Origin of the sequence: Paenibacillus sp. LPE1-1-1.1, assembly GCF_040676435.1 — a bacterium.
Classification (GTDB): domain Bacteria; phylum Bacillota; class Bacilli; order Paenibacillales; family Paenibacillaceae; genus Pristimantibacillus.
In genome coordinates, this window is the sequence record NZ_JBEGHY010000001.1 from 805,473 (window position 1) to 863,143 (window position 57,671).

A 57,671-nucleotide genomic window follows, 5' to 3' on the forward strand; every position below is an offset into this window, starting at 1 on the left:
TCTTCTCGACAGCTTCTCTTGAATTCTCCGATAGGCATCCGATAAGGTTACGCCCGTTTCCGAAGCGTTAAATGTGCTCCTTACATTGCCGCTCATATTTCCAGCTGCTCCAAATGTTGCCGGTACTCCGATTTGAAGCGATAAACGAATCTTGTTGCCGTCAATTTTATCTACTCCCATCGCGGTAACGACAGCAATGTCATTCACTTCCACCCGATTCCAGCAGCCTGTGAGACATAGAATGACGATTAGCGACAATAAAACGTTTTTTAGCGAGCTCACTGGGCACAGCCTCCCCTATCCTGACCTCTATTTTTTTCGCTTTTGAGGCTGCGGCCGCAGCCATCTCCCCATTCGGAGCGGATTTTTTTTCCCGGTGTCGCTTGGCCGTTTCTTCATGGCCCACCATGGTACGCGCACAAATACATCCTTGAGATCACTGAAATTGAAAGGAGCAAGAGGAGACAAATAAGGGACGCCAAAGGACTGGAGCCGGACGAGATGGCTTAGTATCAGAAAAACACCGAGCAATATGCCGTACATCCCAAGGAATGCAGCAAGAAACATCATCGGAAAACGAAGTAAACGGATCGCGCCTGTCAGACTGTAGCTAGGGAACATAAAGGATGCAATCCCGGTAATCGATACCACGATAACCAACGGAGCACCGACGATTCCTGCCTGTACGGCCGCTTGTCCGATAACCAACGCACCGACAATGCTGATCGTTCCGCCGATCGCGCGCGGCAATCTCAGTCCGGCTTCCCTTAGAGCTTCGAATGATATTTCCATCAATAGAGCCGCAATAAATACGGGAAAAGGTACGGACTCCCTGGCAGATGCTACACTGAACAACAAGTTTGTCGGCAGCAGCTCCTGATGGAACGAAGTCACCGCTACATAAATGGATGGGAACAACAGAGCAACGAATATAAAAAAATAACGTAAGCAGCGAATCGTCGAAGCCAATATGAAATGCTCATAATAATCTTCGGTCGAGTTCATAAGCTGAAAAAAGGTGATTGGCACGATCAGGGCAAACGGGGTATTATCGACCATAATGCCGATTCTGCCTTCCAGTATATTTCCGACCAGCCGGTCAGGCCGCTCCGTCTGCAGAACCTGAGGAAAAACAGAGTAGGGATTATCCTCGATTAATTCGATAATATAACCGCTGTCCTCAATGGCATCGATAGATATTTGATCCAATCTGCTCCGGACTTCCTTGAGTATGGAGTGATCTGCAATACCTTCCAGGTAGGTGATTATTATTTCGGTTTGCGAGAGCTCGCCGAGTTTTATGCTTTCCATTTTTAATTGCGCTGTTTTTAAGCGTCTTCGAACCAAGCTCACATTTGTGCGAATATCCTCCGTAAATCCTTCCCGCGGACCATAGATGACTACTTCGGTTGTCGGCTCTTCGACCGATCTTTTTTCCCATGATTTTTCGCTTATGAGCAGCGCTTGCGCTACCCCATCGACGAGCAAGGCCGTTCCGCCGCTTAACACATGGTCCATGATTTCCTGCAGCGATTCTCCGCTAGCAACTGACGCGGATAAAATCTTTTTCTCGATATCCTGAAGAACGATGGGGCTTTGCAAAGTAATATCGTTGCTGCTAACCAATGGAGTTAATATATTCATATCTATGCGATCCAGATTGATAAGACCGTCAAGATAAAAAACGACGGCTTTATGGGTATCGTATATTTCAAATTCCCGATAAGAGAAGTCTACGGACCGGTCAAATTTATCCTTTACCATCTGAAAATCCTCTTGAAGAACGCCAGTAAGGAAATCCCAATCCTCATTCGTTTTTTTCATTAAGAAAACCGCCTCCGCAAAAAAAACTAGGTTTGAAATTTTTTACGCACAAAAGCGATGCTCAGCAGTAAAGAAGGGATTACGATTTGTAACGGAACATGTAAATAGGGATCTATAAATGTTCTCCCTATTTCCAAGAATTTAACGAAATCCGGTGCATGGAATACCGATAAAGGGGCAATGATTACACCGAGAATAAGCAGTATGGATTTGTTGCTTTTTAGTTTAAATAATTGACCTATGGCAATGGATGCGCCTAATGTCCAAGCGCCAACCTTAAAAAAAACGCCTGCAACCATCATCAATATAATGAGGGAATCAAAACGCTCCAGAAAGTCTGCGATCGATACCATACGTGCAGCGGAAAGCAGCGGGAAATACTCCTGCTCGAAAATATTGGGGCCTAATACCGAAATCATAATGATGCAATTAATAGACAGCAATAGCCCTCCGAGAAGAATCACGGCCATCCCTACTTTTTTGGCATTTTCTTTTTTTTTTAATAAGGGGAAGAACATCGTAATTAATACGGTTTCGCCAAACGGAAAAGCTAAAATAGAAGGGCTGGGATAAGGAAATACCTCCTTTAAAACCGGATATATCCCTTCACCAAGAACAGGGGTAAGCCGCTTCAGGTCGAATTGATCCAGGCTGATCGCCATTAAAACCCACATCGCAACCAACACTAGGATGTAAACCGGAAACACCATTTCGCCCATCCGTCCAAACACGTCGGTCCCCCCGCTTAAGCTGTAGATCATCAGAACCATAAAACTCCCCACTACGATAATTAACGGCGTTTCCGTCAGAATCGTAGATGCGATAAGTTCGCCGAAATCCCTGCAAGCCGTACTGGCAAGATAGGTAAAATACAAGATATAAATAAGCATAATGGGATAGGAAAGAAACCTGCCAATGATTTTGGGCAGCATCTGTATTAAGGAATCATCCGGATAATACGCAGACAATTTTACATAAATCCCCATTAAGAACAGGCCGCAAAACATCGCAGTCAAAATAGCCAGCCATGCGTCCTGTTTAGCCCCTGCTCCTATCGCAAAAATGATGGTGTTTCCGATTTCGAATCCAATCATGATATAAAAGAGTTGAAGTCCGCTTAATTTTTTTAGATCCATGGTTTCCCGCCTCAGCTAACCAAATCTAGATATCCATGCCAAATTCTACATAACCATTTCTATATTTTCCCGTAAGCCATAAAGTTATGCGCAGCATAATGTATGGGGAAGTCCTATGAAAAACTATAAATCTATCGAAAAACAAAAAAAGAACTGCGGGCATTTTTGCCTGCAGTTCTTTAGCCGTCAAACGATATGATCACTCGTAAATGATTAAGATTGTCTCGAACGTTCCAAAGCCGCCAAGCCGAGTGCGAGTGAACCGCTTAAGCCTGCATTGTCCCCGAGACCGGGAGCGACGATGTAATTGTCCATTCCAGCCTGAAGCGGAGCCGCATTCAAATATCCGTTCAAATTTTTACCGACCTCAGCTCGTATCATCGGAAGCAGATGCTTCTGCTGCATCACGCCTCCGCCCATAATGACCATTTTCGGCGAAAGCATGAGGATAGCCGATGTTACGGCTTGACCGAGATAATATGCCTCCATCGCCCATGCCGGGTGATCCGCCCCTAACTCGCTGCCTTTTACGCCCCATCGCTTTTCGATTGCCGGGCCAGCCGCAAGTCCTTCCAAACAATCCCCATGATAGGGACAATGGCCTGAAAAACGGTCATCCGGGTGGCGTCTCGGCAAAATATGCCCGCCTTCCGGATGCACGAGGCCGTGCACGAGCCTGCCCTCCGAATAAACGCCTAATCCGATTCCCGTTCCGATCGTGAAATAAACGCAGCTGTCGAGTCCCTTGGCAGCCCCCCACGCCGCTTCGCCGTAGGCAGCGGCATTCACATCCGTGTCCCAGCCGAACGGCACGCGATACTCCCGCTTCAGCGTTTCAAGAAACGGAAAGCCCGACCAGCCCGGCTTTGGCGTAGTCGTCACGCTGCCATACGTTTCGCTGAGCAGATCGATGTCAATCGGCCCGAACGTACCGATGCCGATCGCCTCAACCTTTTTGTCTTTGAAATATTCGATAACCTGCTCCATCACCCGCTCTGGATGCTCGGTAGGAAAGCTGATCCGTTCCTCGATTGCCCCGCTTTCGCTGCCAATTCCGCATACAAACTTTGTTCCCCCTGCTTCGATTGCTCCAATACGCATTCTCTCGGTCTCCTCTGCCTGTTCTTCGCTTAAATGGCTGCCCTGAAAAAGGGCAGCCAAAAACAAAGCTTTTATGTTATGAGTAAATGGATTTCATCTTCCAAACGCTTAACGATTTAATCTTCCGTTGACCGTCGCCCATAAGCTTCAGGCCAAGCGCATCCTCGAGGGTCGGATAAACCCTTGTCGTTAAGCTTTTTAGACCATTCGCGTAGACCTCGACCATCGAACGGTCCAAATAAATATGCAGCCGCAAAGCCTCGCCCGAAAGCTCCAGCTTGCCCGACTGTACGCCCTTCGTTCTCTCTTCCCGGGACAGCGTGGTCTTCGAGCGGTCTACGCCGAGCTCATCCTTGCTCCGGTCGTAGTAAATGAGAGTCTCTTCCTCCCCCAATGGGGATTGCCTTACCCATAGACCTAAGCGTTCCGCCGCCTCGTCTGCGCCAAATGCGATACGGATGTCGAGCATATCGCCTTGTACTTGCTCCAGCAGTTGGTTTGCCTCAGCCAGCGTCGTTTCCGAAATCTCGCAAAGCTGCTCCCCGCGCAGCGTTTCGAGCTCTGCAATCGGCTCGATGCCGAGCCGCCCGTCCGACCGCAAGAAGATATGAAGCGGCAGTCCGGCATTATGCGCCCAGCCGGAATCGTAATCAAGCTGCGGCGTCCTCTCGCCCTGCGCAATCGTAAAAATAATATTGCGTCCCGTTCTCGGGTCCACCATTCCGCTTGGACCGGTAAAATGAAAATCGCCAACGTCAATCAGCTGCGGCTCATCATGATCGGGAACAAATCGCACTTTTTTCCGGTCAAATGAGCCAATCCAGTAGAATACTTCGACGTCAGCGCCCGGGCCGAGCGGGCTGATAAGCAGAACATGCTTTTCGCTCCCCGAGGCATCCTTCCCGAGCGGAAGCAGTACCGGCAGCTCCCACATATTGCCGAGTTCAGGGTACTTCTCGGGGTCACTGACATAAAACGGGCCATGATAAGTCCAATCGATCATATTGTCCGAGGTATACGCAAGTGCCGTGCCTCCCTGGCCGTCCGTGCCCGAGCCGATAAGCAAATACCATAACCCGCCTTCCTTCCAAACAAACGGATCCCGGAAGTCGCCGAACATGCCCTGCCCTTTCTCTTGTACGATCAACGGCTTAGGATGCTTCTCCCAGCTGACCAAATCGCTATCGCCGTCCTGGAGAAACCGGCTGCGGGCGAGTCCCACCCTTTGGTTTGGTGATGCGCTGTCATCGCCTGCCGTAAAGAACAAAGCAGGGATGCCGTTCTCATCATAAGCCGCGCTGCCGGACCATACGCCGTCAGGATCGACGACCCCTTTCTCCGGGGCAAGCGCGATCGGCAGGTCGCGCCAGTGAACCATGTCGTCACTTACCCAATGGCCCCAATGTATCTGTGCCCAATAGGGTCCCTGAGGATTATGCTGATAGAACAAATGATATTTTCCGTTAAAATAAATTGGCGCATGCGGCTCATTCATCCAATGAACCGGCGGGCTCGCGTGATACTGCGGCCGGTGCCTGTCTTTGAGGAGCGGCGTTCGGTCGAGCCGAATGTCTGCCTCTGGAATTAAAGGCGCGCTTCCGCCATAAGGGGTCAATGCCTCTTTGTAAGCCGCCGCAATCTGTACGACGCTCAAAGCCCGGGAGTAAATCCGCACATCGTCCATAAGACCATCGAACATGTTGTGTCGGAATGCCTCAGCGAGAACCGTCGCCTGATTGTTTTTTCCAATCAACAAATCCTCGGTGCTCGAATCCATTGCCCTGGCCGCAGGCGTCGCTTGTTCGGCAACCTGTTCTCCGTTTAAATAAAGCCTCATGACGCCTTCGCTGTGGCTGAACGTTGCGGCAACATGTGACCAAGCCTGCTTCAAGAGTGGCCGGTGATGGCACCAGAGCTCATGCCAGCTTCCTCCGATGCCGATCTGGAGCGACCATGAGCCATGTCTATACATGCCTAAGATATAGCCTTCCGCCGCTTCGCGATCATGCTGATTGACGATAGCGGAGAGGCGTTTTTCCACTCCCCATTCATAAGAACGCGGAGCGACCCACGCCGATACGGTAAACGCGTCGCTCAGCTTAGGAGCCATTTCCGCGGGACGGGTAATCCACGTCGAATACCCGTCAAACAGCAGAGCGCCGCCGCAAACGCCGGGACGCCACTGCGGGTCTGCTGCTTCCGTAAATCTTGGCTGAAGCAGCGCGTAAGATACCTCATCCGTTTGCCCGCTCGCCAGGTCTGCCGCAAAGGCGCCGTTCTTCTCATCCAGCGGCCAATGGGCTTCAAGACCCGTCGATTGTTCCTGCTTATCCTCATTCATGAACATCCGTCCTCCCGATTAGCCTGGACTTATTGGCCAACAGCCTCAGTCGCTTTTGATACGTAAATCGATTTAAGCGGATGAATCCGCAGCGAACGAAGATTTACCGTTCCGCCCTTTGCAAATACTTCCATTCCATGACTGCCCTCAAGCGGGAACAGCTGATCCGTTATGACAAGTCCTCCCTCATCCGCAAACACCTCTACGGAAGAGCGGTCTACCCAAAGCTGGAGCTTAATGACGCCGTCCTCTGCCCTAAGCGAGGCCTCATGCCTGCAGCCGAAATCAGAATGAAAATCTATGATACCTGAGTTCGAACGGTCTATGAACAGCTTACCGCCAGCAACCTCGTAACCGACTACTGTCTCGTGTTTCTCGCCGGCATGTATTTTAAACCCGAATTCTTCCGCCGTATCCAGCTCGAATTCCGCTTCCAATTCGTATAGTCCATCCGTCAAGCCGCTGAGCAAGCTGTTTCCCGGCTCGACCAGCTCATCGTTCCATTCCCGGGTGCCGAGTCTAAGCTGCTCAAGTTCGGCAGCGGCTGTCTGGACGAGGCGTACGCCCTCTGCGTCCTGTCTCAGCGATAGGATACGCGGAAGCGTCATTGCGCCGCGCCAATCATCCGTCGGAATTAAATTAGCATATTTCCAATTGTTCATCCAGCCGATAAACATCCGTTTCGACTCTAGGTCAGGGGCATCCGACCAGGTCACGCCCGCGTAATTATCGCGTCCATGGTCAAGCCAGAGGACGCTTTCCGCCGGATTGTCGTTCTTGAACGAAACACCGTCAAACTCGCCGATAAAATATTGCGTTCGTGAGCCTTCCGGGCACTTCTCCGAATCTCCGATGCTTACGATCATTACCCATTTTTTGGCATCATCTCCGTCTTTCACCGGCAGAGCAAATAAATCCGGACATTCCCATACGCCTTCATGCGAACCATCCTGCGCCCCAAATTCGCTTGCGAACGTCCAGTCCTTTAAGTCAGGCGAGTGGTAAAGGAACAGCCGGTCTCCGGCGGCAAGCACCATAATCCAGCGATTCGTTTCTTCATGCCAGAACACCTTAGGATCTCGGAAATCCGCGCAGCGCTCATCGATGAGTACCGGGTTCCCCTCATAAGGTATCCAAGTTCGCCCATTATCCTTGCTGAAAGCGAGGCTTTGCCGCTGCTTGGACAGATCCGAATCCGGAATCATCTCCGTTTGCGTATATATAGCAACGAGTCCTGCTTTCCCGTCGAAAAAGCCGCTCGTATCGTTCCAATCGACAATCGCGCTACCCGAGAAGACGGTCCCGTTATGATCCGGATATAACGCAATCGGATGATGCTCCCAGTGAACCAGATCTTTGCTGACCGCATGGCCCCAATGCATCGGACCCCATATCGTGCTCTCCGGATGATGCTGGTAAAACAAATGGTATTCCCCTTCGTAATAAACCATCCCGTTCGGATCGTTCAGCCAGTTGGCTGCGGGTGTAAAATGAAACTGCGGACGCAGTGGATTGTCGTAATTAGTCTTCATATGATTCTATTTCCTCCTATCGGCATATAAGCGGATGCAGGCCGCAGCGGCATACGCCCCGGCCTGCTTATCCTCTATTTTTATTTTTTAACTTCTTCGTTGTAACGGTCAAGAGCGGTTTGGTAGAGCTCCATCAGCTTGCTTAGTCCCATATCCTCGGCTGTTTTCACATAGCTGTCCCATGCTTTGTCACTCATGCCGTCAACGATAAATTTAGCGCGCTGCGTATTTACGAATTTAATCAGCTCAGGCTCGATTTGATTGATGGTATCCAGCTCTTCCGGCAGGAAGAAAATCGTCGGATAGTTTTCTTTCTCCATGAATGGCTCGTAGTATTGCTCCAAATCCTTCTTCCGCTGCTGCGCGCGCGGCTCCATATCGACAATGGTTTTGAAATGCTCGCTGGTAATGACGCCTGCGCCGTTTGGCGCAACCTTCTGGCGGAATTCGCCCATGGATACGCCATCTTCAAGCGGCAGGTTCACAAGCTTTCCGTTTGCATCCTTCTCATAAATAACGCCGATCGGGCCCCAGTGGATTTGTGCTGCCATGTAAGGCTCATATTGCTGGTCGATCCAACGCATAGTCACTTCCGGGTTCTCGTTATCCTTCGTAATGACAAAGGCGTTTCTGCCCGGTCCTCCGCCATTGCCTCTGCCAATCGTCTTTTTGCCGGTTGGACCGGTAAGCGGCGGCACAAGAGCGTAGTTTGCGGCCTGAGCCGTACCTACAACCTCCTCGACTTCCCACCATACGTAGGAGCCGAGCGTAGGCTCAGGCGTCTTGCCTTTGGCCAAATATTGCGGCGCATCCTGCGTAAAGGATTCCGGATCGATCAGCCCTTGCTTATACCATTTTTCGTTAAAATATTTCAATGCTTCTTTGTATTCCGGCTGCGTAGCCGTAAACATCACTTTTCCGTCGCGTACGATGCGGTGTTCAAGATTGTCCGGCAGGCCAAAAGCTCCGAATAAGCCCGCTATGTCCATACACCACTGCATATGCATGAAGCTGAGCGGTATTTCATCGGCTTTGCCGTTGCCGTTCGGGTCTTGCGTCTTGAACGCGACCAGCGCTTCCGTATATTCGTCAAGCGTTTCCGGGAATTTCAAACCCAGCTTGTCGAGCCACTGCTTGTTGATGACGTGGAAAAACGGGTTTGTGCCCAGCTCGTTTTCTTCCCATGTCGGAAGTCCGTAAATATGTCCGTTCGGAGCCGTGATTGCAGCCTTGATATCGGGTCTTTCCTCAAGCAGCTTCTTCAGATTCGGAGCGTATTGCTCAATCAGATCTTCCAAAGGAATAATCGTTCCGTCCTCGCTGTACGTAATCAGTTCAAAATCGGAAAATTGCGAAGCATAAAACGCATCCGGCAGATCCCCGCTCGCAAGCAGCAGGTTTTTCTTCTCCACGTAATCCGTGTCAGGAATGTTATTCCATTCGATATGCACGTTCGTGTCGGTTTCCAGACGCTTGAAAATTTCCATTTCGTTGTATTCCGGCGCAAGCGCCGCTTTCGGTGAAACGAGCTGCAATGTAATTTTGTCTTTGACGATAGGCAAGCCTTCCTTATTAAAACTTGCCTCCTCGCTGCCAGTATTGCCTGTATTGCCAGTATTTCCTTTGTTTGTTTCCTTGTTCCCTTCGTTGCCGGAGCATGCGGAAAGCATCATGGCAGCTGTCAAAAGCAAGCTGACTGCAACAGACCCTGTCTTTTTCATTTTTAGTGATCCTCCCTTAGTGGTTATATCTATTTATTTATCATCAACCGAGTCCGATCCGCGGAACGGAACACGGAGATAATCAAGCGGATAACGGCTGCGCCGTTCTTAGCCCTTGATCGAGCCGATCATAACCCCTTTGACGAAATAACGCTGTAAGAATGGATACAAGACAAGTAAAGGCAAACTTGCAATAATAATGACGCCGTATTTAATAAGCTCTGTTACCCTAAGCTTCGCGGCATAAGACTCCACGTCGATCATCATGTTGGAATTGACCTGGTTCTGGACAAGAATGTTCCTTAGCACGAGCTGCAGCGGGAATTTCGATTCCTCGTTCAAGTAGATCATGGCATCGAAAAAACCGTTCCAGAATCCGACCACATGGTAAAGCACCATAACCGCGATTATCGGTTTAGACAGCGGAAGAACCATACCGAGAAAAAACTTGGTGTTCGAGCAGCCGTCGATAAAAGCGGCCTCTCGCATTTCGTCGGGAATCGTGCTCTGGAAAAAAGTCCGCACGATGATGATGTTAAATACACCCGCAGCGCCTGGCACGACGAGCGCCCAGATCGTATTGATCATGTTTAAATCCTTAATGAGCAGGTAAGTCGGGATAAGACCGCCGCCGAAAAACATCGTGAACATAAAGAACCACATAATCGGGCCCCGTCCGATCAGATCCTTCCTGGCTAACGGATACGCAGCCATCAGGGTAATGCTCACGCTGATGGCAGTTCCAACCACCGCATATAACAGCGAATTTCCATATCCGATCCAAATCGTCGAATCCGCGAAAATGCGTTCATAACCGTCCAGCGTCAGCCCTTTCGGAAACAGCCATATTTCCCCCGAATAGATCAGGTTGGGATCGCTGAACGAGGCAATGAATACAAAATAAAGCGGATACAAAATAAGCAGCATGCAGATGGTCAGAAGCGAATAATTGATGATGTCAAAAACGACATCGCCTTTCGTTTTGCGTTTAAGCAGCGTGTTCATGGCTTTCTCCTCCTTACCACAAGCTTGTTTCCGTCAGCTTTTTGGCTAACCGGTTTACCGTTACTAGAAGCACTACGTTTATGATGGCGTTGAACAATCCAATCGCGGCCGAGAAGCTGTACTGCGCCTTCTGAATACCGAGCTCGTAAACATAGGTCGGGATAATATTAGAGGCTGCGTAATTCAAATCCGTTTGCATCAGATAGGCTTTCTCGAAGCCTACGCTCATCACATTTCCGAGCGCCAGCACCATCAGAATGATAATCGTAGGCAAAATGCCCGGAATATCCACATGCCTGACCCTTTTCCATTTGCTAGCGCCGTCCATGACGGCCGCTTCGTGCAGCTCGGGATTAACGCCGGCCAAGGCAGCCAGATAAATAATGGTCGCAAAACCCGTTTCCTGCCAAATGCCGGAGAGCACATACAATGGCCGGAACCAACCTTCGCTTGCCAAGAACAGAATCGGCTCGCCGCCAAAAAACGTAATGACATGGTTAACGATTCCGCTGTTCGGCGATAGAAACACGCCCAGCATCCCGACTAGCACGACCGTTGAAATAAAATGCGGCGCGTAGATTACCGTTTGGACGAATTTTTTGTACCGCTTTGCCATCATCTGATTAAGCATCAGAGCGACGATAATCGGAATCGGGAAACCGAATAGCAACGAATACAAGCTGAGCAAAATCGTATTCTCCATAATCGGCCAAAAATTATAGGCTTCAAAAAAGCGGATAAAATGTTCAAAACCGACCCATTCGCTGCCCCATATTCCTTTGCTCGCCCGAAAATCCTTAAAAGCGATCTGCACGCCGTACATCGGGAAATACTTAAAGATCAGATAGATTAGCACCGCCGGGAGCAAAAACAGGTATAGCTCGTAATTCTGTTTGATTTTCACCCAAGTCCGATTGCCCTGTGCTGTTTTCGTACTCCCCTTTTCTTGTTGAAGAACCTCCGGCTTTGCCGTCATCATTTTCCATTCCACCTTCCACTCTTGCGCAATCGTTTACGTAACCCCCATACAAGTCCCCTTAATTTGACTTTTACTTCTGTTTTTCGAAATGATTATCACAGAAAAACGTTTACGTAATCGTTTGTCTTGATTATAAGCGCTTTCATTCACAGTCGTCAAGACTATTTTTTCACGGGTTTCCCGCGCCGTTTTTCGTTCTTATTTCGAGAATAGAAATCCGGTTTCGGCGGCTGGCGGAGACCGAACTTGCGTCATTGCATTCGCCATCTGTCAAGATGCAAATCGCGCGGGTGTAACCATCGCCGGACATCAGCCAGCCGAGCAGCTTAAGCGCGTGTTCAAGCGCCATAGGACCCGAGTCAGCGAGCGTGAGAGGCAGCGCATGCGAAAGCTTGAGCTTGCTTCTCATTTTGGCACACGCGCTTACTAGGGAATCTGCTTCCGTATTCCGGCAGTATAGGAGCACATCCAAGCCAGAGAGCCAATGGCTGTTTGCTTCCAAGCAGGCTGTAATTTCATCCTCTAACGGCTCTCGGCCCCAAGTGATGGCCATATCCGAATAAAGGGTCGTAATCTCTAATTCCGTATTCATCGATACGAACACCTCCGTTCTTGCGCAGTTACTCGTATTTGTGCAGCGAACAGCCGTAATACCCTCCGAATCCAACGGTGATGGCCAAATAAATATCGCCCTTGCGCAGCTTTCTTCTTCGAACCGCCTCCGTCACATTAAGCAAAATATCCGTATTATGCAAATGACCCGCATTTCCAAGCGTATCCGCATAAAATAGCTGGATCGGAAAGCCCAAAACCTTTGCAAGGATACGCCAGGTTCCGAGCCCCAGATTCGTGCAAAAAACAAGGCTAAGCTCGTTAACGCCTACCCCTGCTTCACGCATAACTTGATTCACGACTTGACGGACCGACAAATAAAACGTGGAAAAATACATTTTAATCTGCTCGGGGGAGCCATCGTAGGCAATGCCGTCCGCTTTCAGCCCCGATGCCAGTACTTGCTGCCCTTCGGAGGCAGGCTTCCGGTATAACGCGGCACTCGACGCATCACCAAACAACATAAAGGTATCACTGCGTTCGCGTGCGTTCCTCGCTTTATCTGCCGTAACGAACAATATCGCTTCGTCATCCCGGGCCGTACCCGCGAAAAAGGCTTTCGCCAAATGAAGCGATAAATGAAATGAAGCGCAGCCGTATTCCTCCATTTGTAGGACCGGCGGCGCATCTGGCCCGAATTCCTGCAGAAGCCCGCTAAACAGTTCCTGCGCTTTTATGCCGGAATTCGTAACGCAGAAGAATAGTATTGCCGCTACCCGCGTACCTTCCTGTCTGGCACGGATCAGAAGCGGCGCGCAAACGCTATTGATCATCTGCTCCAAGCTGTACGTCTGCTCCATCGGCAGCTGCTCGAAGCCATTTTCTCTGCATTCATCAGCGTTTAGAAGCATGGCGATACCTTTCCCGTTTAGCTCTTGAATGATCTCTTCAACCCGGATACGGGAATCCGGGATGTAGACGCTGCAGTCCGCAATGGTGAAAATGGGAGCCTTCATCTCTTCACGCCTTTTTTTTCATATGCAAAATCTTATATTTTCTTTTGCCTGCGCGCATATCGTCATACAGGGAGGTTCCGGGTACGCCCATGGTTCCCCATATGGCATCATCCTTTGCGATCGCTCCGTCAAGCGCGGCTATCCGGTTTCCCCTGGCCAAGTCGCTTGCCAGCAAAGCTTGCTCCGAAATATCGCGCGAGCGAACCGTTTCAAAACCGAGCGCTTCCAAATACCGCTCTCCCTCTTCAAATTTCCGCGCATCCAAATCATCGGCATAAACAAACATTCCTCCCGGTTTTAGGATGCGGAACGCCTCGTCATAAAACAGCCGGATTCGCGGGTAAAGATCCGAGGCTTCTATGTTTAGCACAATATCGAAGCATTCATCCGCGACGGGCAGCTCTTCCGCATCCCCAATGCAGAAATAAGCGTACTCATAGCGGTTGCTTGCATGGCAGAAGGCGATATTCGCCTCGGTCAGATCGATACCCGCCACACTGCGGGGCTGATAGCTTTTGCAAAGCGCCCGAACGTTGCCGCCGCGGCCGCAAGCGATTTCAAGGACATCGCTGCCCTGCACCTTCACCCCGTCCATTATTTCCCGAAGCAGCCGCAGCGATTGCTCGTTTACGCCTTTGGCGGAACATCCGTCCTCAGCTGCCTCCGCATATCCCCAGTTCATAAACGAAGAAAACCTGGAGACGCCGTTCTCCTCTAGTGCCCGGTTAAACGACGTGAACATTTCCTTCACGGCTTCCTTCTGCTCCCAGTACTCATCCGATTCCTTGCCTGCTTCGTTTGGAAGCAAACAAGGAATGCCGCCTTCGGTTAACCGGTAGCCTTGCATGCATGCCTCGCAAAACAAGGATAACTCTCTTTTTTCAAGCGTCTGCTTGCACCGGGGGCACGCCCACCCGCTGTCAACCGGGTGTATCAATTTACTCATCAAGGACCGCTCCCTTTTTTAACGGCAGCCTATCTGCGCTGCAGCGAATTTCTTTGACCAAATGCATGATTTTGAACAATCGCCTGCCTGCCTTCATATCCTCATGCTTCTGCGTTCCTGGCGCCTCCAGCCACTCCATCGTCCCGTCATCGCTTTCGAACGAGCCTCCGAGCGCTTGGATCCGGTTGCCAAGTGACGCTTCGCCAGACTGCAGGACGTTTGCGGTAATATCGCGGTTTATGGTCATTCGGAAACCCAGCCTATTCCAGGTCTCCTCATAACGCGGCACATCGGCGGCATTCATGATATCGGCATAGATGAACGTTCCTCCCGGCTTCAATATCCGGTATGTCTCCTCGAAGAAACGATCGATATGCGGATAAAGATGGGAGGATTCCACGTTCAGCACGAAGTCGCAGCATTCTGACTGAATCGGCAGCCGTTCTGCATCCCCTACGCAATAATAGGCCTGCTCATAACGGCTGTTTCCTTGGCAGAAAACAATATTGGACGGCGTAAGATCGATGCCGACAGCGCTGCCCGCGCCGTAGCTTTTGCACAGCTCGTTAATATTGCCTCCCCTGCCGCAGCCGATTTCTGCGATATCCTTACCCGCAACATCCACTCCATCGATAATTTCATGCAGCAAACGGATAAAGCTTCCGTTTACGCTTTGGAACCCCGGCTGCTCCTCGTCCAGAGAAACATAACCCCAGTTGATAAACGTTGAAAAACGGGATAGACCCTTTTCCTCCAGAGAGCGGTTAATCGAGTCAAATACCTCACGCACAGCTTCCTTATGCGCTGCTTCTTGCGCCTCGTCCTCTGCCAGCATAATCGCGATTCCTTCTTCCTGCTTATAACGGAAGTCGCATGGCTTGCAGACTAGATCGCTGCCCTCCGCGCACAGCGACTGCTTGCATATGACGCATCCAAGCCTAATTCCCGTTAACGGCCACGACGTTATCAAAAGATCAGCTCCCTTCTGTTTTAGCCGCTTGCGCTGCTGTAATTTTTAATCGCTTTATTCCAAACAAGACGAACCGCAGCCAGCAGCAGTATGGGAGCAGCCGCTCCCCAAAGCATTAGCCCTTTATCCAATTGTCCCATCACAGTCATCGGAGCAAAATTCGTAATGACGAGAAAGGGAAGAACATAAACGCCAATCCGCTGGATCAGACGGGAATAAATCGGCATCGGCATATTGTTCGCATCCCAAATCGCATAAAAAATGCCGGCCAGCCCTCCCGTATTGACAAACCAAAAGGACAGCAGCGCCGGTATAATCATCAAGCCGTACGTAATCATCAGCGCCGCTGCGAGATACAAAGCAAATACGCATAGATTGTAAAATGTTACGGGTATGCCGAGCGCGCTCCAGCCGATGGAAACCATCGTAATGCCGGCAGCGAGATTCGGAATCGGCATTCCCAGATCGATATAGCGGAGGGAAACCATAAATTGCAGGGAAATCGGCTTGACCAGCAGCAGATCAAGCTCCCCCGTCCTCACATAGTCGGGTATGCGGACAAAATTCGTAAAGAACAGCCCTGCATACAGACCCGTCATGATCGTATAAGTGCCAACGAACATCAAAATACCGTCAGGCGTGATATCGCCGATGTGCAGGTCCGTCTTATAGACGACGATAACGTACAAGAGTTTAGAGAACAGATAGGCGATTTCTACCGCAATGCCAAGCACGAAGTTCGTTCGGTATTCCATTTGTGCAATGAAGCAATTTTTAATAAAACGCAAATAAATGATGAAATAGCTTTTGAGCGTGCTAAGCCATGCCTTCAACGTTTAGCCTCCCAAGCCAAGATACTTTTTCAAACCGATTCGCCAGACCGCCTTCGACACAATCAGCATCATGAGAATCCAGAAGCCCTGCATCAGCAATCCGTTCATGATTTCATGAAGCGCCAGCTTGCCATTGATGACATTTGCCGGAAAATAGATCGTGTACTTGAATGGTAAATAGCTCAGTATCGCATTCATCGTAGTGCCAAACACCTCGATTGGAAATACGCCGCCGCTCAGAATAATGACAAACAAACCCGTCATTTCAAAAAAATAAGAAATTTCGGAAAGCCAGAAGGCAATAGCGGCGATCGTATACGAGATAAGGAAACCGAGAATGAGAGACAAGCCTATAGCCGCTACAAAGCAAATCAAGTTCGCAAGCGGAATCCGAACGTCATACAAGCCGGTAAAATACAGCAGCACCATAAACAAAATAACGAGCATCGTGCCTAGGAAAAACATCTTTTGCCCAAGCATGGAAAACAGTTTAAGTCCAAAATAGTTGGCCGGTTGCACCAGATGTTTGTTCAGCGCGCCGTCCTTAATATCGGATGCGATCACATGATCCATATTCGTCGATACGATTTTGGTCACGATGGCCGCCACGATCGTATACAAAATCATTTCCCCGTAGGTGTAGCCAAAAAACTCCCCCGTCTCCGATTGCCCATAGACTGCTGTCCAAATATAGTATTGGATCAGAATGGGAAAAAAGGCGCTGACTAAGGTTAAGGCAAAATCAAGCCGGTATTCCAGCGATGCTTGCACGCCCAGCTTGAACACGCGCGTATACTTCAAATAAGTGCTCATTCGGACAGCTTCCTGTCATAGAGCGATACAATCACTTCTTCGATCGGCCGTTCTTCGATGGTAATGTCCTCCACGGGCAAAATCGTGAGAAGCTCTTTAGAGACAGGGTTAATCTTTTCCTTGGCAATTTCGAGCGTGGCCTGATAACCGTCCGTTTGCCGGACTTCGCCGAATGGTTCGAGTCTCTCCGGTTCAACGAAGGAATGGAATTTCAGCTTTACGATCTTGGTACCGTCCGCTGCGTCCTGCACCTGCTTCAAATTGCCGTCGAAAGCAAGCCTGCCGTCGTTGATGATGATCGTTCTTTTGCATAAATCCTCGATGTCCTTCATATAGTGGCTCGTCAAAATAATCGTTGTTTGGTGATGCTCATTGTAATACGCAAGAAACTCCCTTACCCGCTTCTGCGTCACGACATCGAGCCCGATCGTAGGCTCGTCAAGGAAAAGGAGCTCCGGCTTGTGGATAAGCGCCGCGATCAGTTCCATCTTCATCCTCTCGCCGAGCGACAGCCGTCTGACCTGCACATTTAGCACATGTTTCACGTCAAGCAGCTCGACCAGCTCGTCAAGCGTACGCCGGTAGGCCTGCTCCTCCACCTGATAAATATAACGGTTCAGCAGAATCGATTCGGCGGCTGGCAGATCGGCCCAAAGCTGGCTTTTCTGACCCATGACGATGGCAAAGCGTTTTTTAAAGTCTTTTTTTCTCTCGTAGGGCTTGTAGCCAAGTACGGAAAGGCTGCCGCCCGTTGGATGCAAAATGCCGGAGAGCATCTTTAGCGTCGTCGTTTTTCCCGCCCCGTTCGGCCCGAGAAAAGCCACGATCTCCCCCTTGGCGATAGAGAAGGAGATGTCTTTCACCGCGTGCTTTGTCAGAGATTTGCGATAAAAGAGGTTTTTGAGGGAGTGCATGACCCCAACCTCTTTCGTGTAGTAAGTAAAGCTTTTTGCTAATTGCTCGACCTTGATTGCTTCCAAAATTCCATCTCCCCTAATCCTCAGCAGTTAGAATTACCGGCCGTAATGATACAGCAGCCCGCAGCGCGAACAGACCGGCAATAAACCGCAGGATAACAGCTCTCTGTGCTTGCCGTAGTTTTCCCCGTGCCAGATCTCCTTCACAGGCGCTTCGGTGATGTTCCCTACTGCGAGCTCCGGAAAGAACTTGCATGGCGTGACATTTCCGCTCGGCAGCACGTCCATCCTCGTGGATATGGCCAGGCATTCCTTCTTCTTCATGCCCGTCCTCTGGATGCCCCGCACAAAATCACTGATTTCATCCTGCTCGAGGGCAGGCATAAACCGGATTCGGCTGCTCCAGGTATGCTCCGAAATGCGCCGTACCTCGTCCTTCAGCGACTCGATGTTCTCCGGCGAAATATGATAGGTGAAGGAGTGCCAGCTGCAGTGCTGCGGCTCGACCGGCTGAAGCCAGCTGAACTCCCTCACGTATAATTCATCCATATCTGCCGCAGATTCGGGGGAGATGTACCACGGATAAACAAAGTAGACCGAATCGACCCCCATCTCCTCGAAATGCTTCATAAAGGAGAACAGCTTCGGAATCATTGCATCGTTCATGGTCAGGCTAACGGACACTTTCCCCTTAAAAATGCCTTGTTTCTGCAGCTCCAGCAGCCTCTCGACCGCTTGAACAACCTTTCTATAGGTACCTTTGCCCCTGATCGCATCGTTTTCCTCTTCAAAGCCCTCCAGGCTGACAAGGACAACGAGGCCTTCTCCGATCTTAAGCAGCGAATCAAGCTGTTGCTCGAGCAAAATAGCGTTCGTACATATCGTAACCGTCCGCTGGTCCTTCTCCAGCAGCTCCGCAAGCTCCGGAAATTTGCTGTAATATAGCGGCTCTCCGCCCCATAAGTAAAGCTTGGACTTTTTCTCCCGGGTATACTCGAGCAGTTTTTCGATGAGCGGGATATCAATCTCTTTCTTTTGGTCTTCCTTAGCCATCGCCCAGTGAAAACCGTCCTCGTTCCATTCGTAGCAATGCTTGCAGCGCAGGTTACAGCCGTTGTTCAGCTTTATTCCGATATCCTCGGGAATCTCCATCGCATAGCGGCTGTTGCCTTCCCGCAGACGGCTGGCACGGGACATGTTCATAATCGTTCGTTTCAAATCATTAAAAACCCGCTCATCAAATGTTTTGGTCGTTTTGGGCTGCATCGTATTCCCCTCCATAATCGATCAATTGGTTTCTTGCCCGCATAAGGTTCTCATGCAAACGAACGAGCGTATCCATCGCATAATGTTCCGCTTTCCAGTCCTCGTACCTTATCCCAAAGCCCTGCTTTATCCAGTAGCTTGCGTTGCTCGCCTCATGCCTCGCAAACGGCTCCAAAAAGACGAAGGGCGTCGCGGCAGCCATGGATTCCATCAAGGAATAGCCTCCCGGCTTGCTTATGATCGCGGCAGAACGTCGAATCACGTCAAACAGCGGCGGATAATGCTCGTGATTGACGTATTGCGGCGCTTTCCCTGTCTCAATCCTCGCAAGCGGCGGAAATTGCATGCGGCCTAATTCATCCATGACCCACGGGCTCCATGCGGGATCGTTTCGGTAATATTGAATTAGCTCATGGGGCTTCATGTCTTCGTCGTAATACGCAAGGACATTCAGCCGTTTGCCCGCCTGCAGCAGCTCCTGCGCGGCCGACTGGTAAGTGCCGATTCCCCAACCGCCCCCATGTACGATATAGCGCTCCTCCCGTTGATGGAGCGCCGCGGGCGTGTCGTCCGTCATCGCGATCCTTTTTGTCATGGGCTCGTCTTCCCGGCCGTAAAACCAAGTGTGCTTGAAAGATTCATCCCATTCCCGGTATACCGAATAAGAAGGCGTCTCGGCAGCATCCAAGTGCAGAAATTCAATGTGGAGCCGCAGCTCTTTCGACCTGCGCCGATACAGCTCGATGACCGGCAGCCAAAAACCGGTCGCCGCGATGAAATGGGTTCTCCCCTCTTGTTTCCATTTCGAGAGCAGCAAATCAATTTTCACGGAATCGAGACAATCGGAAATATCACGGGCTAACTCCGCTCCTTTTCTGGCTACGGCAAAGCTGTCATGGAAAGCTTTTTTGTAAGCAGGCACTTTCTGTTTTATCCGGTCCAGATACAGATCCTCCAGCACGTTGACCTCGGAGGGAATGCCTCTGCAGGACAACTGGCGGCTCAGCTGCATGACCGGCACATAAACGCCAAGCGAGTTGCCAGACCCGAGAAGGGTAACCGTCCGATAAGCTAAATTAGCTATGCCATTTCCCCCCTCTCCTCTCGAAAATGAGCCTCAAACGATCCAAATACCGTTCTCTCTCCATGTCGTCATCGGAAACGATACTCATATAAAGCCTGCCTTTGTAATAGCCTCCGCTCTCCGGCGCTGCTTCGTCATCCAGCGTTGGCGCATTAGCGAGCAAGGCGGCCGAAGACAACGGCACAATTCCGTTGCCCTTCTGATTCGGATATAAAATGTCCTGCCGCTTCAGCTCGTTCAGCCATCCTTCGTAATCAACCCGCTCGCGAAAGCCTATCGAACGGAAGGTTAACAAGCCTTTTTTTCCATTTCTGCCGAGCACTTGGTCCAAATGGTGATTAATAAAACCCATCGACTGCCTTGCATTAATTTCGACGATCGGCACCAGCGTCCCGTCCCGCAATGTCATGGAATCGATGCATACCGGCCCGAAGTAACCGTCTCGGTACAGACTCCACGCCGCCTGTTCCATAATATCGAAATACCCGTTCTTCTCCAGCGTATTCTGCTCTTCTTTCTCCATTGATACAGAGCCTAAATAAGCAAACTGCCTATTCAATATTTTCTGCAGACTGACAAGCCGGAAGGCGCCGCCCTGCATGATTTCGAACTGGCAGGAGAAATCACTCTCCACCTCCAGGTAAGGCTCAAGGACAAATGCGGCGCTGCGGCCATTCTCTTCCTGCTTGCGGATGTAGGCAGCCGTTCGATCCAAGGCCGTCTTCGATTGAATCAGCATATTGCCTTTTCCGGAAACGCCATAAGGATCCTTAATAAGCGTTGGTCCATGCGTTTCTAGCAGCTCCAGCCCAAAAACCGACAGCTCTTCGGCTGAATAAACAGGCTTACCCCGGGTCTCGCCAAGCAGCTTCTCCGATAATTGCGTTGAATAGATTTTTGAATTGACGCTTTTCACTGCCTCTAAAGAAGGCAGCTCGGTCTTAAATCCGTATTGGGCTGCAGCCGCATGGGTATAAGGCACGATCGAGAATGGCGACAAATACCGGTAAGCCGAATAGTTCTCATCCCGAGCTTCGCTGCCCGCCAGCGTTTTAAAAAGATTCGGTTCGGCATTCTTCCCATTTAAGTTGAAATGCGTGAAAGAGAAGCCGATTTTGCTTAAATAAGTTTTGTGGGACTCTTCCATGGCAAATCGGGTCAATAGTGCATCTCCGCTGCCGCATAACGGAAACAAGAGCTCATCCATCGCGAGGACGATTCGCTCGCTTTCCCTATCCCGAAGGGCGGGCAAACGCGCCAAAGACTCGTCTCTCCAATACGATTCCGCGTCGAAGGTACCGGCAACCAACCTGTTAGCCAACCTTTTTCTCCATGCCCTGCAGGAAAGACATAAAGCTATCAATGGAAAGTAGGCAGCTGTAATCCAAATCCTCGTATACGATTTCAACGTTAAACCGGTCCTCGACCTCGAGAATGAAATTGATCATCTGCAGGGAATCCAGCCCGACCTCATTAATCAAATCGCTGGCGGGAGTAAGCGTGCTGCCCAGCGTATTATCCTCTTTAATTCTTACAATAATTTCTTTAATATCATTGAACATATGCACAAATCCTTTCTAATTATAATTAAATTCACATATAAAGTTATTTTAGTATATAATTAGCATTAAAAAATTAAAGGAGTACTCTTATGAACAAACATTTTTTATTTATTTCTGCACATTTAGATGATGCTGTGATTTCCTGCGGCGACTATATCCATGAGCTTATTCAAAATCATAACCTTGTTACTATTGCGACTGTTTTCACGGGAATGGGTACGGAATTATCGATGCTGGCCAGAATCCTGCACAAAAAATTCGGACTCGGAACGGAAACGATGGATATTCGTAAGCAGGAGGATATTCATGCTGCGGAAGCACTTGGCGCCAGCGTCCTTCATCTTGGCGTTCTGGAATGCATTTATCGGAAAAAGCAAGACGGCAGCCCGATTTACGGTAAGCTGCAGGATCTCTTCGAGACAGACTGGAGGAATGAAGCCGAGGTGATGGAAGAGATTGTAACTGTATTTTTAAAGCAGATTCAAATCGATAACTATGACGGCGTATATGTGCCGCTTGGAATCGGCAGGCATGTTGACCACTGCCTGGTACGGGCGTCCGCCGAGCAATTTCGGCTTAGGACTGCCGATAGCTCACAAATACCTTTCTTTTACTACGAAGATCTGCCTTATCTGTCCTTTCACAAGGACTTGAGCTGGGAAAGCGAACTTGCCGAAGGGCTGTATGCCAAATGGATAACACTGCGGCGCTGCAATCTAAAAGCCAAAATATACGCCGTTACGAAGTACCGCTCCCAATTGCGCCTGCTTTGGCGGTCGAAATACCGCATGCTCAAACAAATGGCAGGACACGCAAACGCTGCGTATGCGGATCATAAGGCTGCACGGTCTAAAAGCAGGGACTACCGGTTCAAGGTGTATGCCGCTAATGCTAAAGATTCCGTTCCTCTGGGCGAGGACTTGACGTAAGAGGCGCGAATGCTGCCTTTTCAATCGTTTCGGCCAGCGTAGCCACTGTTAATCCGTTTTGGTCGATGTGGCCCAGAAGCTCATCCGGCAAGGAAATGTCATAATGCGTCTCTAGCTGTACGATAAATTCAACGATCTGAACCGATTCCAGCATTAGCCACACTTCGCGCAGTGGTGTATCGGCATGGATTTCAGCTGATTCCGGCAACCCTTTCGCCTTTTGCCCGATCAACTCGATAATTTCCTTCATGATGGTTAGCTTACTCATGCTTCACTCTCCTTCTATTCATCCGTTCGTGAACTAGCGTAACACCAGCTTAGATAATAAGATTTCAATTATCTCTGTTTCATTCTTTATAATTTTTCTTACATTCGTAATCATTTTGTCGATAATTGACGAATCATTCGTTAACGTATATTTGATCAACAGGTTTCTGCAAAGCAGCGCATCATTTTCTACATCCCGATAGCGCTCATACAAGCCTGTTCCGCTCTCCAAATAGCCGTTCCGCTCCAAAAATAATAGTCGGCGCAGCATGAGCGCCTTATGATCGCAGATCACATGGAACGGCCTGTAATCTGCCTCCATCTCCTTGCGATTGATTTTGACTAAATCCTCGATCAGCTTGTCATATACCTCTAGTCCAAAAACGCAGGGCCGGGTACGGTAAGTCATTTCCCGCATCTTCTCAAAGCTGTTTGTCCCCGACAAAAAGCCCTCCAGCTGTTCAATCACATTCGCTAACCGAAATTCATAGCCTAGCGAGTCATTATAGCTAATTAAAGACAAGCCGCCCTTTCCGAGATACAGCCAATCATCTCCGCCTTGTATGGCATGGTATGCCTTCTCCATCTGTGCGAAAGCAACCTCCGCGAACGAATATTTGCCCGTGAACGTAAAATCGGCGACATGAAACACCTGGCGCTCCAGGTCATAGCCGTAGATGAACAAGTCATGAGGCAAACGGTCATGCCCCTGCAAAAAATAAGCCTGATCGAATACGCCGTAAATATAGTTGTTCATATTAATGCTGTCTATGAAAAAAGAGCAAATGTCAGCATTAAAATAGCTTACGGTTTCCCGCTTCAAGTGCTGATGAAACAGCCATGGGCAAAACTCGAAGGTCGGCGTACGGTAGAAGTCCACATAGGAGCTGCCAAAGTTCGAGGTAAGCTGGAGCTGGATGAAATGGCTCATGATCCACGGCTCCGTTTCCGGATAATTGTCTAATACCGCGAACGCATTTGCCTGCCATTGCCATGACGTGACGAGAGGATACTGCATCGGTAAAATTTTTGAACTCATGTTCACCCTCCTTTATTTGTCCGTTTCCTGCGAAGAAGCGGCATGCCGCCCCTTCGCAGGCATAATGGACTCTATTAATGTAAACGTAATCGACGCGATTTGCTAGTCAACAAATTGAACAGCCTTTAATAGGCGATGCAGCTGGCTGGCGATTTCCGCCCTGGTAGCCACTCCCTTAGGATCGAGCAAACCATTGCTCCTCCCTTGCAGCAGTTTCTTGGCCAGAAGATCCGATACGGCCTGGACTGCCCAAGGGCTAACTTTCTGACTATCTGAGTAGCTTCCAAGCGCCTTGCCGCCCTCGTCCTCGCCGTTTATTGTTCCTGCGAACGCGATGGCTCTCGCCAGCATAACGGCTATTTCTTCGCGGCTGACGTTTTCGCGAGGCTTAAATGATCCATCCCCGTATCCTTGGATAAGTCCGAACCGGGCCGCTGCAGCGACTTCGCCTGCAAACCAATCTCCTTCCTTGATGTCCGTAAATGAAGCCGTGGCTTTCCCATCGTCCGCAAGACCAAGCGAGCGGGTAAGCAGCGCGGCAAATTCTGCCCTCGTGACGGTATCCTGCGGCGCGAAGCTAGCTTCTGACTTGCCTTTTAAAATTTGCTTGGCGGATAACAGCTCGATATCCTGTTCCGCCCAGTGTCCGGCAATATCACCGAAGGATTTCGCGGCAGACGCAATAACGTATATGCTGTTGCCGTTTCGTTTCAGCACGGCCGACGTTTTCCCTTCTACTGCCCTGAATACTGCAGGAACAAAGGCATACTCGCCTGAAACGTGATCAAACCTAAGCGCCGTTGCGTCCGCCGCATTCCATGCGCCGTCTATCGTTATTGAGCGGGTTACGTACTGGGTACCAAAGTCGGACAGCTCCGTAAATGCCCCTTCCGACTCCAGCATTAGCTTGAATTCGACTGGCTCCGAGAGAAGCGTGATGCCTGTTTGCTCAGCTGATGCTTTCAATTTTTCAGCTTCGTCTTTCGTCGTATGTCCCATTAAAATATGAAGCATTCCGGTCTGTTCATTCGCTGCTGTTTGGAGCAAAAGCTTCAGCGGCACATCGTAAGTCAGCCTGCCATATACGACTGTAACAACGGTGCCCGGCTGCGCTTTGAGCGTTTCCATTAACGGCTTCATCGGCAAGGCTGCTGCCAGCATATTCTCTGAATTCGCAGGCACTTCAATAATAAGCTGCCTGTTTACCGAGGTGGCGGCTGTTTTTAGCCCGCCCGCAAGCTGTGCCTCTGAAAGCTCGACCTTGGCTGCGCTTCTGCCCTCTGCATCCGTTTCTATCCGAATGCTTGCCGCCTCTATCGTAATTTTCCCTGCTGCTTGGTTAAACGCATCCGAATCTCCGCCGGTTGACGGATTTTCTCCTCCAGTTGACGGGTCCGGATCGGCAGCAGCTGCCGGAACATTCACGTCATCCACGTTGAGATGCCCCCAGCCGCCGGTCCGCTGATCCACGATTCGAATGTAGAGTTTTTCGCCTTTATAGGCTGCAGCGTCCCATTTTACTCTGCGATACTGCTCGCCGTCATGTCCCGTTGCCTTCATCAGCACTTCATGATTCGAGGCTTTTACAAGCGCAACATACAGCTTGTCGATATCCCTGCCTCCGCCAATCAAGAAATCAATGGCTCCATTCCCGCCAAGCGTGAACGTCTCCGATTTGATTTTGCCTACGGCATCATCGCCAAAGTCAGGATGGAAGCCCCATAAATGATGGCGGCCCGTGTCTTGGCGGTCAAAGGCTTGGTTGAACGGACCACCCCAGCCCCAGTCGTTCCGGCTCGTCACATGCCCATCCGTAAAAGCATTGCCTTCCTCGATGATCCACCCGGACAAGTCGCCGTTTTCAAAATCATGGTTAGACAGCCCGCTCACGCTTTCCGCAGCCGGCTCTGCCGCCGGCCAATAGGAATCAACCGTTTCACCATAGGCGGATTTCATTTCCCATACCTGCAGCTTTACGATTTTCGCTTCACCGTCTTTGCTCCAAAGCTCAAGTCCGAGCGCATCCGAAAGACTCGGATACACGCGCGTGGTGATGCTGTTTTTCCCGTTCGCGTAAGCTTCGATCATGGAACGGTCCAAGTAAATATGAAGCGACAGCCGCCCTTCATCCAAAGCCATTTCACCGCCGTGGATCCCTTTGGCAATATCCGGATCCAAGCTGGATTTGTTGCGATCCAGCTCAAGCCGGCCGTTTTTTTTGTTATAAGAAAGGAGAGTCTCCTCACGTCCGTCGGCAGACGCGCGCAGTTTTATGCCAAACTCTTTCGCGTCCGATAAATCCGCTTCGAGAACGACTTCGAGCATATCGCCCTTTACCTGCTTAAGCCGTGCGTTAGCCTCTTCAACTCCGGAATCAGCTATTTCAATCAGCTGCTCGCCGCGAAGCGAGTTAAGCTCTTCGATCGGCTCAACGCCAAGGGTTCCGTCTTCCAGAAGCGACAGCACGACCGGCAAACCGGCATTATGAGCCCAGCCGGCATCATAATGCTGCTGCTCCGTACGCCGATCCTGCGCAATACTGAATAGGATCGAGCGTCCTTGTCCGTCTACCATGCCGCTCGGACCGGTAAAATGCTCGCCGAAATCAAACAAGCTCGGTTGTTCCTGATCGGGAATAAAACGGTTCGTCGCCTTGTCCCAGGTGCCGATCCAGTGGAACACATTTTTTACGTTGTGCTCGCTGTAATGGTCGAACCACGGATTAATGAAGAAGGCATATTTTTGCGTGCCGTTCCCGTCTTTGCCTACCGGCAGCAGCACGGGCAGCTCCCACACCTGTCCCGTATCCGGCCTGTTCTTATAATCCCCGACGAAGAAAGGATTCTCATACGTCCAGTTCACCATATCGGGAGAAGAATAAAGCAGCGCCGTTCCTCCGACATCCTTAATGCCGGAGCCGACAAGCTGATACCACATGTCCCCGTCCTTCCATACGTAGGGATCCCGGAATTGCCCAAACCAAACTTCTCCCTCATCTGCCGGAAGATTATTTTCCTGCTTGGTAACAACACGGTCCTCCATGATCCATTTTTCAAGATTGGCGTCTCCGTCCTCCGCAAAGGTACTGCGGGCAAGTCCCGTGTTCTGATTAGGAACCGCTTGATCGTCTCCTGCCGTGAAGAACAAAGCGGGATTTCCGTTGTCATCCACCACTGCATTGCCCGACCACACGCCGTCCGGCGTGACAGAACCTCCATCCGGCGAAAGAGCAACCGGCATATCCTTCCAATGAACCATATCCTCACTTACCGCATGCCCCCAATGAATTTGATGCCAGTAAGGACCCTGCGGGTTATGCTGATAAAATAGATGGTATTTTCCTTCAAAAAACAATGGACCATGCGGCTCGTTCATCCAATGCCCCGGCGATATAAAATGGTACTGCGGCCGGTAACGGTCTCCGTCATAAACGCTGCGGTCAAAATCAAGCTCCGGCTCAGGCGCCCCGGCATTTCCGAATTGCTCTGCCGCAGCATCATAGCGGAGAGCAATTTCTTCCGGTCCGAGCGCGGTGTTTCCAACCTTTACTTCATCCACCAAGCCGTTAAACATGTTTGCCGTGAATACGCCGTTAATTACGGCTCCCGTGTTGTTTTTGCCGATTAGAAAACTGCTATCTGACGGCGCAATAGGCGTTTTCCTGGAAACGGCCTGTTCGCCTGCGAGCTCTCCGTTCAAATACAGCTTCAGCTTGCCTTCGCTCTTGCTGTATGTCGCAGCTATATAAGACCATTCAAACTTATTAAGCGGCTTATCCGCTGCCGCCCACACCTCCGACCATTCGCCGTTGATGCCTGCTTGAAAGGACCACTTGCCATGGCGTCCCATTCCAAGGATATAGCCGGTCTTGCGGGCTTTGTCATGCTGATTGACGATAGCGGACAGCTGGCCCATATCGCCCCATTCATAGGATCTGGGAGCTACCCACGCTTCGATCGTGATCTCATCGTCGGGCTTCGCGATTTGGTCGGCTGGCCGCTCGAGCCAGGTGGAATAGCCGTCAAACAGCAAGCCTTTTCCGGCAATCCCGTCTCTCCATATCGGCTCCGTGGACGGCTTGTAACTCGCGTTATTAAATACATAGTGAACGCTGTCATCCTTACCGCGCACCGCATCTTTTGCGGTCATTCCCTGACCTTCGTCAAAGCTCCAGCTTCCAAGAAGACCCTTTCCTCTAACCTTGATATCGTCGATATTGATATGTCCTTCCTTGCTTTCATCAACGACTTTCACGTAGAGCTCTTCGCCTAAATAAGGCAAAGCATCCCAAGCGACACGCGTATACTTCTCTGAATTCGTGCCTGTCGCTTTCATAAGAACGGCATGGTCGGAAGCTCTGACGAGTGCCGCGTACAGCAGCTCGGAATCCTCCCCTCCCCCAATCAGAAATTCTATGTTTCCTGTCCCGGACAGGATAAAGGAATGAGAGGTCAAGGAACCCGTACGTTCATTCGCGTTCGTTCCTTCTGCTCCTCCCGACAAGCCCCAAGCATGAAATTCTCCTTCATGCCCGAATGCCGCCGCATCTTCGCCAAAGTCTGCTTGATTAGTGATCACGCCGGAGAACGCGTCTCCGTCTGCCGTCCAGCCCGTCAAACCACCGGACTCAAAGCCCGGATTCTCCAGCTCCCGCGGGATGATCGGCTGGGTATTGTATACGGAGAAACCGTCTACGTTGATATGTCCGAAGCCGCCGGTATGATAGTCTACGACCTTGAGATACAGCTTTTGGCCCAAGTAATCGGAGGCATCCCATTCAACCTGGCGATAGCCCTCGCCCAATGTGGATGAACCGCCTGTCGCTTTAAACAAAATTTCATCATCCGCTTCATTAACAAGCGCCACATAAAGCTTATCCAAATCCTCGCCGCCGCCGACGCGGAAGCTTACTTTTCCGGTGCCTCCCAAGCGGAAGGTTGTCGATCTCATTTCACCGGTCCTGCGGTCAGAAAAGTCAGGGTTTTCCGCACCCGCAAAGCCCCAAGCATGGTAAACGCCATGATGATTGAACGGCGTACTTCCCCAGAAGACGGGCACATCGGATACCGGCGCTGCAAACGCCGTGCCGATTGTCGTCCAGCCCGTTAGGTTTCCGCTTTCAAAGTCGGGGTTTTCAATGGTTTCCGGGGCGTTCAGCACCTGAAAGTCATCGACGTTAATGTGACCCCAGCCGCCGGTGTGGCTGTCAACAACCTTCATGTACACCTTCTGTCCCACATAATCCGCCGCATTCATATGAACGCGCCGAAGGGTTCCATCATCCTTCCATTCCGTGTTCGTAACCTTCATCAGTTCTTGATCGTCTTCCTCCCTGACTAACGCCACGTACAGCTGATTAATATCGTTGCCACCGCCAATCAGAAAGCTGATGTCGCCGGAGCCGCCCAGCATAAACGGCGCGGAGCTTAACGTCCCGGTTAAAGCATCTCCCGTCTTGGCGCCCCATACATGATAGATGCCCTGCTTATTAAAGCAGCAGCCCCAGCCCCAGTCCGAATCCGTTACCACATTCGCATTCGAAAAGGCATCGCCCTCGGCCGTCCAGCCGTTTAAATTGCCGCTCTCGAAATCAGGGTTCGGAATCTCGTTTGATGACATCGGCTTTTCTTTGGTTTTGCCGATATTTGCTGCCTTTAGCGGATAAACCGCAAGCGATTGAAGCTGCGCGATCCCGTTTTCCGCAAAGATCTCGATTTCATTCTCACCCGTCTCCGGGAATAGCAAGTCGGTAAAGACAACGGCACCGTCATCCGCAAACAACTCCACCGAGGTTTTATCGACAAGAAGATGAAGCTTTAACGTCTCGCCCGCCGAATAATCCGCTTCATGCACGGCTTGGCCGTATTCCGTATTAAAGCTGGTAATACCCGATTGCGTCCGATCCACGAACAGCTTGCCGCGCTGCGTATCGTAGCCAACGGCCGTCTTCTGGCTTTCACCCGAATGAACATTGAAACCGAAGCGGCTGGCAGCGTCCTTGTCTACCGCAAACTCCGCGATGATCTCATACGCAGCCCCTGCGCCTTCGGGGAGCTTGATGCTTCCGTCGATGACGTCAAGCGGCTCAATTTCCAGCGGCGGAAGACGGAGCTCCTGCAGCTCTTCAACCGGCATTTGCTTCATTCGAATGCCTGCGCCGGCATTGCTCGTAAGCGTCAACTCTCTTGGCACCGTCATGGCTCCCCGCCAGCCGGCGGATGGAATGGACTGCGCATAATGCCAATTATTCATCCAGCCCAGCCAAATGCGGCGGCCCTCCACGTCGCTGAAAGTCATCCCCGCATAAAAATCACCGCCGTAATCTGTCCAAAGCACTTGCTCGGAGGGATTCAAATTCGTAAATGCCGCACCGTCAAAATCACCGACAAAATACTGCATGCCGGAACCGAAGGCAGGCGCTCCTTCCGAAAGACTAACGGAAAGAAGCCACTTCATCTCATCCGGATTTCCGTCGACAGCCAGCGGGAACAAATCCGGCGTTTCCCAAAAACCGTTATGGGAGCCTTCGGATGATCCGAAATCGCTCTCATGCTTCCATGTCTTTAAATCCGGCGAGGAATAAATACGGACATGGTCCCCCGCAGTTATGACCATTGCCCATTTTTGTGTTTGCTCATGCCAAATGACCTTAGGATCACGAAATACCGTAAGCTCGGACGGCTGCGGAATGACGGGATTCCCTTCATATTTCGTCCATGTTCTCCCATTATCATTGCTGAAAGCGAGGCTTTGCACTTGCTTGTTCGAATATTCCTGCGTAAACATCGCCACCATCGGAGGTTTGCCGTTAGCTCCGAAGCCTGACGTGTTATTCCAGTCCACTACGACGCTGCCTGAGAACATATGGCCAAGCTCATCCGGGTATAAAGCGATCGGCAGCTCTTCCCAATTGATCAAGTCCTTGCTGACCGCATGCCCCCAGAACATCTCCCCCCATGTATTGCCCGAGGGCTTATATTGATAAAACATATGGTATTCCCCGTCATAATACACGAGCCCGTTCGGGTCGTTCAGCCAATTCTGCTCGGGCGTATAATGGATTAAAGGCCTGAGCTGCTCGGCCGTCAACGGATTCGATTCCGCCGCCGATACCGATGGCTGAGGCGCTGCCTGATAACACAATGAAAAGATAAGAATAAAAGCCATCACCAGATTCAATCCTTTTTTTCGCATGCGCGTGCTTACCCCCAGAAATAGTTATTCGTTCGCGTAAACGTTTACGTAAAAGTACAGCTTCTTTTCCGTTTTCCAATCGCTTCACTAGAGTAGAGGACGGCCGTCCCTTGGACGAACAGCCGCCTCTCTCCTTTTATGCCTTGCGCTATCCGTTCACCGCAACCGGAACATGAATATCGTCCGCGTTGAGATGGCCGAAGCCACCGGTCGCCTGATCCACCAATTTGATATAACATGTTGTGCCTACGTAATCCTCGGCGTTCCAGCTTATTCGGGCGTAAGCTTCATTGCTGGCACCCGTCGCTTTCATAAGCACCGCTCCATCGGAAGCCCTGACCAAAGCAATGTACAGATTACTAATGTCATTGCCTCCCCCGATCAGAAAATCAATGGCTCCCGTGCCGCCCAGCTCAAAATCCGCCGATCTCAATACGCCGACCCGGGCATCGCTTCCGGCTTTAAAGCCCCAAAGATGATAAATGCCGTTCTGATTAAAAGGTCCGCCCCAGCCCCAGCCCGTATCGGAAGTAACATCCGCGGCACTGAAGGCATCCCCGCTTGCGACCGTCCATCCCGTTAGATCGCCGCTTTCAAAATCATGGTTCGCAAGCTCGTTTGTTTCCACCAGCGTAGGCACATTGACATCATCCACGTTAAGATGCCCGAACCCTCCGACAGACTGATCGACGATTTTGATATAGCATTCCGTACCGACATGCGCCGAAGCGTTCCAGTTGATGCGCGTATAGGCTTCATTATTGCTTCCGGTCGCTTTCATCAGCTCCGCTCCGTCGGAGGCTCTCACCAAAGCAACATATAGATTGTTGATGTCATTGCCGCCGCCAACCAAAAAGTCGATGGCCCCGGAACCGCCCAAAACGAAGTTAGCCGATTTCAACACGCCCGTTTGCGCGTCTCCGCCATCTTTATGCCCCCAGAGATGATAGCTTTTATTTTGATTGAACGGTCCTCCCCAGCCCCAGCCAGTGTCGTTTGTTACGTCCGCGGCGCTGAACGCATTGCCGCTGACAACGGTCCAGCCCGTTAGATCACCGCTCTCGAAATCGTGATTCTCCAGAATGCCTGCGGCATTCCCTGCCGGCTTAACCGGAACAATAAAATCGTCGACATTGAGATGCCCCCAGTTATCCGTCCGCTCATCCACGATTTTGATGTACATAGCTGTGCCGATATACGCCGTTGCATCCCAGCTCCTTCGCGTATAGGCTTCCGTCGTGCCCTTGCTGCTTTGCCAATCCCAGTAGCTGCCCGGCCCGCTCGTTCGGTACAGCTCCTTGTTATCCGATGCCCGGTAAACAGCGACATAAAGCTTATCGATATCCGAGCCTCCTCCTGCTTTAAAGCTCACTTGGCCATTGCCGCCCAGCGTAAAGACTTCCGACTTCATGACCCCTGTCGACGCATCTCCCCCGCTCAAATGTCCCCATAGATGATAGCTTCCCGTTTGGTTAAAAGGCTGTGTCCCCCAAAAAGTCGTTTGGTTCGTAATCGCGCTGTTAGAGAATGCTGTCCCGCTCTCCACGATCCAGCCGCTTAAATCGCCTTCTTCGAAGCCGCCGTTAAACAAATTGGCAGATGTTGGGGCGTTTACGATCGTAACGCTTCGCGTGGCAAGCTTTGATCCATCTCTTGTTTTTGCCGTAATGACCGCCGTTCCAGCCATTTTGCCTGTTACGGTGCCGTTTACGACCGTCGCAACGGAAGGCTGGCTGGACGTCCAGATGATGTTTTTATCCGTCGCATTGGCCGGTGCAACCACCGCTTGCAGCGTCTTTTTGCCGCCGACCAAAACCTCCAGCGAAGACGGAGCAAGGCTCACCCCCGTTACGGGAACCGGCTCATAGGCCGATTTCATCCGCCAAACCTTCAGGCTTTTGACCGTGATGGAGCTTGTATTCGCATTTCCCCAAAGCTGAAGCCCCTGCGCATCGCTGCGCGTCGAATACGTCCGAGTCGTGATCGACTTCAAGCCGTTTAAATAAGATTCCACCATCGATTTATCCAAGAAAACGCGAAGCTTGACGTTTTCATTCCCGATATCGACAGTGCCCTTCTGCACTCCTTTATTGCTGCCGGCAACCGTTTTCGTCCGATCGACGCCGTATTCGTCATTGCTGTTCTTGTAATAAAGCAAGGTTTCTTCTTCGCTGTTTGGCGATTTCCTCACCTTGAGACCTACGCTGTCCGCCGAGCCCCGGGCGATCTCCAGTTCAATTTCAAGCGTATCCCCGGTTATCGATGAGAGAGCTGTATTTGCGGCCGCAAAGCTTGTATCCGTCGTAATGTTCAAGAGCTGCTGTCCGCGTAAGCTTTGCAATTCAGAAATCGGTTTTATGCCTAATTTGCCGTCCGGGCGCAATTGCAGTTCCACCGGCAAACCCGCGTTATGTGCCCAGCCAAAATCGGAATCCTCCTGAGACGTTCTTTGGCCCTGGGCAACCGTGAACATAATATTCCGTCCCGTTACCGGATCCGTAAAGGCGCTCGGTCCCGTAAAATGAAAATCGCCAAAGTCCATAAGCTGCGGAGCCGGGCTGTCCGGCGTAAATTTCGCGGTCGTGCTGTTCCAGGTCCCAATCCAGTAATAAACCTCCACATCCGCGCCTGACCCTACGGGACTAATGGCAAACAAATGCTTACCGCCGCCTAGCGGTAAAATAATCGGAAGCTCCCATACAGGCCCCAAAAACGGATAATTCGTCATATTAGCCTGGTACAATGGTCCGCGATAGGTCCAGTTCATTAAATTCGGATCCGTAGTCGAATAGACCGCTGCCGTTCCGCCTTGTCCTGCAATACCCGTACCGTTCAGCAAAAACCAAGTGGAGCCGTCCTTGAATACATAGGGGTCGCGGAATTCTCCAGAGATGCCTTGGCCTGACTGCTGCGTAATCGCCAGCTTGGATTCTTTAACCCACCGCTTCAAGTCATTGTCCCCGTCGGTCTGGACGGTGCTTCTCGCCACACCCACGTTTTGGTTGCTGCTCATATAGGGCCTGGAATCGTTGCCAGCCGTAAAAAATAAAGTAGGATTGCCGAAATCGTCGATTACGGCGCTTCCCGTCCAATCGCCGTCAGGATCGACCTGGAACAGCTCAGGAGATATAGCCGGCGGGAGATCACGCCAATGCACCATATCGTCACTGACCCAATGCCCCCATTGCATATTGTGCCAATAAGGACCCTGCGCGTTATTTTGATAGAACAAATGGTATTGTCCGTTATAGTAGACCGGCGCATGGGGCTCGTTCATCCAATGGCCCGGCGCAATGGCATGGTAGGTCGGCCGATGCTTATCCCCGTCATATACGCTCCGGTCAAAGCTTAGATTAGGCGTCGGAAGATTGCCTCCTAGCGCCGATAACCGGCTGTCATATGCGGTTTGCGCCTCGGCAGCCGTAAAGGCGCCATTGTAAAGTTTCACCTCGTCGATAAGTCCGTTAAACATATTGAGCGGGAAAACGGCAAGCGGCGTGCTTTGGTTATTTTTCCCGATCAGCAGATTGTTCGAGGAATGGGAAATCGTTGTGTTTGCCGGTATCGCGCTCGATGCTACCTGTTTTCCGTTCAAGTACAGCTTCATCGTGCCCGCGGTACCGTCGACCGTTGCCGCGATATGCGACCATTCGTTTTTGGGCAGCGCCTCATAGGACCATACTTCATGCCAGGCGCCCCCTGACCCGAACTGGAATGACCATGTGCCGTGCCGGAATACGCCAAGAATAAAGCCTTGTTTTGCCGATTTATCCTGCTGGTTTACCACTGCGGACAGTATGCCTCCGTCTCCCCATTCATAAGCGCGCGGGGCTACCCAAGCTTCAACCGTCATCGCGTTTGCAGGAGTGGAAACCGCGCTGTGCGTAATCCAGTTTGAATACCCGTCGAATAGCAGAGTCTTACCCGAAATGCCGTCACTGCGCCAGATCGGATCACTCGAGGGCTTGTAAACCGCATTGTTGAATACATAATTAATCGGGTCATTCGTTCCGCTGACTTCTTCCTTCGTCAGCTTGCCGCTCCCCTCGTCCAGCTTCCATTCGGCAATTTTCGTTGCAGCCGCCTCTGCTTTTGGCGGTGCTAATAATGCGGGTACGAATAATGATATAGCCAGCGTACAAACAACAAGCTTCGTAATGCCTTTCCCAATCCTCATCCTTACGCCTCCTAGAATCGTATCGGTACTACAGCTGCGACCATTACTTTAAATAAGAAGCCCGTTATGTAAGCGCTGACATTTTATCGTAGATTAGGCTCCTGTTTAAAGCTTTCCATACCTTTCTGGGTGCCATGTTGTGAGAAACGGTTTCGCAAAAACCTTTTATGATAAGAATGCATCACCTCCTTATAATTTAAATCGTTTACGCAAACGTTTACGTAACGGGCAAAAAGAATAGTCAGCTCGATTGCCTGACTATCAGTTTTGCCGTTAGACGATATTCTTGCTTTGGAGCCGCCGCGTCTTCTATCCGCTCCAGCATCACCTCGGCCGCTTTTACGCCTAATTCGAAGGCGGGCTGCTCGATGACGGAAAGCGGCGGGGAGGTTATGCGCGTCCACTGAAATTCATCATACGCAATAACCGCTATCTGTTCCGGTATGCTTATTTTCTTTTCTTGCAGATATGCCATTACGCCCATTGCCATAACGTTATCCGATACGAAAATAGCAGTGGGATCCTGCTTTAGCAAGGAATCCGCAAGCTGATAACCGCTGCTGAGCGAAACCTCACCCATCTGGATCAATGCCTGCTCAACCGGCAGGCCCGCCTCTGACAATGCCTCGATGTAACCTACATAGCGTTCCTCCGTCGTTGTAAGCGTCTGCGGTCCCGATAAATAGGCAATCCGTTTATGCCCCTTGTCGATCAGCATTTGCACGGCCTCCTTCGATACGGTCTTGTTATCGACCACAACGGAGTCTCTTTCGCTGTTATCGGGCACTCTATCCAAATAAACGACGGGATAATCCCCGAATAATGGCTCGTAATCCAGATCTCTGCTCGACGGCGCCATGATCAGCCCATCGATCATCTGGGAGCTGATCATCCGTATCTCTTCCGATTCAAAATTTTCCTCCTCATGCGAATCGCTCAGCACGAGATGGTAGTTATTTTGCTTCAGCACGCTCTGAATGCCCGCGGCAACCGACATAAAGAAATAATTCGACGTTTCCGAGGCCAGGATCGGCGCCAGAAAGGCAATGACATGCGATTTGCGGCTCCTTAAGGATCGCGCGACGGAATTAATCCGAAAGTTCAAATCGTTCATCGCTTGATGTACCTTCCGCTTCGTATCCTCCGATACAAATCGCGTCCCGTTGATGACATGCGATACGGTAGCCGTTGAAACATTGGCATGCTTAGCCACGTCTTTAATGCTTATATTTTTATTTTCGCTCATATATTCACACCTATGCTCGTCATTCTATTTTAAAATCCATTTGGTATACGTTCTGACGTAAACGTTTACATAAATTACTTTATTTGATTCGCTTAGGTTTGTCAATTGTATTTTCTCCCCTGGTAAGCCGGATGCTCCCGCGGGCATTGCCGCAGGAATTGGATTATGTAAAAACGCTTCAAGGAAACCCCTGCGAACAGGGGTTTCCTCATTTATGGTATGTTCATTTTATTAAATCATATATACAAATTCCCTCGTCTGCTTTTCCCTCACCCCGAACTCGAATGTATCCTGACGAAGTCCGCGCCTCATCGTCTCCAATGCAAGCACATCGCTTGTCGGAATGTTCCCCAAATGCACATCCGGACCGAATTTATGCAGCAGCAGCACCTGTTGGTGCTTCAGCGGCGCTTCCCACAATAGCCGCTTCGTATCCGGGATAAACCGCAGTATGGCATCTAAAATATCCTTGCGGCATTCGCCATTTTCATCAAATAGACCAACGCCCACACCCGATTCGCGAGCTTCAACCGTTACCAGCTCGGCGCCTGCTTCCAGATCACTCTCAAGCGTTTGCGCAAGATGCTTGGCATCAATCAGCGACCCCGACAGCTTTTTGCCATATTCGGTGAAAACCTTAAGACCGTGTTTTTTGCCTTCCAGTATCAGTTCGGTTCGTTTTTGGCGTGACAGTTCGATCGTGCCGTCGGATACTTCGATGCCGCTAAATCCAAGCGTACACACGGCATGGAAAAAATCCGGAACAGCCTCTTGCTGAACGGCTGTCTCCAGCAGAGTCCCCCCCGGCATGACCGTAATCCCGTGCTGTTTGGCTAAATTAATTTTGTAAATTAACAGTTCAGAATGATAAAGCGGTACCGTCCCAAAACCGAATTTTACGCAATCCATATAATCGGAGGCTGTTTCCATTAAATCCATAAACGAATTTCTGCCGAGGCCTTTATCAATGACCATCGTTTGACCGCGGCCAACAGCCTGGCATGCGTTGCGGTTACCGGCCTCAAGTTCGGACAGGCAGCGAAGCCCGCTCGGATCAGACAACTCTTTGGGCCAAACGGTATAAAGGGAATCTTTGCCTTTCAAATGGGATCTCCTCAATTCTTTAATGAATGTTGTCATCGATTGATGAGGTATCCTATGCGCGATTCCCTTGGCTTGTGCCTATTGACAATAACGTATCGTTACCCGTCCTTTTCTTCCGTTAATTTCGCGGGGGGTTTGATCAGGAAGAACACTAAACCGAGCGTAATGAAAGATAAGGCAGAGACCGTAATAAATATCATGCGATCCGATTTATCCATCATCCATCCGAATAAAGGAGGCCCAGCCGCCACGCCTAAGAAACGCAGGCTATTATACAAAGAAGTGATCATACCGCGTTCGCTTTTCTTAACGGCGCCGGTTATCATCGTATTTAAGCAGGGGAGGAGCAGCCCGGTTCCGATGCTGCTGACCGTTAACAGACCAATAAATACGTAAATGTTTTTAAAAAAGAATATCGTGGAGGCAAGAGAAACGGTCATGGCAACCAACCCGATATTCATGAGCCAGCGTATCAAAACGCCATTCTTTTTGATCAAGCTCCCTGTGGTATACGAGGTGATCGCCATCCCGAGCAAAGGTATGGCTAATATAAGCCCTTTGGTAACGCCGTTAATGTTGTAAGGCTTTTCTTCCAGCGTGTTGGATAAATAAAAAAGTACGCCGAACAGAATAAAAAGCCCCAATGAACCTGCAAAAAAAGAAGTGGTCAGCCACCTTCCCTTTTCGCGGAATAGTTGTCCTATTTTATGGATGTACGTCTTTAAATCTTGCTTTTGATCATGTTTTGGCTCTTTTATCAAAAAAATGACGGCCAGCAGCGACACCGCGCAAAACACCGGAAAAGCGAAAAAGGAGGCATACCACACGATTAAAACAAGCAATGAGCCGATAATGGGGCTGAGAACCTTCCCTACCCCATTTGATGCCTCAATCAAGCCCAGCGCTTTGCTTTCTGTTCCCCCGTTGTATAAATCGCCTACAAGCGCCATCGCAATCGGTGCCGTTCCGGCAGCCGCAAGTCCTTGCATCGCCCTTGCTGCAATTATGACCGGGTAGGAATCCCAAATGGCGCCAAACCCCGCCAGAATCCCGCTTGCGCCGTAAACAATCAGTGCGGGGATAATGATGACCTTCCGGCCGAATCGATCGGATAAATAACCTATGACCGGAATGAAAATCCCAGCGGCTAAGGAGAAAATAGATATGATCAAGCTGCTTTGAAATTTGCTGATTCCAAGCTCTTTTTGCATGACGGGAAGTACAGGCACAAGCATCGAATTGCCAAATACGAGCACGATCGGGATTGTGGCGAGCGCAATAAATTCCCAAATGCGGCCTTTTGAACCGCTCTCAGGCTTCGTCTCCTTTTCTTTTACCTCCTTCGATTCTCTCGGTCTCATATCGCTCCTGAACGTAATGTTCAGCTTCCTTGATTTCGTCTTTTCCATAATCGCGAACTCTCCTCTAGATGGGGTTAAATGCAGCATCCAAATGAAAAAGAGACATTCCAGCGCATGGAACGTCTCTTTTTCATTTTAGACTAAGGCGCCTTCTTTCTGTACGATCGCTATCGCTTTGTCGAAATCTTCTTCCTCGATGACGATGGTTAGCAGGATATCGCGTCCCGTTATTTCGTTGGCTTCGCCGCCTGAGCTCATTCCGCTTGCGCTGACGCTTGCCGCAGCTAGGATTCCAGCGTTTGGCAAGAAATCGCCGCCAAGCGTCAAGCTTCCGAGACTCGGAAAGTCGCTCGTTACGGGATTTTCGATATGGTCAAGACCATCTCCAGGATATCCGTCAAATCTATCGATAGAGCTGTCCGCGAGCTTTAAAGTTTTTATTTGCTCTAAAGCTTTTTCCGCTTGTTCCGGGCTTTTGAAGTAAGCAAGGATGTTCTTCTCGGCCATGCGTATCGCCTCAATTCTCTGCAGTGATGACGTTGATTATTCCGTTAACATAAATTATGATTCACGATTGAAAATCAAACTATGCATCAAATCATGCACTGCGGTAGGTCGGCCTGCGGATAGCTAATTACGCGGAAAACCACGGTCAAGCAATCAGCTTTTTTTTCTCCAGGCTATCGTGTAGTGAGGTGACTTTGGGTACGGCGCATTAAGCAACCAACTTACGATTCTCGTTGATATCCATTGGCACAGAACCGCTTGTACGATGATCACCCAGTCAATCACATAAGAAGTAATAATAATGATGCTCCCATTCATTACAAACAAAACCTTTGCAGGGTCGATATTTTTGTATTTTGAAATCGCCAATGCAGCAAATCCGATCCCTCCGTTTGAAACCCCCTGTTTTAGAAGAATCGAAACACCGGAACCAAGGATTACCGAACCGACCAGGAGATCGCTCCATAAATTCGTAAAAGGCGAAGCGGCATATACCTCAAAAACATTTACCGAAACGGAAGTGATCGTAATCGTTATTATCGTGCCGACGGCACTGACTTTTCCGAGATAATGGACCGAAGAAATCAGAAATATAAAATTGGTAAGCCATAAACCAATGCTCATCGGGGTCTGAAACCAATAGTTTAGCAGTACCGCAATTCCCGCGCCGCCGCCGGAGGGTATGGAATGAGGGAACAGGAATACGCCCATGGCAAACCCTTGGATGACCGATCCCGCGAAAATAAAAATGCCCCTTATGAAAAAACGGCGTAAAAATAATTTGTTAAGCAGGTCTCGTCTATTTTTTTTCACAGAGGATCTCCTTATATGATGTGGGATAGCAGCCCGTCCTGCTTTTCATTAAATGTATGCTTGCCATCACGGGGGAATGCCATGGGATAAAGATACTCTGTACGCATAAGACCGGAGCGTGTGACGAATGATAACAGTTAGCCTTTGGGCGAAGATCGATTGCGGAGGAGAATGGAAATGACGACAAGCAGACAACACCAGGAAGCGCATGGGATTGGACAAATCGAAGAGCAATTAGAGCAGCAAATTCAAGCCGCCACGAAGATACAAGGCGAAAGCAAGCTCGATCAGGAAATTAAAAGCGCCGCCAACGAACATTCGTCGGAAATGGATGAAATTATAGAAAAATAAGCGGAGAAACGGCGCAACCGCGAGCTTTGTATGTTTTTGCAGAAAAGAACCGGCCATCTATTAGGATGTCCGGTTCTTTTCTTCATAAATTATAAATAATTACTTTGCCGCTATTTTTTCTAACGGCTGTGCATTTCCATAGACAGGGCGATTGCGGTCTACGGGCTGTGCCCATTTCACGGCATTCGCAATGACGCGTTGAATGTCTTTGTTATGATAAGTCGGATAGGTTTCATGACCCGGTCTGAAATAAAACACTTTGCCGTTTCCGCGCGTAAAGGTACAGCCGCTGCGGAACACTTCTCCGCCCTCAAACCAGCTTGTAAAGATCAGCTCGTCCGGCGCTGGGATATCAAAGTGCTCGCCGTACATCTCTTCTTTTTCCAGCTCGATAAACTCCCCTATGCCTGCAGCGATCGGATGGCTTGGCGCCACGACCCAAAGCCGTTCTTTCTCATCCGCTTCGCGCCATTTCAAATCGCAGCTTGTACCCATTAACGCTTTAAAGATTTTCGAGAAATGACCGGAGTGAAGGACAATGAGGCCCATGCCGTCCAGTACGCGCTGTTGCACTTTTTGGACAACTTCATCTTGTACTTCCCCGTGTGCGAGATGTCCCCACCAAATCAATACATCCGTATGGTTTAATACCTCATCTGTCAAACCGTGCTCCGGCTCATCCAGGGTTGCCGTCCCGGCTTCATACCCGGCTTCCTTCAAAAAACCTGCAATTACGCCATGAATGCCATCCGGATAGATTTCACCTACAAGCGGGTTTTTTTTCTCATGGCGATTCTCGTTCCATACTGTTACTTTTATCATTATCCGAGCACTCTCCTTCATGATTTCACTAATCATAGTATAGAAAAGCCGAGCGACTAAGAAAATACCTTATCATGCCCCTTTTATATTCAAAAATGTCCTCCAGTTATATTCATTCCAAAAAGTCGCGGTCTGGAGATGATTATCATAAACACACTTGTCCAAAAGTGATATACTCCAATTAGGAGGTATTGCACATGCCCTTATTAGAAAAGACCATCGACACACATGCTGAAGCAATCAATGAAGAGGTTATTTATCAGAACCCGCTGCTTTTTCTAAAAATATGGGAGCTTAACCTGGAGGCTCACCACTGCAGCCCGCTTGAGAAGCATCCCTGGCACTACCATAAAGAAGTAGAATTTCTCGCTGTCATAGAAGGGCACTTAGGCGTGCAAAGCAAACATAATTACGTCGTGCTTGGCCCGGGTGACGTTATGGTTTTGGGCGCATCCCAGCCTCACCGCTCCCATAAGCCGCTAACTGGCGTGCTGCATTACGTCGTGTTCCAGATCGATCTGGGCAAACATTTTGACCAGAGCACCATGCCGTACCTCTACTGCTTCTCGGAACAGACCGAGCCGCTGGAGAAGCTAAATTATATTTTTGACATCAATGAATCAGCCAAACGTGAAACGTATGCTTTCATCCTAGAAATCTTCAAAGAATCGCAAACAAGGATGAGAGGCTACGAAATCGCCATCAGCTCTACGATCAAGCGATTGATGCTGCTGCTGTTAAGATGCGACAGCCGCAACATCTTGAACTATACGGAGGAAACGGAATTAAACCGGCTAAGACCGGTGCTTGATTACATCAACACCCATTTGCAGGATAAACTCTGCGTCGAAGATGCATGTCATTTGCTTAATTTGAGCTATCACTACTTCATCAAATACTTCAAAAAAACGATGGGTGTCTCATTCTTGGACTATATCAACTATAAACGAATCAAACGATCCGAGCTTTTATTGCTGACTAGCGAACTAAGTATTTTGGATGTGGGCTACGAGGTGGGTATCTCAAACATGGCCCAATTCTATAAATTATTCAAGCGGCATAATCGCTGCTCGCCGCGGGAATTCAAAGTGCGCATGCGCAACGAGTCCCGGGCTTCAATGGGAGCCGCGCAGTTAAACGCAGATTTGTAGGAGCGATTGCATTCGCAAAAAAAATGAACCTCGGAATACTCCAAGGTTCATTTTCATTTTATCCTTATTATTTATCAATAACCTGCAGCGTCGTCAGCTTATATTCGTCATCTCCGATTCGGATGATGCTGTCGGCTGGAATATCGGCCTGCTTGCCGAGGTCGACGACAACCCGGCTCGCATAGCCTTCCGGCTCAGGCGCAGCTTCGGGATCTGCAAGCGGCGTTTCCGTAGGTTGAACCGTCGCCGGTGTCGAAGGCTCCGTCGTCACTGCCGTTGCTTCGGGGTCCGGCGTTGGCGAAGCATCGCTAGCCTCTGTGCCGCAATCAGGCATGAGCTTCAGCTCCGTATATTCTGCCGCTTCAGCGCCATGCGGCTCTATCGATATTGAACTCGGCGCAAACAGTGCGCACGAAGCTGCATTCTTGAACAAAAACACGAGGGAGGTCGCAGCTTCCTGACCTTCGGACGCTGCTGTTTCCTCCGCGTATACGAGCGTTTCCGGCTCATTGACTACCGCTTGAGCCGTAGGCGATACCTCGGGCAGAGCCGCTCCTTCATCATTCGAAGCATCCTTCCCGGAAAATGAAAGCATGATGCCCGAGACGAGAAAAATAATACCCAAGCCCGCGATAGTCGTTATTAACGTCGCTTTGCGATTCCGGCGAAAAAACTTAGCAAGAGGCGAAGATAGCTCGCGCTCCGCCTGTTTGTACACTGCTGCCAGGGTAGGGCCCGCCTTATCGAAAAACTGCTTCCGGTTCGCGCGTTTCTTGAATGCGTCCCGGTCATGGTTTTTAAAAAAAGCGATAATCGCGACTGCATAAGCCGGCACGAATCCTTTGGGTCTTATAAAGTCAGGATGCTTCTCTGACCATTGGAAAAATTGATATACGATTTCCTTATTCGGCGCATTCCTCTGCAAATAGCTGAGCAGCCCCTCATAATCTACCGAATCCAAATCCGAGCTGTGAAGGAAGGCCAGCACGATTCGCGGAGCATCGGCAAGCTCCAGCCGCCCCGCCAAAATCTGGCGTACAGCCTGCTGCACGTGGTCGATCTCCGCTGCAGAAAGCCGGCTGAATAAGGCAGACGCAGGCTCCGGAAGCATCAGGCTCTCATAAAGCGCAAGCAGCTCGAAAGCGGCAGACTTTAGGTGCGGATCCTGCAGCTGTCCGTTCCAGCGCTGCAGCCGGTCCTTAAAGCTAAGGAAATCAGCCTGCCCGAGCTGCTCTTTGGTCAGCTTGTCCATTTGAAGCTCGGCCAGCATGGCCCGATAAGCAGCCAGCTCCAGCTCCCCATACAGATCTTCGTAATCATATGCTGGCTGTTTCCTGATTTGCAAGCCCGCTTCCTCTTCCAGCCTTCGCAGCTGCGATAAAGCTTTGCTTACCCCCGGTATCGAATAGCGCTCCCGTTCCAGCTTTGACAACAGCTGCCGGCGGGCAAGATCATGGAACGGTTCATAATCAAAAAGCCTTGTTTGAACGCTTCCCCAATGCGCAATCAACTCCAGCATGCTTTTTACGCCCGCCGCTTCTTCCAGCTTCTTCTCCAAGAAAGGAATTAGCAGGCTGCCCGTGAGCCTGGAATCGGCCATCAGCTTGGCAAAAAAAGCCTTGCCTAAAGCAGGATTGCCTTCTATGGCTGCATAAACGGAATCAATCGTTTCTTGCTCGTTCTGCTTAACCGCATGGTTGAGCGCATGGATAAAATAAGTGACAAGCTTGCTTTCGATATTGGAGTTCTCAATTAGGTAGTAATCCTTAAAGACGTCCACGATGAAAGCATTTGGCACAATGCCCTGCCGTACCCGGTCAAATTCGTAATCGAATCGGGAGAGAAACAAATCATTTAGACGGTTTTTGGAATGAAGCGCGCCGGTTGGCTGCAAATATTCGAGCAACCCGCGAAGCACAGCCGTTTTATGCGTTTCATACAGCGTCTCGTCGCCTTCTTCGATTCGGTACATTACGCACAGCTGGTGGTAGCTGTCCGCCGCGGTCTGACGCTCCGGCTCCATGCCTGCCAGCATCTGCCCCGCAAAATGAAAGAAGCGGTCCGTACGCTCAGGCTGGTCCAAGTTGTCCCATGCGAAATCCAAGAACGGTTGGTCTGTGCCGTCTAGTTCGACATTCATCAATCGTCCGCTCGCGAAATCAAACGTATAATCCTTTTCGATGCTGCGGTCGCCTTGGCGCAGGCTTCCCTGCTCCACGAATGTGAGATGCACCGATTTGCGGCTTTGAGGCTCCTTCGCATACGTGATGAACCCAAGCTGCTTGCGGTAAGCGTTCGGCAAGCTCGCATAAAGCACCGTAAGCAGCTGCTTTGCTTTGTCGGGCAGCTGTGCAACCGGAACGTCAAGGGCAACGTAAATCTTCTTCTTGCCGCTGATTGCCGACATCATCGCGTACAACAGCTGCTTAAACGGCTTCTCCCCTATGTTCAGAAGCGCCAAAAGGGAGCGGTTTGACGGTTTAACCGCAGAACCCGTCTGGACAGGCAGGACGGCTAATTCCGGTAACTCCGTGCCGTTTTCGATATCATAGCCATCCGCGAACGCGGCATGCAGCCAGCTTTTATACTCATTTGCGGACTCGCTGCCATAACCCGCCGGGATTATATAGTTATGCGTAAAAAACGCGCTGCGAAGACCGGTAAAATCCGCGGCTTGATAGACGCTTCGTCCCAGCACGACGTCGCCATTTTCCAAATGGAGCAAATGCATCGTCTCGGGATATAAAGCTTCGTTCTTCTCGCCGCGAGCTGTCAGCTCGGTCGGCGCATCGTATACGCAAAACGGATGCAGTATTTTTTTGATAAAAGCAGGATCTAAACCGCTTGACCTCGCTACCGTATCATAGCCCTCCGTGGATCTGAAAATACCGCGTCTCTCCCGTGCGTACATCTGCTGCTGGATCATCCTGCGGGGCGTGAAATCGCGCACTATTCTCTTCTCCCCTCAATGTAGTTCAGCTTATACAGCAGCCAAATGAAAGGCTCGTCCACTCGGATCGGGCTAACGACGGTTTGCAGCTTCTGATCTACGGGATTGCTGCCGAGAGCGGATACCGCGTAATAAGCCGTATCCTTGAAATAGACGTCCATCGTCCCTTTGAACGGCCGGTCGACCTTCTCGATGAAACGGCGGATTTCGCCATCGATATTTTCAAATTCCGTCAGGTTAAAATAATTCCGGTGCACCATATTATTGAAAATATTGCTATTCGATTTAATGTATTCGCCATCCTCATCCTTCAGGGAATGAAGCATGTCGCTCTTCGTCAGTACGACCGCTGTCGGTATATCCGTCTTGTTGTTTTCCTGATAGGCAATGAAATCGCCGAACATCGTCAGCACGACATCGCGCGGCTCGTCATATTGGGAGACCCATTCTCCCGGCTTGTCGCCCAGATTGATTCTGATTTTCTCGCGTATCGAGCGGATTTGCAGCGGATCAACCATCAGCAGGATGCCTGCCGAGTTTTTAATATGCTGGCCGTGCAGACCCAAGTAATCCTGCTCGACCATTCCCTCGCCCGCCACATCAAAAAATACGAGCGTGAGCGGCGGCTTGGATTCATCTTTGAATACGAATTGAAAAATAAACGGCTCCTGCATCTTCTCCTTCTGGGTAGAAGCCAGCAGGTCGCCGCGTTCGAATAACGGCTCCTCGTAATTCGTCCGGAACTTACGGCTAATCTCCGCGTTGAGCGGCATGCAGGCGGCATTGAAATGGTCCGCCGTCGTGTTCTGCAGCGTATGGATTAATGCGGTCATATACACCGATTTGCCAACCTGCGACGCGCCGATTATGGAAATAATGTTGCTCGGCACTTTGCCTGCCGTTACCGGAAGCTCGTTATGGCATTTCGGGCAAAGCCTTCTGCGTGTCAGCTCGCCGTAACGGTCATTGAGTCCGATCAGCACATGGTCGGAATACACCCAGTGCTCTTCCGGCACGTCCTGCGGACGAAGCACCGCTTCCATATCATGAACGGAATCGAGGCCAAAGCGTTCGCGGTATTTGTTCAGCTCCTCGTCTTCCCCAAGCGCATAATCCTCATCGTCCTCCCGGGAATGGGCAGCGCGGAAAACGACTTCTTCCGGCGTGAATTTACTAAAACAGTAGGGACAGACAATATCGTAATATAACGGACGCTGCTTCGCTTCCGGCTTTTTTTTGAAAAGATCGAAAATGCCCATGCGGTCTTCCTCCTTTATACTGAAATCAATTCGTATATTTGCCCGTAGGTGCGACCGTCGGTGAAAAACAATCGAATAAAATCCTGTTTGCCTATTTCGATGGGCGGCAAAACGTTTTTGCCTGCCGCAAAGGGGGCGACAAACGGATATAACATGCCGTCTTCTTTGTTCGCGGGATAACTTCCTTGCTTTTTAACGTAGCAAAGCACGTCCTTCGCGATCGGAACCTCAGTCGTCACTTGAATTTGAACCGTTTTGAATTTGCGGAACAAACCGCTTTTGTTTGAAACCGAATAATGGATTTTTGCCCTGCCCGCGCTGATCTCTATGCGGTTCTCGCGGCCAGGCTGAACAATTAGCTGCGGACCGTCGCTGCTTTCCCGGCAGGCATACACCGTAAAGACATAGATGCCGACGCCTTCTATGCGGCTGTGATAGCCGTTATTCGCTTTATACTCCGCCTTCGTATACAGCTTCAATTGCTCGCTGTTTCTATTGCTGTCCACTGCCTGTTCGGCAGCTGCTTTCCCAATGTATACCGCTTCTATGCCGCTTGGCCAAATCCAGCGCAGCGTGCAGCGGTCCTCCTCTATAACGCGAGTCAAGCCGCTGATGGCTGGAGAACCGTCCTCTGCATCCGTATACTGCATTTAAATCCGCCTCCCGCATCGTTTAAAATCCATGGCTGCGGCTATCCTTCGTTCGCTCTCCCATACCGGAGGAGGAACGGCCAGTGATGCCGCTTTTTCTTCCGCCTCCGCGCGTCTTAGGCGTGTTATTGTCCCGAATGGGAACAACCAGCGTGAATAATCCGATGATTGCCGCCAGCACGAGCACAGCCGCTAACCGGGAGAACGCGTCCGAGAGATGATCGCCGGACAAGCCGAAATCCAGGATAAAGCCTGCCAGCAAGCCGCCAACGATGCCGCCTGTCCCAAAGCTTACCGCCAAATGCCGATTATCGAACTGCAGTCCGAGCGACACGCCGATTGCCGCGCCGATAATGGCAAGCGATAATAGGCGAAGCAAGGTGTAAAAGCCGCTGTCCGCCGCCTTGCCCGTCCGCTCCGTAAGGAGCGTCTGCTTATCGAGCTTGTCGTAAATATTCTGGAAAACGAGCGAGATGCCGTTCGCTTCCGTCACGTCATAGTAGCTCCCGCCGGTTGAATCGGCTATATTTTGCAGCAATGCCGCTCCTCTGGCATCTACAACGCTGAGACCCACTGTGTTCACGGCAATTTGCTGCTCCCGGTAATCCGCGATTTGCTGCTCGATGCTGGATTCGCTAAAACCATCCGACAGCAGGATGACCATCGTGCCGCGTCCCCCGTTTTCTTTGCTCTTGATCGTCGCCATCGATTCCGCCAAAGCCATGCTAAAATCCGTTCCTCCGTTTGTCGGCTCGAGCGCATCGATCGCCGCATTGACTTGGTTCTTCTCGGCCTGCGTGCCCACGCTGACAAATGGCTGAAGCAGCTCCGCCGTATCGTTAAAAACGACCACAGCCACACGGTTATCGCTCTCCATATTGCCGATTAGCTGCTTCGCGGCAGAGTACCGCTCGTTATCCGGATCGGTCTCCAGCATGCTTCCCGAATTATCGATCGCAAGCACGATATCCTTCACTGGCTTCGCGCCGCCGAATTGAAGACCGTATAATAGCTGGACCAGCCCGCCAACAACAAAGAGCAGCGCCAGCGTTGCGGGTACGAGCAGCTTCCAGGATAAATCGGTATAGCGCTGACGCCACGAAGACCCGTTTAAGCGGGGCGATAGGAGTTCCGCGATCAGGCAGGCCAGACCTATGCACAAAGCGATGATTCCAAAATAGAGGCCGACAACGACAAAGCGGGGCCAACCCTCTGAAAGCATGCCCAGCACAAATTCGCCGATTGCAAATCCCAAAGCGCCTCCGATTAAACTGAACAATAGAAGAAGCAGATTTATTTTCCGCTGCATGATGAAGCACCCTTTCCGCTTGCTAATGGACCGCTGCAATGATCAATGTATGCCGGTCAGCGCAGCTCCGGCAGAAAGGCTGGATCCAGCGCATGAAATTCATACCCGTTCTGCAAGTAGGTTTCATAGTAAACTTTGCCGTTTCTGTAATACATCAAATCTTCTAAATGAAAGCCGCCCATTAAATTCAATTTTTCAACCCCGCTGCTGCGCTTCTCGTGCACGCAGCCCAGCTTATAGATGCGCGTCGTTTCATCAACGCCTAATGCAAAGCGGATAAACTCGCTCTCACGGTCACCGAACAAATACTTTTCCTCGTAACGATGCTCGTGGGTATAGTCGAGCAGCCGGATATTAATGGCCGCATTATCTTCAAGCGTCCGGTACAGCTGCTGAAACAGCTCATCTCTCGACAAAGCTTTACGGTTGCTGTAGGCCACGGAAACGTTCGCCCGAAGCAGCAGCTCCTCCTCGAAACTCTGATTGAACGGTTCTGTCGTTAGGATGTGCTTGCGGCAAACGTCGATCAATCGCTCTAAGAGGACAGTGTCCCCCTGCTCCGCCAGCTCGGCCGCGTTTCCTGCGAACCGGTCCTCGAACAGCACCGACTCGCCGCGCTTTTCTTCCAATTCCTTGATAACGCCTTCGGTGACGCGTCCGTAATACTCAAAAACATTTTGGCCGATATAATCATCAGAGAGGCGAATGCTTTGCTGGGATGCCGCTTTTAGCTCTCCCCCCAGCACATTCATACGCTGCACCTTCGCTTGGTAGCCCTCATGAAGCCGTTCCAGGGAGGCAACGATCCTTTGGTACACGGCAAGCTCTGTCTCCAGCCGCAGCAGCTGCCATTGTTGCTGATAGACCGTGTCCAAAAAGGCCCGAATAAAAGAGCGTACATTTTGCTTATCCATAAACGGCAGCCTTTGAAATTTCAGGTCCTCGACGCGTGCTTCACCGGTTCGGTCAAACTCCTCGACGGCAAGCGCGATTTCCCTCGCCAATTCGCGCATGCGTGCGCGTACCATGTTCAGAACGCTGCCATCCACATTCTCGTCGGTCCACTCGGACACCTGATAGAAGCAAATCCGCGGCTGCTCTTTGCTGCTTCGGGCAATGCTGCGCCGCAACTCCTCCGCCGCGTTCAACTCGCCCAGCCGTATAGCGGCTGCTTCGGTGAAATGCTTGCGGAAGAAAACTTTGCAGCCATCGCCGAACAAAGCTTCTTCCGCCTCACGCAGGGACATGCGGCGCAGCTGTTCAAAACGGATGCCGCTCGTTAAGAGACCCGTCATGTCAGCCAGCCTATCCTCTCCGGGAACGATTTGGGCAACCCTTGTCTCCAGCGCCGCGTCATCGAGTCCAAAAAACGCCTGCTTCTCCTTGCTTCCCAGCGCAGGCGCATTTTGCAGCCTTGCAGCGAACAGCTCGAACAAGTGATACAACACAGTCAATGCAATCGCGTAAGTTGGACGTTTCACCTTGGCCAGTCCGGCCGATACGAATCCTTGCCTTCCGGATTCAGCCATCAAGCTGTTACGGAAGGAAGAATTGTTATAGCTTCCGTCATTGGATTGAAGGAGATCATCCTTCCGTTTCCTGTTCTTCAGGAGCAGGATATGGCAAATCATCTCATAGTTATCCTGCATGCCGTTTAGAGACGTCATTCCCCGCTCGTTACGGTCGGATAACAGATAGACGAGATCAAATAACGGAGATGGCCTATGCTCGACCGGAATGGCGAGCCCGTCTCCCGTAACCTGCAGCATCGCGGAAAACGAATAATCCGGCCGCTGCATCCCCTCAAGCTCGCGCAGGAAGCTTATTCCCGCCGCGCCTGCATAACCGAACGTCTCCGACTGCTCCCGTTCATTAATCAGGGCGTACAAATCCATTTGCACGGATTTGAACAGCTGCAGAAAAATGGATTGCGCAAGCAGCGAAACTTCCGGAATAAGAATGTTCAAGGGATCATCCACCCTTGTAATAACGGCAAGGTGGAGCCGGTCGAAGGAGGCATACAAACGGCCATAATCCGCAATCGTGTCGCTGACCTGCCGCAGCGACCGGTTGAGCTCGATCAGATGTCGTCCCTCCTCGCGGAAGGCGGCTGCGATATCCTTGCGTACGGTCCGCTTGTCTCCTTGATTTGCAATCAGTCCTGTCAGCGCTGCATGGATGACCTTCGGAGCTGACCGGCTTTTGCCGCCCTCAGTGTAAGCCGGCGCCGTGCTGGCTGGCTGGCCTATCCCGGTGCCAGACGGACTTTCACCCGTTGATACATGCAGGTAAATTACACCGGCATTATTATCCCATTTCAGCTCGTTCGAACGCATCATCGGTTCAATCGCATGCCCCGCCTCTTCGCCAATGAACAGAAACACGGTTGGATAATGAATGCTGCTCTGATCATCCTCAAGACCTCTTAGCTTATGCTCGGCGGCCGAGTAATCGGCCGCGAATCGATCCAGCATTTCTCTCATATCTATTTCAACTTTCTGCGGATTTCGTTTAGTTTTGATGTCATTTCCTTATAGAACCGGTGCAGCTCTTCGCCGTTCGCCAGCTCCACCTTCTCATATTCGAGACGCTCGCGCGCATCCAGGAATTGGCCAAACAATTCTTCCAGCTTATTGAGCAGAAGCGTGGTGTCCTCCGTTGCCGTCAATTCCGTTACTCTGCGCGATGCTTTGCGCATAAGCGTGCTGCGGCTCTTCTCGTCAAGGCGGCGGAAGCTCCCGAACACCTCATGCTCGACATAGCTGCTGCTCTTCATTAGATTAGCGAAAGGCGACCAAGCTTCTTCCTCGGGATCCCGGTCATACACGTAAAGCGCGCCTTTCTTGCAAATCGTATCCGTATACAGTGCCTCGATAAATTGATCGAACCACTTCTCCTCGCCCTGATGGAGCAGGAGCAGCTGCTCAAGTTCGTCCGCTTTGGCCGAAATTGATTCGTATTTCGCCAGCTCCTCTCGGACAAGCCTTAGCTGCTCCGGCGAGCGGATCAGGTTTTCCTGTGCCAGCTCCTCCGAGAAGCTTCCGAATATATCTTTTGTCGATTGGAGCTCCAATCCTTCGGAAAGGAGGCGCTTAAGCTCTCCCAAAGCTCTTTTAACCTCGCCTAAATTCGGTTTTGGCGCATCCAGCTGCATATTGAAAGGCTTTAATAGATCCGAAAGCTGGAATGGCTTCGTGTAACGAACCGCATAGCGGCTGCTCGTGTTTTGGTCAATGCCCTTCTCCGTAATGATGCGGAAGCTTTCCGCTTTGGCAAATTCGGCGCGAACCCTTGCGTTATAGCTTTGCACGCGCGGATTGACGTACGTATCTCCCCAAGACTTTTCCGGGATTGGAGACGGCAAATACGTCCAATTGTTGCGGTCGGTTTGTACCAAGTGGCGGCCGATGCCTTCCTTATCCAGAATCGTCCGTTCATAGCTTTCCTCATATACCTTAAGCGGCGTATAAACGAACAGCGGCACGCCGTTTCTTGTATTCAGCCAGAAAATCCGGTTTTTGACTTCACTTTCCTTGATCGTGAAATGGGATTTGCCAATCGAGTTATTTTGGTAGTTACGAATGCCTCGCAAAATGCTGGGAGCTTGCACGGGCACCGATACAAATCCCCATGACGGCACATGCAAATTGCCCGAGCTGTTGCTTAGGTGGAATACCGGCACGGCTTCCTCGTCCAGCTTGCTTGCGATATGGCGCTCGACAAACTTCTCGATCGACTCGTCATTCCCGTACTTCATGACAAGAAACTCTTCCATCGACTTCGTAATGAGGTCGCCGAATTTATCGGTCAAAAATTCCGAGATCGAGCTGACGATATCGATTTCCTGTTCCTTCACCCATAGGTTGGAATGGTCGAGCAGCTCCTGCGTAAAGTCCCGGATCAGATCGTCGCCGTCCTTCTTGTCCATCAAACGGCTGATGACATCTGAAATATCAGGCACCCCGACGATATTCCAATAATACGTCTTGTTACCTTTATGGTCGGCCTGCTCCTCCCCGTTCGTGAGCAGATCGCCGTTTTTGGCAAAGATCGTGTTAAGCACGTTCAAGATCTCGGTAAACACGTTGTAGATTCGGTTGTTTTCGTTGTTAAGCAGCTGGTGCAAATCCTCGTAAAATTCGATTAACTGCTCCATGCGTTCCACGTCGGCATGCAGCCAGTACTCATTGATTTTCGCTTCGATATAGTTGTTTTTCTTCTTGTCCTTCGAGACGAACGCGCTCTTCGCGTCGCCCATGCGCTCTTCGGCTTGCTCTCTGGCCGCCTCGATTTCTCTCGGAAGCCGCAGCAATCCCTCGCGAAGCGTCTCGATATAAGAGAGCAGCATCTTCAGCAGGCAGAAGCCTTTCTCGGTATAAAGGAGCCGCGATACGTAGAACGGCCCCTGCTCCGGATGCAGGAACGTGCGGCGGATCTGGTCGGTAAATTGGCCGACGATTTCACCGGGAAGCTGTTTTTTGGCCTTAATGTATTCCTCGCGCGCGCGGGCCAGAAAGTTTTGCTCCAGCTCGGTATCCATATTCACCGCCTGCAGCTTCACGACGTTAGCGTAGTTAAGGCGCTCGCTGTTCTCAAAGCCGGGAAGCGGCTCCGGCACGCGTGAATCGAAAGTTTTCATCATCGTTTCGAGGTCGATGCCGAGCTTGCGCGCAAACTTCTCCACATCATCCTGGGATGGCGCCTTCTCGAACATTTTGTCCATCTTGTTGAACAGCCGGTAAGCCAAATAGGTCGTCATTTCCTCGATAGGCAGCACCGCCGATGAAGCCCCGATTATGTTGTAGTCGTAGTTAGCCGGGTACATCTTGTTCATTTGGGCGATATTCGTCCGGATATTGCTGATATAGTCATGGATAGCGAATTCCTCGCCGGATTGTTTCTCCTCGCTCGAAATGAAGTTCGTAATGTTCTCTGCCGTTACGTTCATGCAGTAATCGTACGCATTTTCGAGCAGCTTGCCCTCCGCATTGGTGGCAGAGATGAGATGGCAGAGATTGAACGGCGGAAGCGGCGAATTAACGGACAGTATGCTGCCGTACTGCTGCTTGAACCGTTCGCCCCGACTGTCCACGTTCATCCAATAGTCCAATTCCTTCAGCGCTGCATAGCCGTTCTTCTTAATGTACTCGCGCGTATGGTCGCTCAAGCTTTTGTTCGAAAGGTTGATGTCCGGCGTAAACAAGTAGCCCAGTGTGTTAACCCTGTCGATGCCTGCAGCCCCATGGTCGCGCTCGATAATGCCTCGGACGATATATGAAATATCAAGGAAGCAGCCGCTGCCCGTTCCGCCCGATAAGCCGGTGAGCAGAAACACCATCAGCTTCTTGTTCGTGCCAACAGACAGCGTTTTGATTTTTTTGTCGATGCTTTGCACGACTTGGTTGATTTTCGTAAACAGCAGCAGCCGTCCTGCCTGCCGAACGCCTGCCGCGCCGTTCATCCCATCGGTGATGCTCAGCTCCGGGGAGAGCCAATCGGTAATGTACGGCTCCAAAATACTGCGGTTTTGCAGCAATCCTCCCACCTCGGCGTTGGACAGCAGTACGAACTCATTGATCGGATCGAGGCCGATGCCTTTATACTTTTTATTGCGATCCTGCTCATTCGTTTCAAAAGCTAGAAATTCCACATTGTCAGGCTTATCGCGTTTTCTCTTCGAGATCGGATCCTCCGGCAGTTTAAAGCGGCGGTTAATCTGGTATTTTAGGCGCAGCAGCGCATCAATGCCGGTACCACCAAGTCCAATGATCAAAATCGGGTTATCGATGGTGTCCACCCGGATTTTTTCGCTGACAATGCCTCCGCCCAGCGAAACGTCAAGCTGCTGTATATGTTCTCTTACGATCGGTTTCATGGTTTATTCCCTCCAGGGCTCTATTTATACGAGATATTCGATAAAAATCGTTTTGTCCACTTGCTTGAGCGAAACCGTAATGCGGTCTCCGCTCTTCATTTCCAATTCGCGGGTCGCATCGACTGCACGCCCCGACTTCTCGATCGTGCTAGAGGAGCCGTTCTGCAGAATGATGCGGTCATTGCTCCCTGGTTTAAAGACGACTTTCTCCGTTTCCTTCAGCTCTGGCGCCAGCTGCAGCAGTTGGTGAAGCAGCAGCTTGCCCTTGAAGGCGGACAGCTTCTTGTACTGCGGCGATGTTTTGTCACCCGTGTTCTCGTCCCGGATTTCTATGACAAGCTGACCGACAAAGCCGCGGTTCGCTTTTTTGAGAACCCGCAAAAGGAAATATGCCGCTGCGAGCAATACGGCCAAACCTAACGCGCCTAGAATAACAGGTACGGTCGGGAATGGCTTCTTAGCTTCGCCTGCGGGTTCGGTCGGGGCCGTTTGACCCGTTCCGCCTGCCTTTGCCGTTATCGTCACCGCATCGGTTTCACGGAAGAAGCTTTCCTCCTCCGCTTTTACTTTGATCTCATAATCATGCTCGTCTTCAATCTTGTACGTTCCCTCGAAATGATCGCCAGCGTTTTCCATCGGTACTTCCTTGGTTGTGCCTGCGTCCAAATCCTTAACGAGCAAAACCGCGTTCATGTTGCTGTATTGCGCTTCATCCTTCAGCTTTTGTCCGCCGCTGACCAAGTAAGAGCTGAATTTCACGGAATCGCCCTTCGAGTAAGCCGTTTTGGCAAGTGGGTCCATGGCCAAACTCAAATCATAGTTAAAGATGAGATTGATATCGATATTATCGCGTTTCACGCCTTTTACCTGCAGCGTCCAATCGCCCTCGCTTGGCTTTAACAGCTTAATCAAGGAATAGCTCTTCGACTTCGACAGCAGAATTTCATCCGATGGAATAGAAACGGCATTGCCGGATGGGTCAATCAGCTTGGCCTCGACGGGCTGCGAAGACATGATGGAAATGTTCGCTTCCAATACATTCGAGTTGGGAACGTTAATTTTCACGTTTTGAAAACTTCCGTCCGCGGTAATCGAATCAACAGGTACGACGTTTAACTCGAGATGGCTGGCAAAAATCTCGCTAAGGATCTGCGGCAGATCATCCGCCGAGTTGGTCGAGAACGATTTGCCCCCGGTCAGATCCGAAAGCTCGGCCAACGCTTCCTTATTTAATTTCCCGTCCGCATTCAACCCAATCGTGTAGATCGGTACATCGTTGTCATTCGCTTCTTTAATGGCTTTCTCCATGTCGGCGTCGGACTGGGCCTTTGTACGTCCTGATTCTTCATTAAAGTCGTTATTGCCGTCGGCCAGCAAAATAATCATCGGCTCATGGCCCGGGTCAGCCCCGTCATCCAAAATTTGCACGGCTTCCTTCACTCCGACGGATACGTCGGTATAGGCGCCGCGGTTCAATTGGTCAATGAAGCCCTTCAAATTCTCTTTATCCGCTGACGACTGGATTTCAAGCAGCGCCTTCTCGCGCTGTATCTCATCGGTATAGGCTACGATGCCGACCCGGTCGCCCGTTGTCGAGAGCATGTCGATGAACATCTTCATCGCTTCGTTGCCGATTTTGCCCGGATCGCTTGCGCTCATGGAATGACTGACATCGAGCACCAGCACCGCGTCGATTTGAGAAGCTCCCTGCGCCGCATTCACTGTGGAATAACTGCCGAAAGGCAGCAGAAGAACGGCGGAAGCGAATAGTAGTTGTCGTGAAAAACGTTTAAGTCGGATCATTTTTGTACTCCTTTGCAATGGGACGAACGGATCTATCCTGGTAGTCCTATAGTCACTGTTAGTTACTGCTCCCAGTAAAATGGTATACTATAAATTAAGTATACCTGATAGATTTCCACAAATCACTTTTACTGTAAGAGAGGAACAGCATATGGTTACATACGTCAGTCTCGGGCTATTGTTTCTTTTTGTCATGATCAGCATCTTCAGCTACCGCTCGCGCCGGAGAAAGGCCCCCTCTCCAGAGCAGTTGAACAAGCTGGTCTTTTCTATTCTAAAAAGCAGCGGGCAGCGTGATCGCGAATGACGATGAAGCTGCCGGTACGGCTTACTCCCTATATTAAAACACGCTATCCTTACAATAAGCTTAAAATTTGCCGCCGTTGCAATTATTTTACCGTACTGGGTGAATCGGAATGCCCTGTATGCGGCAAATTCGCCCTGCAATCGGCAGAGGAACGGGCCGCCTCGGTGCTGCGCCGCTCGTTCTGGAGATCAAGACTCATCGTACTCTTCATTACTATTGTAGGTTTAGTGCTGAGCGGGTCTGCGATGCAGACTGCCCTGCTTGCAATAGGGGGCACGGCGCTGCTCGCTCTATTATGGACGATGCAGGGACGGTCGAACCCTGCACTTTTGCGCTTGGAACTTGAAAAATTATTTCACAGAGAGGCTTACACCCTCATAGCCGGCCTCGCCAATGACCGGGAAACCGCCATTGCCGTGTTTCATAACGGCGATAAACCGCTCGCTTACGAAATGCTGCGCGAAATCGGGGCGCTCGTTCATACCGACCAGCTTCGGATCGAGCAAATCCTGCTGCTTCAGTCGTTTGTGCTGCGCAAGGATATGGACCTCATGCTGGAACCGCTGCTGATGGACCATTTCAATCCCGATCTAGTCGAATATATCGGAGAGCTTGCAAAGATCAGGCGAGACCTGCTCAAGGAAAATGCTTTCCGGTATATTTTGCTTTATGAAGCGCAAATTTTGAAAATGGAGCATGGCGAGAGCATTCTAATCGGCGTTGCCGGCGCCGCGGTCCGTATGAAACGATACCTTACGCTTTATCCTTATTTGGTTCTGCGTTATGCGCGCAAGCTTCCCAAAGACCGTTTTCTGCGGCTTTACCGCATGATTCAAAGCAATCCAAAATCAACCTTCGGCCCTTTATACGAAGAGGTTATGAGTGTTTACAACGAGAGATATAAATGGGATGAGGACTTTATTCAAACCCATAATGAACGGAGCCAATAAAAGAACCCT

Annotated in this window: 42 protein-coding genes (1 of these 42 only partly in view); 5 read left to right on the forward strand and 37 right to left on the reverse strand. The window is 50.5% G+C overall.

The features are described from left to right. From MRBLPE1_RS03800 to MRBLPE1_RS03895, 20 genes are all read right to left on the reverse strand, one after another. On the reverse strand, positions 1-282 hold the beginning of the coding sequence (locus tag MRBLPE1_RS03800; RefSeq protein WP_364141719.1) for a Ger(x)C family spore germination protein. It extends 891 nt beyond the left edge of the window; the window shows 282 of its 1,173 coding nt (coding positions 1-282); its start codon is at positions 280-282; the stop codon falls past the left edge of the window. A gap of 27 nt (positions 283-309) precedes the next feature. Further along, positions 310-1,824 carry a spore germination protein gene (locus MRBLPE1_RS03805; protein ID WP_364141721.1) on the reverse strand — a complete coding sequence of 505 codons (1,515 nt, stop codon included), beginning with the start codon at positions 1,822-1,824 and terminating at the stop codon, positions 310-312. A gap of 26 nt (positions 1,825-1,850) precedes the next feature. Continuing rightward, a complete protein-coding gene (locus MRBLPE1_RS03810; RefSeq protein WP_364141723.1) occupies positions 1,851-2,960 on the reverse strand; it encodes a GerAB/ArcD/ProY family transporter in 1,110 nt (369 codons plus the stop codon). Positions 2,961-3,173: 213 nt separating this feature from the next. Next, positions 3,174-4,061 (reverse strand): ROK family protein, encoded by an 888-nt coding sequence (locus MRBLPE1_RS03815; protein ID WP_364141725.1) that lies wholly within the window; start codon positions 4,059-4,061, stop codon positions 3,174-3,176. A gap of 76 nt (positions 4,062-4,137) precedes the next feature. Beyond that, positions 4,138-6,402 (reverse strand): GH32 C-terminal domain-containing protein, encoded by a 2,265-nt coding sequence (locus MRBLPE1_RS03820; RefSeq protein ID WP_364141728.1) that lies wholly within the window; start codon positions 6,400-6,402, stop codon positions 4,138-4,140. A gap of 29 nt (positions 6,403-6,431) precedes the next feature. Next, a complete protein-coding gene (locus MRBLPE1_RS03825) occupies positions 6,432-7,934 on the reverse strand; it encodes a glycoside hydrolase family 32 protein (protein ID WP_364141731.1) in 1,503 nt (500 codons plus the stop codon). A gap of 80 nt (positions 7,935-8,014) precedes the next feature. Then, positions 8,015-9,655, reverse strand: coding sequence for an ABC transporter substrate-binding protein (locus MRBLPE1_RS03830; protein WP_364141733.1), 1,641 nt, complete (start codon positions 9,653-9,655; stop codon positions 8,015-8,017). Positions 9,656-9,763: 108 nt separating this feature from the next. Continuing rightward, entirely contained in the window at positions 9,764-10,660 is an 897-nt protein-coding gene (locus tag MRBLPE1_RS03835; protein ID WP_364141736.1) for a carbohydrate ABC transporter permease, read from the reverse strand. A 13-nt stretch (positions 10,661-10,673) separates the two neighbouring features. Then, positions 10,674-11,636 (reverse strand): ABC transporter permease, encoded by a 963-nt coding sequence (locus tag MRBLPE1_RS03840; RefSeq protein ID WP_414698848.1) that lies wholly within the window; start codon positions 11,634-11,636, stop codon positions 10,674-10,676. A 172-nt stretch (positions 11,637-11,808) separates the two neighbouring features. Next, positions 11,809-12,231: a hypothetical protein gene (locus tag MRBLPE1_RS03845; protein ID WP_364141741.1), complete on the reverse strand. Its 423-nt coding sequence runs from the start codon at positions 12,229-12,231 to the stop codon at positions 11,809-11,811. 28 nt (positions 12,232-12,259) lie between these two features. Then, positions 12,260-13,207 (reverse strand): 3-oxoacyl-[acyl-carrier-protein] synthase III C-terminal domain-containing protein, encoded by a 948-nt coding sequence (locus MRBLPE1_RS03850; RefSeq protein WP_364141743.1) that lies wholly within the window; start codon positions 13,205-13,207, stop codon positions 12,260-12,262. Positions 13,208-13,211: 4 nt separating this feature from the next. Further along, entirely contained in the window at positions 13,212-14,153 is a 942-nt protein-coding gene (locus tag MRBLPE1_RS03855) for a methyltransferase domain-containing protein (RefSeq protein ID WP_364141746.1), read from the reverse strand. Then, positions 14,146-15,123 carry a class I SAM-dependent methyltransferase gene (locus tag MRBLPE1_RS03860; RefSeq protein ID WP_364141749.1) on the reverse strand — a complete coding sequence of 326 codons (978 nt, stop codon included), beginning with the start codon at positions 15,121-15,123 and terminating at the stop codon, positions 14,146-14,148. Before MRBLPE1_RS03860 ends, MRBLPE1_RS03855 begins: the two co-directional genes overlap by 8 nt. 20 nt (positions 15,124-15,143) lie before the next feature. After that, complete coding sequence (locus MRBLPE1_RS03865; protein ID WP_364141752.1) at positions 15,144-15,956, reverse strand: ABC transporter permease; 813 nt, start codon at positions 15,954-15,956, stop codon at positions 15,144-15,146. 3 nt (positions 15,957-15,959) lie between these two features. Next, positions 15,960-16,769, reverse strand: a complete 810-nt coding sequence (locus MRBLPE1_RS03870; protein ID WP_364141755.1) for an ABC transporter permease — start codon at positions 16,767-16,769, stop codon at positions 15,960-15,962. After that, entirely contained in the window at positions 16,766-17,749 is a 984-nt protein-coding gene (locus tag MRBLPE1_RS03875; RefSeq protein WP_364141757.1) for an ABC transporter ATP-binding protein, read from the reverse strand. Before MRBLPE1_RS03875 ends, MRBLPE1_RS03870 begins: the two co-directional genes overlap by 4 nt. A 33-nt stretch (positions 17,750-17,782) precedes the next feature. Then, positions 17,783-18,952: a radical SAM protein gene (locus tag MRBLPE1_RS03880; RefSeq protein ID WP_364141759.1), complete on the reverse strand. Its 1,170-nt coding sequence runs from the start codon at positions 18,950-18,952 to the stop codon at positions 17,783-17,785. Further along, entirely contained in the window at positions 18,924-19,964 is a 1,041-nt protein-coding gene (locus MRBLPE1_RS03885; protein ID WP_364141762.1) for a hypothetical protein, read from the reverse strand. Before MRBLPE1_RS03885 ends, MRBLPE1_RS03880 begins: the two co-directional genes overlap by 29 nt. A 64-nt stretch (positions 19,965-20,028) precedes the next feature. Next, complete coding sequence (locus MRBLPE1_RS03890; protein ID WP_364141765.1) at positions 20,029-21,357, reverse strand: hypothetical protein; 1,329 nt, start codon at positions 21,355-21,357, stop codon at positions 20,029-20,031. Beyond that, the gene (locus MRBLPE1_RS03895; RefSeq protein WP_364141768.1) at positions 21,350-21,598 is read right to left on the reverse strand and encodes an acyl carrier protein; all 249 of its coding nucleotides are present in this window, start codon (positions 21,596-21,598) and stop codon (positions 21,350-21,352) included. Before MRBLPE1_RS03895 ends, MRBLPE1_RS03890 begins: the two co-directional genes overlap by 8 nt. 89 nt (positions 21,599-21,687) lie before the next feature. Here MRBLPE1_RS03895 and MRBLPE1_RS03900 point away from each other — a divergent pair, with 89 nt between their 5' ends. Continuing rightward, positions 21,688-22,527, forward strand: a complete 840-nt coding sequence (locus MRBLPE1_RS03900; protein ID WP_364141771.1) for a PIG-L deacetylase family protein — start codon at positions 21,688-21,690, stop codon at positions 22,525-22,527. On the opposite strand, the gene MRBLPE1_RS03905 is transcribed toward MRBLPE1_RS03900, so the two are convergent. The 9 genes from MRBLPE1_RS03905 to MRBLPE1_RS03945 form a co-directional block, all read right to left on the reverse strand. Next, positions 22,490-22,795, reverse strand: coding sequence for an acyl carrier protein (locus MRBLPE1_RS03905; RefSeq protein WP_364141774.1), 306 nt, complete (start codon positions 22,793-22,795; stop codon positions 22,490-22,492). The two genes, MRBLPE1_RS03900 and MRBLPE1_RS03905, sit on opposite strands and share 38 nt — an antisense overlap. 33 nt (positions 22,796-22,828) lie before the next feature. Continuing rightward, positions 22,829-23,833, reverse strand: a complete 1,005-nt coding sequence (locus tag MRBLPE1_RS03910) for a hypothetical protein (protein ID WP_364141777.1) — start codon at positions 23,831-23,833, stop codon at positions 22,829-22,831. Between the two features lie 102 nt (positions 23,834-23,935). After that, a complete protein-coding gene (locus MRBLPE1_RS03915) occupies positions 23,936-31,027 on the reverse strand; it encodes a GH32 C-terminal domain-containing protein (RefSeq protein ID WP_364141781.1) in 7,092 nt (2,363 codons plus the stop codon). A gap of 148 nt (positions 31,028-31,175) precedes the next feature. Beyond that, entirely contained in the window at positions 31,176-35,204 is a 4,029-nt protein-coding gene (locus tag MRBLPE1_RS03920; protein ID WP_364141784.1) for a GH32 C-terminal domain-containing protein, read from the reverse strand. Positions 35,205-35,445: 241 nt separating this feature from the next. Continuing rightward, positions 35,446-36,450, reverse strand: a complete 1,005-nt coding sequence (locus MRBLPE1_RS03925) for a LacI family DNA-binding transcriptional regulator (protein ID WP_364141786.1) — start codon at positions 36,448-36,450, stop codon at positions 35,446-35,448. Between the two features lie 231 nt (positions 36,451-36,681). After that, entirely contained in the window at positions 36,682-37,554 is an 873-nt protein-coding gene (locus MRBLPE1_RS03930) for a phosphosulfolactate synthase (protein WP_364141788.1), read from the reverse strand. A 98-nt stretch (positions 37,555-37,652) separates the two neighbouring features. After that, positions 37,653-38,963 (reverse strand): MFS transporter, encoded by a 1,311-nt coding sequence (locus MRBLPE1_RS03935; protein WP_364141791.1) that lies wholly within the window; start codon positions 38,961-38,963, stop codon positions 37,653-37,655. A gap of 87 nt (positions 38,964-39,050) precedes the next feature. Continuing rightward, on the reverse strand, positions 39,051-39,422 hold the full coding sequence (locus tag MRBLPE1_RS03940) for a hypothetical protein (protein ID WP_364141794.1): 372 nt from the start codon (positions 39,420-39,422) through the stop codon (positions 39,051-39,053). A 153-nt stretch (positions 39,423-39,575) separates the two neighbouring features. Continuing rightward, positions 39,576-40,235 (reverse strand): YitT family protein, encoded by a 660-nt coding sequence (locus MRBLPE1_RS03945; RefSeq protein ID WP_364141797.1) that lies wholly within the window; start codon positions 40,233-40,235, stop codon positions 39,576-39,578. Positions 40,236-40,412: 177 nt separating this feature from the next. Between MRBLPE1_RS03945 and MRBLPE1_RS03950 the strand changes: the two genes are divergently transcribed. Next, positions 40,413-40,586 carry a hypothetical protein gene (locus tag MRBLPE1_RS03950; RefSeq protein WP_364141800.1) on the forward strand — a complete coding sequence of 58 codons (174 nt, stop codon included), beginning with the start codon at positions 40,413-40,415 and terminating at the stop codon, positions 40,584-40,586. 99 nt (positions 40,587-40,685) lie between these two features. Here the strand turns inward: MRBLPE1_RS03950 and MRBLPE1_RS03955 are convergent, their stop codons facing one another. Further along, entirely contained in the window at positions 40,686-41,408 is a 723-nt protein-coding gene (locus MRBLPE1_RS03955) for a ThuA domain-containing protein (protein WP_364141803.1), read from the reverse strand. A 197-nt stretch (positions 41,409-41,605) separates the two neighbouring features. Between MRBLPE1_RS03955 and MRBLPE1_RS03960 the strand changes: the two genes are divergently transcribed. Continuing rightward, positions 41,606-42,559, forward strand: coding sequence for a helix-turn-helix domain-containing protein (locus MRBLPE1_RS03960; RefSeq protein ID WP_364141807.1), 954 nt, complete (start codon positions 41,606-41,608; stop codon positions 42,557-42,559). A gap of 67 nt (positions 42,560-42,626) precedes the next feature. Here the strand turns inward: MRBLPE1_RS03960 and MRBLPE1_RS03965 are convergent, their stop codons facing one another. Genes MRBLPE1_RS03965 through MRBLPE1_RS03995 form a run of 7 tightly spaced genes read right to left on the reverse strand, consistent with a single transcriptional unit; the run spans position 42,627 to position 56,405 of the window. Continuing rightward, positions 42,627-45,509 carry a glycosyltransferase gene (locus MRBLPE1_RS03965; protein WP_364141810.1) on the reverse strand — a complete coding sequence of 961 codons (2,883 nt, stop codon included), beginning with the start codon at positions 45,507-45,509 and terminating at the stop codon, positions 42,627-42,629. Then, a complete protein-coding gene (locus MRBLPE1_RS03970) occupies positions 45,509-46,768 on the reverse strand; it encodes a hypothetical protein (protein WP_364141813.1) in 1,260 nt (419 codons plus the stop codon). Before MRBLPE1_RS03970 ends, MRBLPE1_RS03965 begins: the two co-directional genes overlap by 1 nt. A 14-nt stretch (positions 46,769-46,782) precedes the next feature. Then, positions 46,783-47,418 (reverse strand): beta-mannanase, encoded by a 636-nt coding sequence (locus MRBLPE1_RS03975; protein WP_364141815.1) that lies wholly within the window; start codon positions 47,416-47,418, stop codon positions 46,783-46,785. Between the two features lie 22 nt (positions 47,419-47,440). After that, positions 47,441-48,727 carry a vWA domain-containing protein gene (locus tag MRBLPE1_RS03980; protein WP_364141818.1) on the reverse strand — a complete coding sequence of 429 codons (1,287 nt, stop codon included), beginning with the start codon at positions 48,725-48,727 and terminating at the stop codon, positions 47,441-47,443. A 56-nt stretch (positions 48,728-48,783) separates the two neighbouring features. Beyond that, positions 48,784-51,210, reverse strand: coding sequence for a transcription initiation factor TFIID (locus tag MRBLPE1_RS03985; RefSeq protein WP_364141820.1), 2,427 nt, complete (start codon positions 51,208-51,210; stop codon positions 48,784-48,786). A gap of 2 nt (positions 51,211-51,212) precedes the next feature. Next, on the reverse strand, positions 51,213-54,602 hold the full coding sequence (locus tag MRBLPE1_RS03990; RefSeq protein WP_364141822.1) for a tubulin-like doman-containing protein: 3,390 nt from the start codon (positions 54,600-54,602) through the stop codon (positions 51,213-51,215). A gap of 24 nt (positions 54,603-54,626) precedes the next feature. Next, positions 54,627-56,405, reverse strand: a complete 1,779-nt coding sequence (locus tag MRBLPE1_RS03995; protein ID WP_364141824.1) for a vWA domain-containing protein — start codon at positions 56,403-56,405, stop codon at positions 54,627-54,629. A 151-nt stretch (positions 56,406-56,556) separates the two neighbouring features. Here MRBLPE1_RS03995 and MRBLPE1_RS04000 point away from each other — a divergent pair, with 151 nt between their 5' ends. Then, a complete protein-coding gene (locus MRBLPE1_RS04000) occupies positions 56,557-56,712 on the forward strand; it encodes a hypothetical protein (protein WP_364141827.1) in 156 nt (51 codons plus the stop codon). Beyond that, positions 56,709-57,662, forward strand: coding sequence for a hypothetical protein (locus MRBLPE1_RS04005; protein ID WP_364141830.1), 954 nt, complete (start codon positions 56,709-56,711; stop codon positions 57,660-57,662). Before MRBLPE1_RS04000 ends, MRBLPE1_RS04005 begins: the two co-directional genes overlap by 4 nt. The last annotated feature ends 9 nt before the right edge of the window (positions 57,663-57,671 follow it).

What these genes read in the sequence shown, in the direction of transcription:
- MRBLPE1_RS03805 (WP_364141721.1), bottom strand. Translation starts at nt 1,824, where the DNA reads ATGAAAAAAACGAATGAGGATTGGGATTTCCTTACTGGCGTTCTTCAA.
- MRBLPE1_RS03810 (WP_364141723.1), bottom strand. Translation starts at nt 2,960, where the DNA reads ATGGATCTAAAAAAATTAAGCGGACTTCAACTCTTTTATATCATGATT.
- MRBLPE1_RS03815 (WP_364141725.1), bottom strand. Translation starts at nt 4,061, where the DNA reads ATGCGTATTGGAGCAATCGAAGCAGGGGGAACAAAGTTTGTATGCGGA.
- MRBLPE1_RS03820 (WP_364141728.1), bottom strand. Translation starts at nt 6,402, where the DNA reads ATGAATGAGGATAAGCAGGAACAATCGACGGGTCTTGAAGCCCATTGG.
- MRBLPE1_RS03825 (WP_364141731.1), bottom strand. Translation starts at nt 7,934, where the DNA reads ATGAAGACTAATTACGACAATCCACTGCGTCCGCAGTTTCATTTTACA.
- MRBLPE1_RS03830 (WP_364141733.1), bottom strand. Translation starts at nt 9,655, where the DNA reads ATGAAAAAGACAGGGTCTGTTGCAGTCAGCTTGCTTTTGACAGCTGCC.
- MRBLPE1_RS03835 (WP_364141736.1), bottom strand. Translation starts at nt 10,660, where the DNA reads ATGAACACGCTGCTTAAACGCAAAACGAAAGGCGATGTCGTTTTTGAC.
- MRBLPE1_RS03840 (WP_414698848.1), bottom strand. Translation starts at nt 11,636, where the DNA reads ATGACGGCAAAGCCGGAGGTTCTTCAACAAGAAAAGGGGAGTACGAAA.
- MRBLPE1_RS03845 (WP_364141741.1), bottom strand. Translation starts at nt 12,231, where the DNA reads ATGAATACGGAATTAGAGATTACGACCCTTTATTCGGATATGGCCATC.
- MRBLPE1_RS03850 (WP_364141743.1), bottom strand. Translation starts at nt 13,207, where the DNA reads ATGAAGGCTCCCATTTTCACCATTGCGGACTGCAGCGTCTACATCCCG.
- MRBLPE1_RS03855 (WP_364141746.1), bottom strand. Translation starts at nt 14,153, where the DNA reads ATGAGTAAATTGATACACCCGGTTGACAGCGGGTGGGCGTGCCCCCGG.
- MRBLPE1_RS03870 (WP_364141755.1), bottom strand. Translation starts at nt 16,769, where the DNA reads ATGAGCACTTATTTGAAGTATACGCGCGTGTTCAAGCTGGGCGTGCAA.
- MRBLPE1_RS03880 (WP_364141759.1), bottom strand. Translation starts at nt 18,952, where the DNA reads ATGCAGCCCAAAACGACCAAAACATTTGATGAGCGGGTTTTTAATGAT.
- MRBLPE1_RS03885 (WP_364141762.1), bottom strand. Translation starts at nt 19,964, where the DNA reads ATGCAGCTGAGCCGCCAGTTGTCCTGCAGAGGCATTCCCTCCGAGGTC.
- MRBLPE1_RS03895 (WP_364141768.1), bottom strand. Translation starts at nt 21,598, where the DNA reads ATGTTCAATGATATTAAAGAAATTATTGTAAGAATTAAAGAGGATAAT.
- MRBLPE1_RS03900 (WP_364141771.1), top strand. Translation starts at nt 21,688, where the DNA reads ATGAACAAACATTTTTTATTTATTTCTGCACATTTAGATGATGCTGTG.
- MRBLPE1_RS03905 (WP_364141774.1), bottom strand. Translation starts at nt 22,795, where the DNA reads ATGAGTAAGCTAACCATCATGAAGGAAATTATCGAGTTGATCGGGCAA.
- MRBLPE1_RS03910 (WP_364141777.1), bottom strand. Translation starts at nt 23,833, where the DNA reads ATGAGTTCAAAAATTTTACCGATGCAGTATCCTCTCGTCACGTCATGG.
- MRBLPE1_RS03915 (WP_364141781.1), bottom strand. Translation starts at nt 31,027, where the DNA reads ATGCGAAAAAAAGGATTGAATCTGGTGATGGCTTTTATTCTTATCTTT.
- MRBLPE1_RS03920 (WP_364141784.1), bottom strand. Translation starts at nt 35,204, where the DNA reads ATGAGGATTGGGAAAGGCATTACGAAGCTTGTTGTTTGTACGCTGGCT.
- MRBLPE1_RS03925 (WP_364141786.1), bottom strand. Translation starts at nt 36,450, where the DNA reads ATGAGCGAAAATAAAAATATAAGCATTAAAGACGTGGCTAAGCATGCC.
- MRBLPE1_RS03935 (WP_364141791.1), bottom strand. Translation starts at nt 38,963, where the DNA reads ATGGAAAAGACGAAATCAAGGAAGCTGAACATTACGTTCAGGAGCGAT.
- MRBLPE1_RS03940 (WP_364141794.1), bottom strand. Translation starts at nt 39,422, where the DNA reads ATGGCCGAGAAGAACATCCTTGCTTACTTCAAAAGCCCGGAACAAGCG.
- MRBLPE1_RS03950 (WP_364141800.1), top strand. Translation starts at nt 40,413, where the DNA reads ATGACGACAAGCAGACAACACCAGGAAGCGCATGGGATTGGACAAATC.
- MRBLPE1_RS03955 (WP_364141803.1), bottom strand. Translation starts at nt 41,408, where the DNA reads ATGATAAAAGTAACAGTATGGAACGAGAATCGCCATGAGAAAAAAAAC.
- MRBLPE1_RS03960 (WP_364141807.1), top strand. Translation starts at nt 41,606, where the DNA reads ATGCCCTTATTAGAAAAGACCATCGACACACATGCTGAAGCAATCAAT.
- MRBLPE1_RS03970 (WP_364141813.1), bottom strand. Translation starts at nt 46,768, where the DNA reads ATGGGCATTTTCGATCTTTTCAAAAAAAAGCCGGAAGCGAAGCAGCGT.
- MRBLPE1_RS03975 (WP_364141815.1), bottom strand. Translation starts at nt 47,418, where the DNA reads ATGCAGTATACGGATGCAGAGGACGGTTCTCCAGCCATCAGCGGCTTG.
- MRBLPE1_RS03980 (WP_364141818.1), bottom strand. Translation starts at nt 48,727, where the DNA reads ATGCAGCGGAAAATAAATCTGCTTCTTCTATTGTTCAGTTTAATCGGA.
- MRBLPE1_RS03985 (WP_364141820.1), bottom strand. Translation starts at nt 51,210, where the DNA reads ATGAGAGAAATGCTGGATCGATTCGCGGCCGATTACTCGGCCGCCGAG.
- MRBLPE1_RS03990 (WP_364141822.1), bottom strand. Translation starts at nt 54,602, where the DNA reads ATGAAACCGATCGTAAGAGAACATATACAGCAGCTTGACGTTTCGCTG.
- MRBLPE1_RS03995 (WP_364141824.1), bottom strand. Translation starts at nt 56,405, where the DNA reads ATGATCCGACTTAAACGTTTTTCACGACAACTACTATTCGCTTCCGCC.
- MRBLPE1_RS04000 (WP_364141827.1), top strand. Translation starts at nt 56,557, where the DNA reads ATGGTTACATACGTCAGTCTCGGGCTATTGTTTCTTTTTGTCATGATC.
- MRBLPE1_RS04005 (WP_364141830.1), top strand. Translation starts at nt 56,709, where the DNA reads ATGACGATGAAGCTGCCGGTACGGCTTACTCCCTATATTAAAACACGC.